This window comes from Pedobacter riviphilus (genome assembly GCF_014692875.1).
GTDB classification, from domain to species: Bacteria; Bacteroidota; Bacteroidia; order Sphingobacteriales; family Sphingobacteriaceae; genus Pedobacter; species Pedobacter riviphilus.
Window position 1 is genome coordinate 2,651,237 of sequence record NZ_CP061171.1, and the last position, 57,671, is coordinate 2,708,907.

At 40.2% G+C, this 57,671-nt stretch carries 43 protein-coding genes (2 of these 43 running past the window's edge); 20 read left to right on the forward strand and 23 right to left on the reverse strand.

Going from position 1 to position 57,671, the window contains the following annotated elements:
- The 8 genes from H9N25_RS10865 to H9N25_RS10895 form a co-directional block, all read right to left on the reverse strand.
- A protein-coding gene (locus tag H9N25_RS10865; RefSeq protein ID WP_190328908.1) for an FAD-dependent oxidoreductase crosses the window boundary here: on the reverse strand, positions 1 to 315 show its 5' portion. Its footprint begins 1,965 nt before the window's first position; 315 of the gene's 2,280 nt are visible here — the first part of the coding sequence; its start codon is at positions 313 to 315; its stop codon lies beyond the left edge, outside the window.
- A 218-nt stretch (positions 316 to 533) separates the two neighbouring features.
- Positions 534 to 1,943 (reverse strand): SGNH/GDSL hydrolase family protein, encoded by a 1,410-nt coding sequence (locus tag H9N25_RS10870; protein ID WP_190329142.1) that lies wholly within the window; start codon positions 1,941 to 1,943, stop codon positions 534 to 536.
- Positions 1,936 to 2,076, reverse strand: a complete 141-nt coding sequence (locus H9N25_RS24585) for a hypothetical protein (RefSeq protein ID WP_223833708.1) — start codon at positions 2,074 to 2,076, stop codon at positions 1,936 to 1,938. Before H9N25_RS24585 ends, H9N25_RS10870 begins: the two co-directional genes overlap by 8 nt.
- Before the next feature lie 35 nt (positions 2,077 to 2,111).
- Entirely contained in the window at positions 2,112 to 5,345 is a 3,234-nt protein-coding gene (locus tag H9N25_RS10875; RefSeq protein WP_223833709.1) for a hypothetical protein, read from the reverse strand.
- An 8-nt stretch (positions 5,346 to 5,353) separates the two neighbouring features.
- On the reverse strand, positions 5,354 to 7,942 hold the full coding sequence (locus H9N25_RS10880) for a glycerophosphoryl diester phosphodiesterase (RefSeq protein WP_190328909.1): 2,589 nt from the start codon (positions 7,940 to 7,942) through the stop codon (positions 5,354 to 5,356).
- The gene (locus tag H9N25_RS10885) at positions 7,939 to 8,838 is read right to left on the reverse strand and encodes a DUF5017 domain-containing protein (RefSeq protein WP_223833710.1); all 900 of its coding nucleotides are present in this window, start codon (positions 8,836 to 8,838) and stop codon (positions 7,939 to 7,941) included. The genes H9N25_RS10880 and H9N25_RS10885 overlap by 4 nt, the downstream gene beginning before the upstream one ends.
- A gap of 17 nt (positions 8,839 to 8,855) precedes the next feature.
- Entirely contained in the window at positions 8,856 to 10,427 is a 1,572-nt protein-coding gene (locus H9N25_RS10890; RefSeq protein WP_223833711.1) for a RagB/SusD family nutrient uptake outer membrane protein, read from the reverse strand.
- An 18-nt stretch (positions 10,428 to 10,445) separates the two neighbouring features.
- A complete protein-coding gene (locus H9N25_RS10895) occupies positions 10,446 to 13,625 on the reverse strand; it encodes a SusC/RagA family TonB-linked outer membrane protein (protein ID WP_190328912.1) in 3,180 nt (1,059 codons plus the stop codon).
- A 379-nt stretch (positions 13,626 to 14,004) separates the two neighbouring features.
- On the opposite strand from H9N25_RS10895, the gene H9N25_RS10900 reads away from it, so the two are divergent.
- Complete coding sequence (locus tag H9N25_RS10900) at positions 14,005 to 14,979, forward strand: winged helix-turn-helix domain-containing protein (protein WP_190328913.1); 975 nt, start codon at positions 14,005 to 14,007, stop codon at positions 14,977 to 14,979.
- Positions 14,980 to 15,140: 161 nt separating this feature from the next.
- Here the strand turns inward: H9N25_RS10900 and H9N25_RS10905 are convergent, their stop codons facing one another.
- Entirely contained in the window at positions 15,141 to 15,752 is a 612-nt protein-coding gene (locus H9N25_RS10905) for a class I SAM-dependent methyltransferase (protein ID WP_190328914.1), read from the reverse strand.
- A gap of 32 nt (positions 15,753 to 15,784) precedes the next feature.
- On the opposite strand from H9N25_RS10905, the gene H9N25_RS10910 reads away from it, so the two are divergent.
- Positions 15,785 to 16,906 carry a hypothetical protein gene (locus tag H9N25_RS10910; protein ID WP_190328915.1) on the forward strand — a complete coding sequence of 374 codons (1,122 nt, stop codon included), beginning with the start codon at positions 15,785 to 15,787 and terminating at the stop codon, positions 16,904 to 16,906.
- 43 nt (positions 16,907 to 16,949) lie between these two features.
- Here the strand turns inward: H9N25_RS10910 and H9N25_RS10915 are convergent, their stop codons facing one another.
- Entirely contained in the window at positions 16,950 to 17,222 is a 273-nt protein-coding gene (locus H9N25_RS10915) for a class I SAM-dependent methyltransferase (RefSeq protein ID WP_190328916.1), read from the reverse strand.
- Between the two features lie 897 nt (positions 17,223 to 18,119).
- Here H9N25_RS10915 and H9N25_RS10920 point away from each other — a divergent pair.
- The 6 genes from H9N25_RS10920 to H9N25_RS10945 all read left to right on the forward strand — a co-directional run bounded on the left by H9N25_RS10920 (position 18,120) and on the right by H9N25_RS10945 (position 27,707).
- Complete coding sequence (locus H9N25_RS10920) at positions 18,120 to 18,887, forward strand: methyltransferase domain-containing protein (RefSeq protein WP_190328917.1); 768 nt, start codon at positions 18,120 to 18,122, stop codon at positions 18,885 to 18,887.
- Positions 18,888 to 19,318: 431 nt separating this feature from the next.
- Positions 19,319 to 19,912: an RNA polymerase sigma factor gene (locus H9N25_RS10925; protein ID WP_190328918.1), complete on the forward strand. Its 594-nt coding sequence runs from the start codon at positions 19,319 to 19,321 to the stop codon at positions 19,910 to 19,912.
- Positions 19,913 to 20,011: 99 nt separating this feature from the next.
- Complete coding sequence (locus H9N25_RS10930) at positions 20,012 to 21,166, forward strand: FecR family protein (protein ID WP_190328919.1); 1,155 nt, start codon at positions 20,012 to 20,014, stop codon at positions 21,164 to 21,166.
- Positions 21,167 to 21,452: 286 nt separating this feature from the next.
- Positions 21,453 to 24,746: a SusC/RagA family TonB-linked outer membrane protein gene (locus H9N25_RS10935; RefSeq protein WP_190328920.1), complete on the forward strand. Its 3,294-nt coding sequence runs from the start codon at positions 21,453 to 21,455 to the stop codon at positions 24,744 to 24,746.
- 11 nt (positions 24,747 to 24,757) lie between these two features.
- Positions 24,758 to 26,146: a RagB/SusD family nutrient uptake outer membrane protein gene (locus tag H9N25_RS10940; RefSeq protein ID WP_190328921.1), complete on the forward strand. Its 1,389-nt coding sequence runs from the start codon at positions 24,758 to 24,760 to the stop codon at positions 26,144 to 26,146.
- A 73-nt stretch (positions 26,147 to 26,219) separates the two neighbouring features.
- Entirely contained in the window at positions 26,220 to 27,707 is a 1,488-nt protein-coding gene (locus H9N25_RS10945; RefSeq protein ID WP_190328922.1) for a redoxin domain-containing protein, read from the forward strand.
- Positions 27,708 to 27,890: 183 nt separating this feature from the next.
- Here H9N25_RS10945 and H9N25_RS10950 read toward each other — a convergent pair whose 3' ends face one another.
- The 11 genes from H9N25_RS10950 to argS all read right to left on the reverse strand — a co-directional run bounded on the left by H9N25_RS10950 (position 27,891) and on the right by argS (position 44,534).
- Positions 27,891 to 28,100: a hypothetical protein gene (locus tag H9N25_RS10950; RefSeq protein WP_190328923.1), complete on the reverse strand. Its 210-nt coding sequence runs from the start codon at positions 28,098 to 28,100 to the stop codon at positions 27,891 to 27,893.
- Positions 28,101 to 28,184: 84 nt separating this feature from the next.
- Positions 28,185 to 30,455, reverse strand: a complete 2,271-nt coding sequence (locus H9N25_RS10955) for a tetratricopeptide repeat protein (RefSeq protein ID WP_190328924.1) — start codon at positions 30,453 to 30,455, stop codon at positions 28,185 to 28,187.
- A gap of 311 nt (positions 30,456 to 30,766) precedes the next feature.
- Positions 30,767 to 32,530 (reverse strand): glycoside hydrolase family 9 protein, encoded by a 1,764-nt coding sequence (locus tag H9N25_RS10960; RefSeq protein WP_223833712.1) that lies wholly within the window; start codon positions 32,528 to 32,530, stop codon positions 30,767 to 30,769.
- Between the two features lies 1 nt (position 32,531).
- On the reverse strand, positions 32,532 to 33,080 hold the full coding sequence (locus tag H9N25_RS10965) for a carbohydrate binding domain-containing protein (protein WP_190328925.1): 549 nt from the start codon (positions 33,078 to 33,080) through the stop codon (positions 32,532 to 32,534).
- A gap of 184 nt (positions 33,081 to 33,264) precedes the next feature.
- Entirely contained in the window at positions 33,265 to 34,377 is a 1,113-nt protein-coding gene (locus tag H9N25_RS10970; RefSeq protein WP_190328926.1) for an IPT/TIG domain-containing protein, read from the reverse strand.
- Positions 34,378 to 34,383: 6 nt separating this feature from the next.
- Positions 34,384 to 35,961 (reverse strand): RagB/SusD family nutrient uptake outer membrane protein, encoded by a 1,578-nt coding sequence (locus H9N25_RS10975; RefSeq protein WP_190328927.1) that lies wholly within the window; start codon positions 35,959 to 35,961, stop codon positions 34,384 to 34,386.
- 22 nt (positions 35,962 to 35,983) lie between these two features.
- Entirely contained in the window at positions 35,984 to 39,457 is a 3,474-nt protein-coding gene (locus tag H9N25_RS10980; RefSeq protein WP_223833713.1) for a TonB-dependent receptor, read from the reverse strand.
- A gap of 200 nt (positions 39,458 to 39,657) precedes the next feature.
- Positions 39,658 to 40,821 carry a FecR family protein gene (locus H9N25_RS10985; protein WP_190328928.1) on the reverse strand — a complete coding sequence of 388 codons (1,164 nt, stop codon included), beginning with the start codon at positions 40,819 to 40,821 and terminating at the stop codon, positions 39,658 to 39,660.
- Positions 40,822 to 41,052: 231 nt separating this feature from the next.
- Complete coding sequence (locus H9N25_RS10990; protein ID WP_190328929.1) at positions 41,053 to 41,637, reverse strand: RNA polymerase sigma-70 factor; 585 nt, start codon at positions 41,635 to 41,637, stop codon at positions 41,053 to 41,055.
- A gap of 316 nt (positions 41,638 to 41,953) precedes the next feature.
- Positions 41,954 to 42,727 (reverse strand): sulfite exporter TauE/SafE family protein, encoded by a 774-nt coding sequence (locus H9N25_RS10995; protein WP_190328930.1) that lies wholly within the window; start codon positions 42,725 to 42,727, stop codon positions 41,954 to 41,956.
- A gap of 34 nt (positions 42,728 to 42,761) precedes the next feature.
- Positions 42,762 to 44,534, reverse strand: coding sequence for an arginine--tRNA ligase (argS, locus tag H9N25_RS11000; RefSeq protein WP_190328931.1), 1,773 nt, complete (start codon positions 44,532 to 44,534; stop codon positions 42,762 to 42,764).
- A 282-nt stretch (positions 44,535 to 44,816) separates the two neighbouring features.
- Between argS and H9N25_RS24590 the strand changes: the two genes are divergently transcribed.
- The 7 genes from H9N25_RS24590 (at position 44,817) to H9N25_RS11030 (ending at position 51,466) form a co-directional block, all read left to right on the forward strand.
- Positions 44,817 to 45,128 (forward strand): hypothetical protein, encoded by a 312-nt coding sequence (locus H9N25_RS24590; protein ID WP_223833714.1) that lies wholly within the window; start codon positions 44,817 to 44,819, stop codon positions 45,126 to 45,128.
- 26 nt (positions 45,129 to 45,154) lie between these two features.
- The gene (locus H9N25_RS11005) at positions 45,155 to 46,261 is read left to right on the forward strand and encodes an arginine deiminase family protein (protein WP_223833715.1); all 1,107 of its coding nucleotides are present in this window, start codon (positions 45,155 to 45,157) and stop codon (positions 46,259 to 46,261) included.
- A gap of 87 nt (positions 46,262 to 46,348) precedes the next feature.
- Entirely contained in the window at positions 46,349 to 47,263 is a 915-nt protein-coding gene (ctlX, locus tag H9N25_RS11010; protein WP_190328932.1) for a citrulline utilization hydrolase CtlX, read from the forward strand.
- Between the two features lie 20 nt (positions 47,264 to 47,283).
- A complete protein-coding gene (locus H9N25_RS11015; protein ID WP_190328933.1) occupies positions 47,284 to 47,598 on the forward strand; it encodes a hypothetical protein in 315 nt (104 codons plus the stop codon).
- Positions 47,599 to 48,164: 566 nt separating this feature from the next.
- Positions 48,165 to 48,539 carry an alkylphosphonate utilization protein gene (locus tag H9N25_RS24595; RefSeq protein ID WP_223833716.1) on the forward strand — a complete coding sequence of 125 codons (375 nt, stop codon included), beginning with the start codon at positions 48,165 to 48,167 and terminating at the stop codon, positions 48,537 to 48,539.
- 349 nt (positions 48,540 to 48,888) lie between these two features.
- Positions 48,889 to 50,277, forward strand: coding sequence for an arginine decarboxylase (locus H9N25_RS11025; RefSeq protein ID WP_029277861.1), 1,389 nt, complete (start codon positions 48,889 to 48,891; stop codon positions 50,275 to 50,277).
- A gap of 292 nt (positions 50,278 to 50,569) precedes the next feature.
- Positions 50,570 to 51,466: a DUF72 domain-containing protein gene (locus H9N25_RS11030; protein WP_167294824.1), complete on the forward strand. Its 897-nt coding sequence runs from the start codon at positions 50,570 to 50,572 to the stop codon at positions 51,464 to 51,466.
- Positions 51,467 to 51,508: 42 nt separating this feature from the next.
- Here H9N25_RS11030 and H9N25_RS11035 read toward each other — a convergent pair whose 3' ends face one another.
- Positions 51,509 to 52,006 carry a DUF1579 domain-containing protein gene (locus H9N25_RS11035; RefSeq protein ID WP_167294825.1) on the reverse strand — a complete coding sequence of 166 codons (498 nt, stop codon included), beginning with the start codon at positions 52,004 to 52,006 and terminating at the stop codon, positions 51,509 to 51,511.
- A gap of 179 nt (positions 52,007 to 52,185) precedes the next feature.
- Between H9N25_RS11035 and H9N25_RS11040 the strand changes: the two genes are divergently transcribed.
- The 4 genes from H9N25_RS11040 to H9N25_RS11055 all read left to right on the forward strand — a co-directional run bounded on the left by H9N25_RS11040 (position 52,186) and on the right by H9N25_RS11055 (position 56,370).
- The gene (locus H9N25_RS11040) at positions 52,186 to 52,740 is read left to right on the forward strand and encodes a PH domain-containing protein (protein ID WP_190328934.1); all 555 of its coding nucleotides are present in this window, start codon (positions 52,186 to 52,188) and stop codon (positions 52,738 to 52,740) included.
- 172 nt (positions 52,741 to 52,912) lie between these two features.
- Positions 52,913 to 53,626, forward strand: a complete 714-nt coding sequence (locus H9N25_RS11045) for a 3'-5' exonuclease (protein WP_190328935.1) — start codon at positions 52,913 to 52,915, stop codon at positions 53,624 to 53,626.
- Positions 53,626 to 55,329: an ABC transporter ATP-binding protein gene (locus H9N25_RS11050; RefSeq protein ID WP_190328936.1), complete on the forward strand. Its 1,704-nt coding sequence runs from the start codon at positions 53,626 to 53,628 to the stop codon at positions 55,327 to 55,329. Before H9N25_RS11045 ends, H9N25_RS11050 begins: the two co-directional genes overlap by 1 nt.
- Before the next feature lie 9 nt (positions 55,330 to 55,338).
- Positions 55,339 to 56,370, forward strand: coding sequence for a sialidase family protein (locus H9N25_RS11055; protein ID WP_190328937.1), 1,032 nt, complete (start codon positions 55,339 to 55,341; stop codon positions 56,368 to 56,370).
- Positions 56,371 to 56,386: 16 nt separating this feature from the next.
- Here H9N25_RS11055 and H9N25_RS11060 read toward each other — a convergent pair whose 3' ends face one another.
- Positions 56,387 to 57,208: an alpha/beta hydrolase gene (locus H9N25_RS11060; protein WP_223833717.1), complete on the reverse strand. Its 822-nt coding sequence runs from the start codon at positions 57,206 to 57,208 to the stop codon at positions 56,387 to 56,389.
- A gap of 83 nt (positions 57,209 to 57,291) precedes the next feature.
- Between H9N25_RS11060 and H9N25_RS11065 the strand changes: the two genes are divergently transcribed.
- Positions 57,292 to 57,671: the 5' portion of a winged helix-turn-helix transcriptional regulator gene (locus tag H9N25_RS11065; protein ID WP_167294832.1), read on the forward strand. 7 nt of this gene lie beyond the right edge of the window; 380 of the gene's 387 nt are visible here — the first part of the coding sequence; its start codon is at positions 57,292 to 57,294; its stop codon lies off the right edge, out of view.

The following is a 57,671-nucleotide window of genomic DNA, read 5'->3' on the forward strand; positions in this document are numbered from 1 at the left end:
ATCAAAAATCAACGGATTGCCTTCGGGGTTCCTGTACATATTTTCAACCATCAGCTCATCCACCACACCACCTTCTCTTGCCCAACGGTTATTATTTCCCATATGTGATGTGGCGCCCAGCATCCATAACCTTACCTCACTGCTCGCATTTCCGCCAAGCACGGGCCTGTCCTGCACCAGTACAATCTTTAACCCTTGCCTTGCAGCGGTAATTGCGGCACAGGTTCCTGATACCCCGCCCCCTATAATGGCAAGATCTGCCGCGAGTTCGTCAGATCGCAGCTGCCTCTTTTCGCCTCCTTGATTTGTGATCATAAAAATATTCTGTATTATTTCTTTCTGTTATACTTTTCCAACCGTCTGTTCTGAATGGCGACAAGGGAAATCCTTTTGCATTAAAAACATTGGCACCATTACTTTCTACCGGACTGCCGTGCCTTACTGCAACCGATTTTACTTTCCATAGCTACATAAACAGCGCGCAGCCGAAAAGCAGAAGAATTTAATATGCTTTTTTAATTTAAAAATCTGTTTCATTTCAGTAATGTCCCTCTTAGTAAAATCCGACCTAAATAGATCACTGTCTGATCATATTTTTCAGGATGTTGAACAATATCCTCCCTCTTGTCCTCAGGCAAGATCATGAGTTTATCGGCTTTCTGGCCAGACAGGGTTACCTTTACCAAATGGTTCCCTTGAGGCACTTTAATTACATCAAACTGCCCGCGGTAACGGTTATAACAATAGTTGTTGAACCTATTCAATACATCAGCAGCAGTTGTGTCTTTTGCCTGGTAATAAATAAAATTCCCTTCCTTTTCTTTGCTTAATTTCACAGGCTTTCCATCTATAATCCACTCCAGTTGCCCAACCTCAGGTCCGCCAATATCAAATACACCCAGCATATCACCCTTAAAACGGAAACTAAATGTGGCCCCGGGCTTATTAGCAGAAAGTACATTAGAAAACCAGGGACTGAATTTTTTAAGGTTTGGATCAGTATCAGTTGGCAACACCCTCCAGCCTTGATCAGGAACTGGCAAAATTGATGGATCTACCATTGTTGCCTCCTCCCATGCGGCACTAATTAATGGCTTTGGCAGCTCCTTCTTTTTTAAGGGCTTTGCTGTCTCAATTTTTTTGAAAGCACGGGCTATGGCCGCAGCGTAGAAATTTCCCCCTACCGTAGTCGGGTGGATTCCATCCTCAGAAAACAAAATTCTCATCTGCTCAGCTGGGTTTCCTTTCCAGATTAGCTTTCCTGCTGCTTCCAGGCTTGCTGGCTCCATTCCTAAATTCACAGAAGGTAGGTCGTAGTGTGCTGCAACCTGCTCCAATCCTTTAATATTTGGTGGCAACTCATTTTTTTGATAAAAGGCAGTTTGTCCAGTTAAAATGGTATACAGCAAACAAATAGCTGTATTGGGGTTCTTTTTGATTGTTTGACGGATCATCCCTTCCATCCCGGCGGCATAAGCGCCGTTAACGGCAAATTCTATAAAAATAAGATCGGGCTGGTGGCTAAGTACCTGTTCATTGATCCTAAATGCACCCAGCTCCGTTCCCGTGCCAGATACACCTGCATTGATCCATTGAAAGCTGACCTGAGGATAGGTTTGCTCCAGGTACTTGGCCGTTTGAAGGCGATAACCAAAATTTGCTTGTGTAATGCTCCCTCCAATAAAAGCAACTACCACCTTTTTACCCGCATTTACTTTTTCAAAGAAGCCCGGAAGACCTGCCCTAACATTGCATTCCAGCTCATTGTTAAAGTCACCCGCTTCAATTACAGGGATATTAGGGACAGAAACATCAAAATAAAGAGGAGAAGCCCCTGCCTGTGAAGCTGCAATCTTATCACTATCTGGCCTGGTTTGAGAAAATGCAGTAGCAGATATCAATAAATAAGCAAGCAATGCAGTTTTCACACCTTTTTTATTCATTACCATTGAGTACAATCTTTTTTGATTTTGTTTTCCCATCATTACTTTTAAAAATGAGCTCCAGTTTTGCGTCCTCGCCCATCCCCAGTTTATTAAAACTCCATTCGTAAGGGTACTGCTTTATTTCCTTCATTTGATTGTTACAATTAACGGTTACGGAATATCCATTTAACGGAGCGGTTTCTGCAAATCCATAACAGGTATCCCAACCAAAGGGAGAACGGATACGGAACAAGAATACACGCCCCAGGGAGCCCCCAAATCAATCACCTTCATTCCATCTTTTACCGGCTGATATTTCTTTGCTACCCGGTTCGCCTTTAATGGAATAGCAATTGCTTTGAATCCTTTTGCAGGGACAACAACATCAATCTTGGCCGCTTTAAAATCCTTGGAAACTGACTGATCGCTTTGCGCATAAACCAGGGCTTTCCCATCCTTTAGCGCAGCCGTAGCATCAGTCCATTGTACAGCTACTTTTTCCTCAGACTCAGCTTCTGAGGAAAGCAGGATCCAGAAATTCTTATCTGAAACTGCAGTAACATAATTGATGCCTGCATTCTGAATATTTACCAAGCCTTTATGCATCCATAGTGTGGCCTGCTGATCTCCAAAGACCGTTCCTTTTCCGCCTCCATATACCCGATTGTTAAACCAGACAAATCCCTCCTGTTTGCTATAAGGAAACGCTACATTTCCATTTGAACGCTGTATGCTTTCTGAGATCAGGTAATCGAGGCTAAAAGCGATATGTGGTGGGATATGATGATAATAAATGGAACTCACATCCGGCCCTTTATAAGGAAAATCAACCGACATGGGTATATCTGTAAAACCCGTAGCGTAATATCCAGGATAGTTTGCATAACGACCGATTACGGCATTGCGGGCATAGGTTTCGTAGATAGGGTTGTTTTCATATTGGAACAAGCGCAGCAAATGGGGTGCCCAGCTACTCATAAATACCGGACGGACTGTCTGATCTTTTACACGGGTAAAATAGGTACTAGGCTGCTCCAGCCCCAGGCCTACCGGCGATACCAGCCATTCGGGTACTTTCTTTTCCTGTACATCACCATTTTTCCGTGGAAAACCTAAACGATAAGGCTCGTTGCCTTTCCACCAGATGTGTGTAACGCCATCATAATGATTATTCTTGTGAATGGTTTGCAGGCTATCTTCCACTTTCGGATAGCTGCGTATTCCCGCAATGGTAAAATGTGCACCATATTCTGCGGCTTTCAGATACTTTTTATCTTTTGTTGTTTCATAGAGATCCAGCAAATCCCACCAGGGTGCATAAAAACTGGCATTGTAAAAAGGTACATGACTCAATACTTTATTGGTATTGTTATATATTTTTTGCTGAATAAAAAGATCTGCATCTTTTTTTGCCTGCTGCAGCCATTTTGCCTGGCCTGTGAGCTGGTATGCCCAAAGCGCCTGGTTCCATGAATGGAAATCTGTTGAGTAGCCTTTTGCCATCCTAAGGCTATCTCCTGGTAGTGCTATATTTTTCAGCCAGGGATTCAATCCGCCCAATAAGCGATCCAATCCTACATAATAAGACGTGGTGAACTGAGAAGTAAGCGGGTTGAACTCCAGTGTTTTTCGTGTAGCATTATACGCTGTAGGAACAATATCTGTTGCCCATCGGTACCCGCTTCTGGAAAGCGTAAATTCTATTGTTGGCAAAGACCGGCTGATGTAAAACTCTTCATCATTCTGCAATACAGAAAGTGCAATATTGGCCAATGGTGTGGCATTTACAACTGTAGGTGCTGTTTTAGGATCGCCTTCAATATCAAAAAAACCCTTTAGCTTAGTCGACCATCCCGCAGCATTGTCATTTTTCACCAGCTCAATCATGTTGAATACCGCATCGGTAAGCGAAGCTTGTTCTTGTTTCCGGTAGTCCTTTACCTCAAACACTTCCTTCGATACATAATCCATGGCCGAATCCCAGTTGCCCGACTTTACACCAATAATAAATCGCCTGTCAATCAACTCCCCTGCACGGTATTTAGAATCATTCATTCCCAGAACGGGAGAAAACATAACCGGCTGTATCTGGTTATTGTGGTTCTTTAGTGTAAAACCTGCAGGCGCATAGTCTACAGAACCCCAGTCCTTTTTAAATAATTCAGGACTTGTTGCCACATAACTAGAAACAATACCTTGCCCTGTTTTTGAAGAAACAATAGCCAAGGGTTGCTGCATCATTGAAGTAATCATCATTTGCGGGCCGTCAGAAAGCCGTTTATACTGAAACATGGGTGCCATCGATACGCTTTCCAGCTCCTGATCGGAAACAGGCTGGAAGGCTTCGATCCCCATGCTATAATACCCTGGCTGGGCAATCTTGCAGATCAACCGCAGATCAATATGTTGCTGACCTGGGTGTAATGTCCATAAACCGGTTATTGTAGAACCATTCCTGGTTACATATTGAACTTTTATGGTTTGTTTGTCTACCGCTTCTGCAGTTATGGGAATGGCCTCGCTGAGGTTCCCTGCCTCAAAAGGATTGAGATCAGCTCCAGGCTGGTAAACTGCATATCTATGACTCTTAAAAACAAAATATGCATTTGGTTTTTGGCTGTCCCAGGTTGGATAATATTTATTAAACTGGATGGCGGTAGCATTAGTACTGATTAAGAAAACCCGGTGGTCTTCCATGTTTGCAGTGCTTACCTGTTGCCAAGCCCCATCTTTTTTTATTTCTGTTTTACAAGCGATAGCCTTATGGTCAGCTCCCGTCCTTACAAACTGCACACGTACAGCCTCGTTTTCAATTCCTGCAATTACCTTATCCGTCTTGCTCAGTTGAAGTGCGGGGCTCGTGTTTTTCTTTTCCGCTGTAAGTGTTTCCTGCATAACAGGAAGCTTTTTCCAGGATAAAAGGGTTTTCTTATCCATATCATTTGGATTGATTGTGCTATCCTGCGTAAAAAGAATAGCATCGCAGCGGCCAAAATTAAAATTATGGAGGCGCAACAGCACATCTGCCTCCATTAGGTCAGCACTTCCGAGACGCTCCCAGGCATATCCTGGTTTTCCATGTCCTCCTGCTTTTTTTAACCTGGCATTTCCAACCGAAAGCTGGAATAACCGGGTACGGGGACGTATATCAAAATCGGGGGTCCTTATCCAAATGGCATAACGACCTGCTTTTCCGATATTCATCACGGTTAATGCATCAGATGTACTATCCTGTTCTCCTTCTAAAAACCTTAAAATGCTGCCACTGATGCCATCTTTATTGACTTCATTAAACCATTTGCCTTTAAACTGAAAATCAGTCCCCAGCAGTAGGCTTTTTTCTTGCTGGGCAATCACAGTTCCCGTTGTTAAAAACAAGAATGCTGTTAATAATAAACATAGCCTGGTTTTCTGGTACATATCTTAATTTATTTGTAGGTAAATGCATAAACCTGGAGACCATAAGGTGCTATTTTTATAGGATCTCCTGTAGAAAAAGGAATTTTTGAACCTGATGCAGAAAAACATCTGGCAGTTTTCAAATCCAGGCTGTGACCTGGAATAAAACGGGACATGTCTAGCTTGAAGGTACTTTCCTGTATTTCGTCATCGTTATTCAATACAAACAGGTAAAACACTTTATCCTGCTTATTCAGGGCGCATACATAGTCCATATTGGGATTGTTCAATGAAACCAGTTTCTCCATCAATGTCAGGTCTCCCTGCTTATCAAATATTTTTCCCTGCCTGAAGCCAAAGGTTTTGTGAGGGCCAACCTTAGGCGTAAGAAAGCCTGAAGGAAAATCAATCCGCCCCTGTGAACGCAAGGAAAGTTCTGCCATCAGGTAATCGGTGATCCAACCCACCTGCCACCAGGCATGATGAGGAAAAGGCCCGGCTCCTTTGTTCATGGCGCTCCAATAATACGAAGCAACTCCTGTGGCTGGGTCTACAAAAGCATCTTTACTTAAAGCTGCTGTTCTTGCCATTTTGAGGTATAGCGAATCTTTTGTCAGTTGAAATAGCCTTACAAACATACCGGCATGGCTGGCGAGCATGATGGGGCCGCTGTTATTGGCGGAACCTAAAATCCCTCCATGTTCAAAGCTTAGCCCCACCTGGCTTATTTGCCAGTCTTCCAATTGTATCGACCCAACTTTTTTGCTTTCTTTATTCGGAATCGGATGAGAATAGATGGAGGTTGTATAGAATTGTGCAGTTTTAATAGCAGCCTGTTTAAATCGTACGTCCTTTGTAATTTCAAACAGATCGAGCAAAGCCTGGGCACTTTGTCCGGTTGCAAAATCAGGTGCAAACCTGGCATCTCCGCAAACACCTAAAAAGTATCCTTTATCTACTGCATTTTTGATATACCAGTCTGCAGCTTTTACCGCCGCCTCCAGGTATTTTTTATCCCGGAGCGTCTGGTATGCAACCAACAGTCCGTAAAAAGTAGGTCTGTAATCTTTCAGATCTTCAAACATAGGTTTTTGCGTGTCGTTATGATAAGCCACTTCCCAATAACCTTCTGGCTTCATTTTAGTCAAAAGCCAGTCGGCCGCCATACGCATACCCGATTTAAGCTGCTGATTATCTGGCTCAAACAAAGACACGTTGCCCATATCAAGCAAAATATAATAAGTGGTTGCGATTGGCTCGGTATAAGGCCCCCACTCTTCGGTAAACCGTTTTGAATGGTAGAGGTAATATTGACCAGCTGCAGCTCCGTGAAAGAACCCATCAGCGGTATTTTGCTGCGCCAATTTAAAGTTCAATGCATCTTTAAGACGTTTCTGAACCAGAATCGGGTCTTGAGTGATATTCGCCAACATCCACATGGCCCCATAATCAGCATTTTTTACAGCATCTTTTTCCGAGCCATACACCCCACCCAAATATTCCTGGGCACCAATAGTCCGGCCGTGATAATCGAAAGTCCGCCACCGTGAAGTACTGTCCTTTTTCACATAATCTAAAAGCTGTTCCATGCGACCAGATAAGGAAAGCTTGGTTTGCTTTAAATGCAGTAGCTCATCAAAGCGATAAACATCGTTTACGACATGCTGATATGCCTGATACCAGCTTGAAGTATTAATGGTGTACCTGAAATCAAAAGAGATGCTTTCCCCCTTTTTTAAATACGACTTGTTCTGCCCCAGTACCGGATGATATAAGGTTGGGCTCAGTTGTTCCTGCCTGTTGATCAGTGACAGGCCAAGCAGCCAGTTCGACTGGGTAGATTTATCATATTCCCATGGATGTCTGGCTGTTCCTGGCTCGGCCGTTACGGCAAGTGTAATTCCATCTCTATTCGTGAGCATAGCCGTAAGTGCAGCCGCTGTTCTTTCTCTTACCACAACCGGTCTATCTGGAATTCCGTGTCCATAAGCATAGGCATCTGTAAAGTTATTGTTGATGGTGCTGCCTTGAAACACACCGGGGATACAGCCCCATTCAAAACTTTTTTTGTCGTTTGTACTCAATGCCGGACTCGCTATGGAATAATATCCATCCTTATTTGCTGTTAAATGAATGGAAACACATAGATCATTTTTGTAAACAGGATCTAGCTTCCAGATTGCCTCCACAATAGAGACATCTGTTTTTTGCTGAAAAACAAGTGTATGGCCAACCTGCTTATACTGTTGCGGATAAAATAAAATGGCACGCCCTTCCTTATTTAAGGAAACCGCAGAGGTATTCGCCTTCCAGGTAGGAATGATATAGCGGTATTCAGGTTCAGGAAATTGAATTTCTTTCCCGTTTTTGTCCTTAGCCTCCGAATCCATCCTGGGTTGATCTGCACTGTAAAGCAGGGTATATTGACCCAATGTACCAGACAAGGAATGCCATCCGTTTTGTCCTTTTACAGATAGTTGTTTTATTTTATATCCCATACCAGTGTCTTCCCAGTTCAGGCGAAGTGCATCATTTGTTAATCTGGCTTGGGGCGCTAACTGGGCATAACTGCTGTTTGCAAAAGCAAGCAGCAGTAAGATTACAGGGTTTAATCTCATTGGGTAATAGTTAAATCTATTTCTTTTACAACTGTAAGTGATCGTTCTAAATTGGCGTTGGTTGCCACAAATGACACTTTATATACACCAGCTTTAGTATAAACCCTGGTATAATCTTTTAGATTCTGGGAAATATTCTTAATAGGTTCCCCTACATCAGGTAAAATACTATTGGGGTTGAACTGCTTGCTTACTACCCAGTCATCATCCAAATCCGTGCTATTCCTTACCGTAAGCAACTGTGCTGAGGTAATACTCCAATTGGTTGCAGGGCCACTAAAATTAAAAGCAGTCCAGCCCGCAGTAGCCATAGTGGCCAGTACAGTTTCTTCTCCCTGCTGGTTGGTGCTCTTAAGATCGAAAGAACGGATTACCCAACGGTTTTGCTGTGCTTCTGGTTTTATAACTGTGGTTTTATAAACCAAAGCCAAGGCCATGTTTTTATTACGCTCTGCAAAAGTATTCAGACTGATATTTCCCGAGGGGGTCTGATCCAGACCAGCAGATAAAACAGCTTTATCTGTAATATCTTCCCAGTTAGCAGCCCTTACATTTGTAGCATCATATATTCCATTGAAATTGGTAGATACATACAGTTTTATCACCGATTGATCGATGGGCATTACCCCGAACTGGGCATAAGTTTTAAAATTTAGGGAAACCGTATTTCCTTCCACAACCGTTCTTTTCCGGTACTCATATTTGCGCCCAGCTTCCCCCGACCAAAATACAATGTTCTCGGGTTTACCATTAATCATAAACCTAACGGGCTCTCCAACCTTATAACTGTTTTTTTCCAACTCAACAGAAAAATCATCCTGAGGAGCCAGCTCATAGGTCTTCTGGCAGGAAGCCAGGGAAAATAATATAACAGATGCAATTAATAGCTTATTCATCTTATATAATTTTGTAGTTACCATCCTGTATTTTGTTTGATATTAGGGTTAACGGCCAGTTCACTGTTAGGGATCGGGAATAAAACAGCACGATCTGTTACGCGCTGTGCCTGTGCAATAGCTGCGTCTTTTAAAGCAGTTGGCATATTGGCCTGGTATTCTCTTGCCTGTGTTTGCATAACGGATGGATAAATACCCCATCGTACAAGATCGTGCTTCCGGATGCCCTCGAAAGCAAGCTCACGTAACCGTTCATTCCTGATCAGATCAAGGAAGTCCTGCTGAGACAGGTTAGCGGCCGCATCGGCCGTTACATCGGGAACAAGCACATCTTTCCCATAACCCCTTCGCCTTACCATATTTATTGCTTTATATGCATTTAAAGAGGGTCCATTATTGGTATAATTATCAGCTTCTGCAAACATCAGTAATACATCGGCATACCTTAACAGTGGCCAGTTTGTACCGGTATAGTTTTGATTTCTTGGCAAAAGAAGTTCATACTCACGCCTCCATTTCCCATTACTACGATCGTATATCTGATCTGCTGGCCAGTTGGTCCGTACAGCCGTTTGTCCACTTGTCACATACCGGTAAGGAGCAACTGTCCAGTCCCTTCTCTGATCGCCATTCGCATAAGCATTGTAAAGCTTCGCTGTAGCATGAACATAATCATAGCCATACCCAATTTCAATATTTCCACAGGTAATGCCGTTATAACTGCCAATCATGCCACCCTCTTGTATTTCGCCCTGGTTTACGCCTTTAAATTCTACTTCCCACAAACTTTCCCTTGTATCGAAAAGCTCCTGAACATGGTTGATATAGATTTGCTTGAAATCGGGATTAAGACTGTGCAATCCTGACAGCATTACTTTTTCTGCATAAGTCCTGGCATCGGCATACTTTGCAACATCATTTAGCGGGGCGCCTGCCATGGTCAGATATACCCTCGCGAGTATACCTTGTACAGTAGTTTTTGTGATACGGGTATTATAGCCATAATCAGAAACAGATTTCACCAGACCTTCTGCCTGTTTCATATCAGTAACAATACGTTCGTAAAGGTCCTTTACCGGAGTAGCAGGCAGAGGCGGTTCTTCAGGTGATTTGCTGGATTGAAGCTTTAAAGGCACACCTCCAAACTCATCCGTTAACAAAAAATAATAGTAAGCCCTTAAAAATAGCGCCTGCCCTTTTATTTCGTTGCGTTTTTCCGCAGTCACCTTAACGGCCTTATCTATGTTTTCGAGTAACATGTTCGCTCGCTCAATACCCGTGTAAAGCGTTTCCCAATGTCTGTTTAATTCCAGGGTCGAAGCATCTACAATATTGGCATTCATTCCCGATGTCTGGTTTTTCATAAAAAATTCGTCACTAAAAACCATATAGCAAGACATCCCTTGTGAATAAACCCTATTATCGCCCAAACGGTCGTATACTCCGGCCAATGCAGATTGCAGTTCACTTTCTGTATTGTAATAATTTACTGGCGATACAAAATCCTGTGGGGTTGTGTCCAGGATCTTCGAACATGAGCTCACAACCAGTGCCAGCATCATCGCGATATATAATAAAGTCGTTTTCATTTGTAAAAACATTTATCGTTAAAAAGTTAGGTTCATACCAAAGGTGATGGTGCGCGCCCTTGGATATGGGCTCCAGTCGAAACCCGGTGTGAGCGCAGAATGGCGCACCGAAACTTCAGGGTCCAAACCGGAATAGTTGGTCCAGGTTATTAGGTTTTGTGCCGAAACATTAAAGCGGGCTGATTGTATTTTAAGCTTTTTCGTTACTGCAGAAGAAAGGTTATAGCCCAACGAGACCGTCTTTAACCGAAGGAAGGAGCCATCTTCGATATTCCTGTCGGAGAACACATTAGGACCATAACCACCGGCAATAGGCAAATCGCTGTTCTGATTTTCCAGAGACCACCTGTTTTCGTAGGTTTTAAACATATTCAGACTTGGTCTGGCTTCTGCGCCTTCAAATACAATCCGGTTCGCATTTAAAATGTCATTTCCGTAAGACCATTGTAAGAAAATATTGAGGTCAAACGGACCATAATTGAAATTGTTGGAAAAGCCTCCAATGTGTTTCGGATTAGGATTACCAACAATCGTCTGATCATTTGCATCTACCACCCCATCTCCGTTAATGTCTTTGTATTTGATAAAACCTGGCTTAATGAGCGAGCGGGCGCTCCCATTATTCGGTACGTCAGGTTTCAGTTCATAGCTACCGTTAGACAATACATTGAAATCACTTAAAGGATACACCCCATCAAAAACATAGCCGTAAAACAATGCCACAGGGCGTCCTGGCAAGGCTATATAGGGTAAAGAGTTATTGAAATTGGCGTTCCAGTTCGAAACACGTGTAATTAAACTAGGCTGATCACCATTTAACTCTTCGATCTTGTTGGTATTAAAGGCAATGTTAAAATTGGATGTCCAGCTGAATTTCTTTGTACTCAGGTTTATGGTATTTAAGGTAAACTCCAAACCCCTGTTTACCACAACACCAATATTTTTAAATGCGGTAAGGTACCCGGTTGAAGTAGGCAAGGAAGCATTCAGCAATAAGTCTGTAGTTCTTTTATAATAATAATCGGTAGTTAAACTGATGCGTTGCTTAAAGAAACTTAAGTCTATTCCAAGGTCAAGGTTTCCCGTTCGTTCCCATTTAAGGTTCTCATTTCCCAGCCCAACAGGTACAGTTCCTTTAATGTATTGTCCGTTAAAGTAATAACCACTTCTGGTATTTCCAGTGTTGGCCCCTACTTCCTGATCCAAAACGCTCAGGTACGCAAAGTCCGATACCCGGTTGTTTCCGGTAATTCCATAAGAAGCCCTTAGTTTTGCAGAAGAGATGGCCTTAACTGATTTCAGGAAATTTTCTTCCCCAATATTCCAGGCAAAGGCCCCGGAAGGGAAATAGCCCACTCTGTTATCCCTGGCAAATTTTGAAGATCCATCACTACGGACAGAAGCCGTGAACAGGTAACGGGAGTTAAAGGTATAGTTCACACGACCCAGGAAAGACACCAGCGTTGAATAACTACCTGAGGTTGTTTTTACCAGTACAGTCCCCTGGTCAAGCCCCCTGACACCCAATGACTCATTTGGCAATAAAATAGATACGAATCCATCCCCCTCCATACTATTTCTCTGCATTGTAAATCCAACTACTGCATCTAAACGGTGCTTCTTGTTAAATGTCCTGTTAAATGTGAGCAGATTTTCGTTCAGTAAACTGCGGATATTTTGATTTTCGATGGAACCATTAATGCCATAGCTTTGCCCGTAAACGGTTCTCGGATTTCCGGCTGCCGTATTAGCATTGTTAAAACGCTCAAAAATCAAACGGGTATCCGTCATCCCGCCACTCAGCTTGAACTTAAAATACTTCAGGAAAGAATACTCCGCAAAAGCATTGGCAGTAAGTGATTTGTTAAAAGCATACTGATACAAGTTGTTGGAGTTTACTACCGGATTTATCCTTAAATCTGTATTACCCGCCACATCGTCGTCAAAAGGCTGATCAAGGAAATTTTCGTCATCCGCATTGCCTGTAACAGGCCTGTATCCCCAGGTACTGTACATCAAATATGAGCTGGCATTTCCGGCCGAGCTGCTGTTTAGGTTATCACTGGTTAGATTTGCTATCTGACCTTTTTTGATTCCGTATGTATAATTGGTATTAATGCCAATTCTCATATTTTTTCCTAAACGCTGATCGATCTGAAACCGTCCCTGGTACCGCTTATACCCACCATTAATCACAATTCCATTCTGATCTAAATAAGAGCTGCTTACCGAATATTTTGTAGCCGCAGTGCCACCCCTCATAGAGAAGCTATGATTTTGCATAAATGCATTCTGTAATACATTATCCTGCCAGTTTATCCCACGTTCATTGCGGTAAGCATCTAAAGTTTTGCCGTCTTTAAGATACAAAGCGGTAGCGGAAGTCTTATTCAAGTCCAGCTGGTATTTCACAAACTCATAAGGGCTCATCACTTCTATCTGCGTTGACGGATATTGATAGCCCAGCCAGTTGTTATAGTTAACTACCGGCGCGCCTACCTTACCTTCCTTGGTCTTGATCATGATCACACCATTGGCTCCTCTCGCTCCATAAATTGCCGTAGAAGATGCGTCTTTCAATATATCTATTGATTCAATATCATCCGGATTAATGGTATTGTTGTCGGGATTTTCCAAAGGAAAACCATCAATTACATAAAGTGGTGAGTTTGACTGGGTAATGGAATTCCCTCCGCGAATGGTGATGTTGCTAATACTGCCTGGCTGTCCATCACCAGAACCAACCTGCACTCCTGCCACCCTTCCTGCCAAGGCATCTTCAAAGGAAACTACCGGTGCCTTTTCCATATCTTTCATCACTACAGAACCGACCGAACCAGTCAGGTCCTTTCGTTTTACCTGGCCATAACCAACAATTACCACGTCATCTAAAGCGGTGTTGTTAGGTACCAGTTGAATTTTATAGTGACTTTGACTGGTGATAACCACGGTTTTGCTGATATAGCCAACCATGGAAACCATCAATAGTTCACTTTCTTTTGTATTAGAAAGACTAAAGCGGCCCTGATCATCTGTTACGCGGGAAACTGTTTTCCCCTGGATGACTACTTTCGCACCCGGCAAGGGTTTCCCGGTTTCTTCTGTAACAGTTCCACTAATGGTTTTTACCGCTTGGGCCAGACTGGAAAGCGGAATACCCAGAACCAATAGCACTGTTAAGAGTAAGTTTGGTTTCATATTCATTGTTTATATTTGGTTATATTGTTACCACAACATTTACATATCTGCAGTATATTTTTAAATGACTCGCTAAAGCATTTAAAACCTCATCCAGATCCGGGGAATAGCAATTAGAGCTTAATAACAATAATTACTACGTATATAAAAAATGATCAACATTACTAGTCTGGTCTGGACTGGTTAGGTCAACAAATATAATATAATATATTTTATTTCTTTACAAAAAATAAAAAAAGCTCTTCACACCCAAAATGGGGTGATTATTGAATAATTGTTAGGTGGGCTGGTTTGGTTTGTATGGTGTATTAATTACATTTGCCTAAATAATATACCTATGATCTCTGAAAACACACTCCAGAAAGGCAATCAAGGCAAAATGAAATACCAACAGCTTGCCGATCACATTATGTCACTGATTGAAATTGATCAGCTACATATTGGAGATCAGCTGCCTTCTCTCAAGCAGCTGCAGTTACAATTAAAAATGAGTAAGGAAACTTTACTCAAAGGCCTAAATGAACTTGTTGAAAAAGGCATCGTTGAATCTGTATACAGGAAAGGATATTATGTACGCAAAAAGGCCATTCACCATTCCTTCCGCGTGTTTTTGCTGCTTGATAAAATGAATATTCTGCGTGAACAGTTTTATAGGACGCTTTTTAACCAACTGGAAAACCGCGCCGATATAGATATCTACTTTCACCATCATAATTATCAGGTATTCGAAAAATTGATCAAAGAAAATCTGGGTTCATATACACATTACGTCATTGCAACTTTTTTAAAAGAAAATGTAGCCCCGCTCCTGAACCTGATTCCAGACAAGAAAAGAATAATTATTGATTTAAACGAGCAAGGTTTATCAGGCAATTACAGTAGTATATACCAGGATTACGGCTTTGACATTTATAATAGCCTTCATAAATTAAAGGCTGAGTTAAAAAAATACGATCGGCTGATATTGGTTGCCCATCCCGAAGCTGTTCATGCCAGGCTAGTAATTGAAGGTTTTTTACATTATTGCACTGAAACTGAATACCCCTACCTGATACAATCTGAGATTGATGAAAAGACTTTTCAAAAAGGTAATGCTTATGTAACCTTCAGCAGGTACGACACCGATGATGTCATGTTAATTAAGCTTGCGCGAAAAAAGAAACTTAAGTTAGGGAAGGATATAGGTCTCATCTCTTACAATGATACACTTGTGAAAGAAGTGCTTGAAGATGGTATTACGGTCATCTCAACTGATTTTGAGGCAATGGGTAAAACTGTTGCACAAGCCATCCTGGAAGAAAAAATCGTGATTAAGAGAAACCCGACAAAAGTTATTAAAAGACATTCGCTCTAAAGAACCTGTTGATACACAAAACATATTGTGCATATCAACAGGGCAGCAGATTTTCTTATTTAATCAGTTTATTGGCATTGGTTTCCGTTTTTAGGATCGGCCATAAATATCCTTTACATCTAATGGATATTCTATGCTAAAAAAACTTTTAAAATCGAATGTTATTTCCGCACGCACCAGGTCGTCATGGCCCTCATGTTCTGTACATTGGTAGTCTTGATGGGTTCGTGAAGCTGTCCCCCAAGTTTTTTGGTGAGCCTGGCCAGCATTTCCTGGTTGACTAAAAAACGCTCTGATCCGTCTGGAAGAATGTACCTGCCATTCCCGATAAAACGGACCAGTGATTCAATACCGATTTCCGAGGCCAGCCGACAGAAGAAATATCCACCGGGTTTAAGTACGCGCCACATGGAGCTTAACATCGCTTCAAAATGTTCCTGGTTTTCCGCAAAGTGGAGTACAGCAGAACTGATGACCAGATCAAAACTTTCATTTTCAAACGGCAATTGCTCTACAGCCGCTATCCTGAAATTTTCTTCGGGATTGATATGGGGAAAGGCACCGGCCAGATCTTTAAGCTGTGCTATCGCTTCAGGATTCTGATCTACCCCATAAACCTGTACACCACTTCTTAAAAAGTAAAGCAGGTTTCTTCCTGTTCCACATCCAGCATCCAAAACAGTCTTGCACCCATCATAGGTGCCTTTTAGTAATTGGTCGAATAAATAAATATCAATGTTTCCGAAGGTTTCCCGTATATGCTCGCTTTTCATCTCTGGCGCAAAGATATTACAAATAGTCCGGGATGAAAATCATTGCCTTGACAAATCGCATCGTTAGACCAGGTTTTGTAATTAGAGCATCTCCCCTATCCCATTTACTTAAGCAGCCAGGTTCCGTTTTCCGAACAGTCATACTAATTTTGATGTGGTTATTTTATAAAAGCTTATATTTAAGCTCTAAAACTAAACTGATGCTCACGATTATTGTTCATATCGCTCTCGCAATTTTGCTCTTCTTTTTGGTCAATTGGATAGGCAAACATTCTATTTCTATCGGTTATATTGAGATCACTATCTTTAGCCAAAATGAAGACAGCCCTGCTTTCAACTTTCTAATAAGGGTATTGTCCCCTCAAGTTTTTTTAATTGTCGTTGCTAGTATTTTATATGGCTTTAATGCTGACTATTTAGTCAAAGACATTTATCTTGTAAACGTGTATTATATTGCATTTAGGCTACTTGCCAGTATTGCTCTAGGAAGGCTATTATTGCTCAATTGGTATAAACAAATTCTTTATTGGATTGCTATCATTTCGTTATCGTATGTACTCTACATTAATGTAATTCAATATAAAAAGAATATACTACCAGATTTATCGACTTTATCTAACGAACTTTGGATTGTGATTTTGGTATTCATTTACCAAGTTATGAACAACTTGGATTTTTCTTCTGCAAAACCGGCAGAACGTCGGGAGAAATACATCCACAAAAATTACGATTTTCTCAAAAAAAAATATGGCAGTATAATCCATAGTATTACTCAAAACGAAGCTTTGGATATTATCGTTTACGCCATTTTAATTTATGAGGACTTCAACCGTCCCCGTATTGTGCGATGGATTGAATATGTTGCTTTCTTTCTCAGCACAAAACCAAAAACACTCGGGATCATGCAATTCAGGACAAATAACTATATTGGAGATTCAGAGAGCGTTCGTTTAGGAACACAAAAGATCTTTAATAAATTTCAATCCTTAAAGCAATCTGCACAATGGTCTTTATATGAAAACGATTACCAAGTTGCGAGGGATATCATCGCTGACTATAATGGAGGAGAGAGCTACGCCAATGAAGCCATTAATTTAATGCATAACGTCCAGAGGATGTTTTACCCGAACACCACAGATGAACTTTTAGTTTAGCTGATAAAGTTCAAACATCCTAACCAGATCAAAACTTTCATTTTCAAACGGCAATTGTTCTACCTACTCTGAAGTTCTCTTCGGGATCGATATGAGGAAAGGCACTGGCCAGATTTTTAAGCTGTGCGATAGCTTCAGCGTTTTGATCTACCCCATAAACCTGTACACCACCTCTTAAAAAGTAAAGCAGCTTTCTTCCTGTTCCACATCCAGCATCCAAAACAGTCTTGCACCCATCATAGGTGCCTTTTAGTAATTGGTCGAATAAATAAATATCAATGTTTCCGAAGGTTTCCCATATATGCTCGCTTTTCATCTCTGGCGCAAAGATATTACAAATAGTCCGGGATGAAAATCATTGCCCCGAGAAATGACAGCGTTAGCACCTAGTCTTGTGCAATAGCGCATTGCCCCTATCCTATTTACTTTAGCGACTTAGTTTCGTTTTCCGGAAGAGCAAAAGACCCCAAGTCTATCAGCATCCCCAGGCCTAATGCTGCCCCTGTCTTTATCGATGGTACCTTACGCATAATAAGATAGCAGTTTCGGTTGGTTAATGATCCTGTTATTTCCAATAGGCATCGGTAAATTTTTCCAGAAAGTATTTACTAAATTCATTTTGCAAATTATATGACGAAAAATTATCATCTTGTATTTTCCATCTGCGTTCACCAAAACCTTCTGCGCTACTGCAAACCCATACTTGGATAAGCGACAGCCCGCAAAAAATCGCCTTCTCAAATATTCACTCATCAAATATCAGATCCTAAATGGCTTAATATTCAGCAAGTTATCAACACACGAGCGAGATAACCACCGATGTTATTTTAGTTTTTGCATTGCTGCTTTTTTGATGTAAAAATCTGATTAACAGATTTAGAGTATAGGGATTGCACGGAAACCTTTAGGTAATCCAAAAAGAAATTATTATTTACTATTCCTATCATGTATAAACATAGCCCCATCGGGAAAAAGCAAGCATCGTTTCAGAACAAAAGATACAGCAGATGCACATGCACAGGCGCGGAAGATAACAGCCAAATTTATCTCAAAACTGTAAACCTATGTTAGTTGTTAGTAGAAGACAGTAGCATTAACGATTCGCGAAGACTGACATTGCTGCCCAATTTATTCAACTTTTAGCCTAAAAAATCATTATTTAAATTAAGTAGTTATTCACCATTTGTAAAGTATCACATAAAAAAAGGAAAATATGCCCTGGGATCCAGAAATTTACAACAAGTTCAAAGACATCCGTTACCAGCCATTTTTCGATTTAGCGGATTTTATCCAGCCTGCTGAAAAAATGAAAGCAATTGATCTTGGCTGTGGTACGGGTGAGCAGACAGCCATCCTGACTGAAAAATTTGAACAGGCCTTTTTTCTGGGCGTTGATACTTCTGCCGAAATGCTGAGGCAGTCCAACGCGCTGGAAAGCGATCGACTGCATTTCCGACAGTCGTCTACGGAGGAGGTAAACAGAAGTACTGAAAAATGGGACCTAATCTTCAGCAATGCTGCCCTGCAATGGTCTGATGATCACCAGCAACTTTTTCCGGGACTGATCCAAAAGCTCCATACCGGAGGGCAATTTGCTGTGCAGATGCCGGTACAGAAGGAAAATTTACTTAACAAAATACTTTTCGAACTTATACAGGAATCTCCTTTTGAAGATTTTCTGAAAGGCTGGAAGCGGGCTTCCCCAGTATTGAGCATGGATGAATACGCGCAAATATTTTTTGACCAGGGGTTGGAGGATATCCAGGTCGTTCAAAAAGTCTACCCCATTATTGCCAGCGATTACCAAACGCTATATAATTTTATTTCCGGCTCTTCGTTAATCCCATATCTGGAGCGCCTTGAAGGGGAACAAAAAGAGTTTTTTATCCGTACCTATCAAGAGAGGATCGCAAAACATTTCCCGAAACTTCCTGCCATTTATCCTTTTAAACGATTACTTTTATACGGTAAAAAAGCTTGATTATTCACGAAAGACTTCAGCAATTAAATACTTTAGTTTCGATCCAGTAATTGTGTTGGAGGGTATCCAAAGTCTTTTTTAAGGACATAGGAAAAGTGAGAAATGTTTCCAAAGCCAACCTAAAAAAATTTGCCTGTCACTTTTGCTCCTCTACAACATGTTGTGGGCGAATTTAAGACGTTGTTTTAGCCACCTTTGCGGGGTGGATTAACGAGCAAAAAAATTGGACGGAAAATTCTGCCCCTGATACCCGGACCTCCGGAAAAATGGGCATCGTAAGTCACCGGATTCGTGAAGACCGTGCAGTTATGGTTATACTTAACCAATTTCTTCAGGTGCAGCTTTTAAAGGGGGACAATTTAGGTGAATGACGTTATTGCACCTTTACAGCAGATTATTCTATATTTTCTTCTATATTCGTTTTATAAACTATGCCATCCCTAAACCATGTACCAGATATCGAACTGATCTTGCTGATAAACCAGGAAGATGAGCAGGCATTTACCGAAATTTACAACCGTTATTGGGAAAAGATGGCATCTTATGCGGTGAGGTTAACCAAATCGGAGGAGGAAGCTGCTGATATAGTGCAGGAAATCTTTGTATCGATCTGGAACAGAAGGACTACCTTAGTGGTTAAAAGTACTTTAGGGGCTTATCTTATTCGCAGCACCCGTAATTTATGCTTACGGTATATCGAAAGAAATATCCACAACAGTGATTTTTTAGATAAAATAAACGAACAAGCGGTTGATAATAGCCTGAATATTGAAGAAAGCATCTCGTTAAAAGAATTACAGGGAAATATTGATCTGGGGATTGCCAAATTGCCTAAAAAAATGCGCGAAGTTTATCTTTTGAGCCGCGATGAACAATTGTCGTACCGCGAAATAGCCAAAAAACTCAATATTGCTGAAGGGACAGTTAAAAAACAGGTAAGCAATGCGATCAAAATAATAGCCGATTCTCTAAATGGCAAGCTCTCAGCTACCATGATGGCCATATTTTTACACCTTTTAAAGTGATAAAAAACTTTTTTTATTTTTTTTTAAATAAATCTACCACCAAAACCGCTTTTTCGGAATATCTATTTGTAAGTCACACTCAATGCGCTTCAAAAACCTATGAAAACCGAACAGGCAAAACAATTAATACAGCATTATTTAGATGGAACAGCTTCTGCAAAAGAAGTGTATCTGGTTGATTCTTTTGTGGAGCAGCAGTTACTGGAAAATATTTGGAATGCCGATGAAGCGCAAAAAGCGGTTTTTGGCGAAAAGTTGAAAGCACGCATTGATGCACAAAGGTTAAAAGGGGAAGACAACAGGCAAAACCAGGTGGTAAGACCTAAAACGATTACCCGGCGCCTGTGGATCATCGCCGCTTCGGCAGCAGTGCTGGCTTTATGTTTAATGGGTAGCTTGTTTGCGATCAAGAACAGGACTGAAGACCGGTCAGAGCGCTATGCCAACGATGTGGCACCTGGTGGTAACCGCGCCATTTTAACGCTTGCCGATGGTCGCAAGATCGATTTATCAGATAGTAAAACCGGAGAACTGGCCATTACAAAAGGACTAAACGTCAAAAAGGCTGCGGACGGCTTACTGATTTTTTCTGTTATTGATAATGGAGGAGCAAAAGAGGAAGGAAGAAATAATACCGTAACGACCCCGTCAGGTGGCCAGTATCAGGTAAAACTGCCCGATGGCACCCTGGTATGGTTAAATGCAGAAACGAAATTCACCTTTCCGAGTCATTTTAGCGAAAAAAACAGGCGGGTAGAACTGGATGGAGAAGCCTATTTTGAAGTGAGCAAAGATAAAAACCACCCTTTTATTGTTAAGAGCAAAAAACAGGAGGTAGAAGTTTTAGGTACGCATTTCAACATTAACAGCTATGAGAACAGTTTAGGCACCAAAACAACACTTTTAGAAGGCTCGGTAAAAGTAAAAGGAACAAGAGGTGAAAAGATAATTGCCCCAGGTGAGCAATCGGTACTGTATGGCAATACCATTGAGGTAAATGCAGTAGACCCGACATTTGCCATCGATTGGAAAAATGGCGAGTTCAGGTTTAAAAACGAACCTTTACCCAGTATCATGCAGAAACTATCGCGGTGGTACAGTGTTCAGTTTGTGATGAATGTTCATTCTGAGCAAATGCCTTCTTTTTCGGGCTCGGTATCGCGTTTTGATAACATTTCTGAAGTGCTTAAAATGCTCGAAGAAACAGGAAATATTAAATTTTATATCAACGGTAAGGTAATAACCGTAAAGTAATATTGCCAACAGCCTTAACCACGCTGTTTAAATAAATCAATATCAACTAAAACCAGAAAAAAATGAAGAAACCACTACAGGAACAGCGTTAAATAACACAATAGGTTTAGAAGAAAAAACCATGGAAGTGTTGGAAGCACGACCATGGCTATGATCTGAGTTAACCTTTTAAAAACGAATTCTAAGGTCCATTTACGCATTAACCCAAACAAACGAAAGTATGAATATTTATCCTTTTTATCAAGGAAGGCATTCGGCATGCCTTCCTAAAAAAATCCTGTTAATTATGAAACTCACCATCATCATCATGACGACTTTACTCATGCATGTTAGTGCCAGTAGTTTCTCGCAAAAACTCACCTATGCGGCTAAAAACATAACCGTAGACCGGGTTTTTAAAGAAATAGAAAAGCAAACCAACTACAGGGTATTGTACGCCACCAGTACGCTGAACGATGCGGCAAAGGTGAACGTAAACTTTAAAAATACGCCACTCAAAGAGGTAATCGAATACCTTTTAAAAGATCAGCAGTTAACCTACAACATTGAGCAAAATACAGTACTGATTAAGAAGCAAGAGCGCTCATTTATTGAGAAAATAGCTTCAGTTTTTACTTCATCGCGCTTTAACGGCCGGATTGTTGACGAAAACAATGTACCACTTGTGGGTGCAACCATTACCGTTAAGGGCAGTAAAAAGTATGCCTTAAGTGGATCCACTGGAGCATTCGTCCTCGATCTGGAAGAAAATGATGTGCTGGTTATTTCTTACATTGGCTACGAAACCAAAGAACTGAAAATAACACGCGGTTTATTGCAGAGTGGTGTAGCCAGTTTGCTCGATATTAAATTAAGCCCTTCGGCTTCGTCTTTAGATCAGGTGCAGGTAGTTGGTTATGGTAGTACCACCAAACGCAATAATACAGGTGCAGTGAGTTCGATCACTGCCGAAGAGATAGGTAAACAAACGGTAGAAAACCCCTTACTGGCGCTGCAAGGCCGCATTGCCGGTGTGCAGATTACGCAGGATAACGGTTTGCCAGGTGCTGCTGCCCGGATGAATATCCGTGGCGCATTTACTGGCGTATCTGGGGCAGGTTATATTCCATTGTACATTATTGATGGTGTTCCTTTTACCTTATTTAATGGTGCCCAGCCGGCTACCGATAATCTGAATGCTAACGGAGTAAGCGCTGCAAACGGCGGTGTGAGTCCGTTCAGTATCATTGCACCTGAAGATATTGAACGTATTGATATTTTGAAAGATGCGGATGCAACTGCCATTTACGGTTCGCGCGGATCAAATGGCGTGGTATTAATTACTACCAAAAAAGGAAGTAAAGGTAAAACGGCTTTTAATTTCAATGTGAATTCGGGTGTAAGCAATGTGGCCAATTATATCCCGATGATGAATACGCAAGAATACCTGGCTACCCGTAGGGCTGCCTTTGCACGTTCGGGCGTTACCCCAACCACTGCCAATGCCTTAGATTTAACGGTGTGGGACCAGAATGCCTATACCGACTGGCAAAAATACTTTATTGGCCATACCGGGCATACCACTAATGCTACCGGATCAGTTTCTGGAGGCAATGCACAAAATTCCTTCCTGTTTTCTTCAACCTACCGTAAGCAAAGCACTGTTTTTGGAGGTGATTTTGGCGCCACCACTTTTTCAAGCAGGTTAAACGCTGGTCACAAAAGTAGCGATGGCCGCTTTAATATAGATGGTTCGGTAAACTATACTTATATGAAAAACCTGTTGCCCTCTACCGATTTGAGTACCATTTACAATCTGGCGCCTAACTATCCCTTGTACAATGCCAACGGTAGTGTAAACTGGACATCTACCAGTCCCCTTTCTTACAGCCCTAAAACAACCAATGCACAAACCACTAATTTGTTCAGTAATGTAAACCTTTCGTACCGCATTATCGATGGTTTGGTGGTTAAAGCCAATTTGGGTTACACCTCAACCCGTTTAAAACAACAGCAAATTAACCCGGCCAGTTCGCAAAATCCGGCTACTGCGCAGGTAAGTTCGCTAAGGTATACTGATAATGATAACAACAATTACATTATTGAGCCCCAGGCGGTGTACACCACCAAAATTGGAGAAGGTAACCTCGAAGCTTTAATCGGTACCACTTTTCAGCAGACTAAAGCAACAGGGATCTTTTTAACCGGTACTGGATTTAACAATGAAAAGCTGATCAACTCATTGTCAAGTGCTTCTTCGGTGGTTACCTCTTACAGTGCCGATGCGATATACAGTTACACTGCAATTTTTGGCCGCTTAAATTACAACTGGCAGGGCAAGTACATTGTTGATGGAACCTTCAGACGCGACGGTTCATCACGTTTTGGGGGTAACAACAAATTTGGGAATTTTGGTGCTGTAGGGGCATCATGGATTTTTACCCAGGAAGATTTTATGAAGAACCTTAGCTTTTTAAGCTTTGGTAAATTAAGGGCCAGTTATGGTATTACCGGTAACGATCAGATCCCGAATTACGGCTACCTGTCACTTTATACCTCTACTGGTTCTAGCAATGTTTACGATGGGGTAAGTACTTATGTTCCTTCGAGTATTCAAAACCCTGATTTAAAATGGGAGACCAATAAGAAACTGGATATAGCAGTAGAATTGGGTTTCTTAAACGATCGGATTTTGCTAAAAGCTGATTATTACCGAAACCGTGTTTCTAACCTGCTAAACTTTATTACTATCCCCTCTCAAACAGGTTCAACGGGTTATACAGCCAATTTAAATGCTACGGTACAAACCAAAGGTTTTGAATTTGAGTTGAATACCATTAATGTAATAGCCGGCGGTTTTAAATGGAATACCAACCTGAATTTAACCATCAGCCGCAATAAATTACTGGCTTTTGATAATCTCGAAAATACTTTTTATGCCAGTTCTTATATTATCGGACAACCAACTGATATCAGGAAGTTTTATAAATATACAGGCGTTAACCCGGCAACAGGTTTACCGACTTACCAGGATTTAAATGGCGATGGCAGCATTAGTTTTGCTGGCGATAGGTATGTGGGCTATTATGGCCATCCTTACTTTGCCGGCATGAACAATAGCCTAAGCTATAAAGGTTTTGCACTCGATTTTATGTTCCAGTACAATCATCGTTACGGCATATTAAATTCGACCTTAAGCTCAAGCCCTGCTGGTATTAACTACACCAACATGAGCACTGCCCTGTTAGACCGCTGGGGAGCGGCGGGCGATACAGCGCTTTTCCCGGCTGCTTCTACCGTTAACGATCCATCTTATGGAAACTTAACTTCGTCGGATGTAAACTGGGGCGACGCTTCTTACCTGAAACTGAAAACAGTAAGCCTGAACTATACTTTCCCCAAAGCAATGGCCAGTAAATTAAAACTATCCAACCTCAGCGTGTACGTACAGGGGCAAAATCTTTATACCTGGGCCAAACAGAAATACACTTACGACCCTGAAACTACCTTGCCGGGCACTGGCCCGGGTTTGGGCACAGGCCAATATATTGCCTTCCCGCAGGTGCGTACCATTGTATTCGGTTTAAACTGTTCATTTTAATCAAGGAAATCATGAAAATTAACTATATATTTTTCAAAAAAATAATGGCATTGGGCTTGGTTTTAATGGCAATGTCGTCATGTAAAAAATTTGTTGAAGCCGATTTAGCCAATAATCTTATCGCAAAGGAAGATGCCTTTAATACCGATAATTCGGCGACCAGTGCTACCTTATCACTTTATTCTTATTATTCAACAACAGATCACTTAAAATTCAGTACCTTGTTTGGCGGTTTATTAGCCGATGAATTGCAGAATACTACCTCAAATGCCGATTTAATCCAGTTCTCGCAAAATGTGGTAGCACCAACCAATACCAATCCTACCGGTTATATCTGGGGCTATTCTTATCAAACCATCCGCTATTGCAACCTGATTCTGGATGGTATTGGTCATTCTACCGGAATGACCACACCGGTGAAAAACCAGTTAAGTGGTGAAGCTAAATTTTTCAGGGCCTTAATGTACTTTAACCTAGTAAACTTTTATGGAGGTGTACCCATCACTTCAGAAATAAACGAACTCGATAATGCTTTTAAACCAAGGGCTACAGTTGCAGAGGTTTATGCACAGATCTTCAGCGATTTAAAGGATGCACAAAATCTGTTGCCCGCTACTTATGTAGGTAGTGCCGCATTAAAGGTCAGGGCAAACAAATGGGCAGCAACTGCATTATTGGCTAAGGCTTACTTGTATAATAAAGATTATGCCAACGCCGAGGCCGAAGCAACCAAAGTAATTGGCTCAGGTACTTACAGCATGGCTACTTTATCAAATGCCTTCATTAATACCAGCAGTGAAACCATTTTGCAGTTATCTACCTTGTTTGGTGTATCGGCCTTTAGCACTTACCGCACAACCAGTTCGGCAGCTAATGTAGCGCCACCGGCTTATGTGTTGTATAACAATTTCACCAAAGATTTCGAGCTGAACGATAACCGTAAGACCTCCTGGGTTGATTCGACTACTTTTAATGCCGTTAAATACTACCGGATTAATAAGTACAAGGTACAATCAGCCACAGCAGCAACTTTGGGTAATGAATATACCGTGTTGTTGCGTTTAGGAGAACAATACCTCATTAGAGCAGAGGCCAGGGCACAACAATTGAATATTGGTGGTGCACAGGACGATATTAACGTTATCCGCACACGCGCAGGGCTGGGTAATACCACTGCTGTTACACAAAGTGCATTGTTAACGGCTATTGCCAAAGAACGCAAACTGGAGCTTTTTGGGGAGTATGCCAATCGCTGGTTCGATTTAAAACGTACCGGAACTGCTGACGCAATTTTAGGCGCCTTAAAACCAACCTGGAAAACAACTGCGCAACTGTTGCCTATTGGCATGGACCAGATTTTACTGAACAATAAACTCACCCAAAACCCTGGCTATAACTAAGAGATTAAAAATTAGTCTGCCTGAAATTAAATTCAGGCAGACTAATGATTTCAAAAAATAAATATAAAAGCTTATGAAATTATTAAAAACTGCCTGCTCAATACTGTTATTGCTAGTTGCTATTAATGCAACAGAGGCACAAACCACCAAACCAGCCGACACCCTGGTTCAATACCTGGATAAACTGGTAGCCTCTAAAGATTCGGCTGATAAAACTGTGTTAAGGGCCAGATTGGCTGATTTATCAGAAGCTAAAACCGAAAAAGAAGTATTAACAGCTGCCAATTATTATTACCGCATTGGCGATACTAAAAAATCCGATGCCATCTACAGCAATATCGCCACCCGTTTCCCTTTGGGTACACGAGCCAGAAATGAAGCTTCTAAAGATTTTTACCTCCTTAAAACCGCTGCCGAAGCCGAAGCCGCTTACAAAGCCTGGATAAAAAAGTTTCCGCCAACAATGTACGAGAATATCAAGGTAGACGACCGCCTGGCTTACGATTATGTAAGAGCCGTGATTGCCGGTAAATTTGCAGCCGAAAAAAATGTCGCCAAAGCTAATGAATATGCCAATATGCTTGAAGTTGATTTCTGGAAAGGTAATGCTTATTCGGGCGTCACCGGTGCTTTTTATAAAAACGGCGATTTAGCCAATGCCGAAATTTATGCCAAAAAAGCAATGGATAATTCTTTTTCTTATGTGGATGGCAAAAAAGGCAATGAGAACTGGGCCAAATTTTCAGCTTCGGCCTATGCGGGCCTAACCAGTACTTATGCTAACATTTTATTCGAAAGGAAAAAATATGCCGAGGCTTTGAAGTATTCGGAGATTGCCTATAAAAAATCGACTAGCCTAAGTCCTAATTTAAACTACCGCTATGCGCAAATTTTAATGGGCTTGAATAGAAACCAGGAAGCTTACGATAAGCTGGAAGAAGTGGTTAAGGCCGGTAAAGCGACCCCGGAAATAGTTGCCGATTTTAAAAAACTCTACGTAAAGTTAAAAGGTAATGAAAGTGGCTTTGATGCTTATGCAGCCTCCATTAGAAAGGCTTATTTGGAAAACTTGAGCAAGCAATTAACCAAAGACATTGTAAAAGAGCCGGCTGCGCCTTTTTCATTGACTGATTTGAACGGCAAACAGGTTTCTCTGGCTGATTATAAAGGCAAAATTGTAATCCTCGATTTTTGGGCAACCTGGTGCGGTCCGTGCAAGGCTTCATTCCCCGCAATGCAAATGGCAGTAAATAAATATAAAGACGATGAAAATGTGAAATTCCTTTTTATCCATACCTGGGAAAAAGTAGCCGATCCAGTGAAAGATGCAGCCGATTACATTAAGGGTAAGAAATATTCATTTGAAGTGCTGATGGATCTTAAAGATGCCCAAACCAAGGTAAACAAAGTGGTAAGCAGTTACAAGGTAAACGGTATCCCAGCCAAATTTGTAATTGATGCGGCGGGAAACGTAAGGTTTAAATTAACAGGTTTTGACGGTAGCAACGAAGCCGCTGTTGATGAGCTGAGCATGATGATTGATATGGCGAAAGCCAAATAATTAACAAAGAAGTCAGGTCCTTAAAGCCTGACTTCTTTGTTAATAAGCGAGTGGGCAAAATAATAACTAAAAGTGTAGAATAATGGATGATAACATTCAGGTACTTCTATACACTGTAGGGTTTATATCCGTTTTGTCAAAAAAGACATTTTGAAAAAAATTACAACTACACGCAGCAGATTATTAACTGAAATAAACTGTTTTATCTTTAGTGTTTTCGGTAACAATATCAGCAAGCAGCGGTTTACCTAGCTCGTTGGCTTCAACAGTCAGCACCAGTACAGATCCGAATGGCAGATAACGTACTTCTGTTTCACCTGCCATGTACTCGCCATAAGAACAAAAGCCTCCCTCATCTTGAAAGAGACTTTTATTTCTTAAACTAAGGCACATTTCGGCAGCAATTAATATTCAATATCATCTGCCACATCACCGCCTTGGGCGTTGGCGATTAATTGCTGATATTTTTCTCCGTATTCATCCTCTTTTTAGAAAAGAGAACAGTCCACCCCTTTTCCATTCGTGTTTTCGTTTTAACGCTTCTTCGTTTTGCGGCGCTATTTTCAAAATATTATTTACGGTTTCAATTGCGGCATCAACTTCTCCGGCAGCTTTACAGCCATCCGCATATTGTAATGCAGCCATTATCCATGTGTCATCACATCGCCATCCATTTCTATCATAACAGGCTATCGCAGCCAGCGAATAATCGATAGATTCATCCCATTCCTTCAACGCATAACTGCACTGTGCCAAACTCAAATTGGTGTTGCAGGCGATACTTTCATCACTTTCATTGACGGGTGGCTGACAGGTACCAAGCAGTATATTTAAATTTTCTTTAGCACGATTATAATCTTCCAGGAAGAGGTATGACATGCCCCGCATAAAATATACCTTCTGAACAGAATCCACCGTGATGGCCTCACCTTTTATCGACTGATAATTATTGGCACACGCTATGCATTGATGATAATCCTTTAACTGATAGTAGTTTTGCATCAGCATATACCAGGAAGAGTTATCATCCGGGTTTTTATCCAGCTCATCTTTCCAACGCCGGGTGGCATCTTCCAGGCTGCCTTCACTTAAAAGGTCATGGCGTACATTTTGGACAACAATATATTTTTCGCTTAATGTAAACAGTTCCCGTTCTGTTAACCCATTTCCATAGGTTTTAATAAAGTTGTTATATTCCTCCTCCACTTCAGTTAAATGCGCCTTCGCCTCCTCTTTCAGGCCGAGGCCATAAATAGCCGTGAGGTATTTACCCTTTAAATCAATATAATCTTCAAAGCTTAAATAATCGCTGCCATAAGCCGTTGCCTGCTCCAGCACATCAACTGCTTCCTGATACCGTTGAGTTGCCAGCAATGCAACGCTTAAGCTATACAGTTGCTCCCAGAAAGGAGATAACGCATATCCGCGCTTATGTATTTCGATAGCATTTTCATAATCTCCCAGCTCGCTTAAAGCTATCCCGTAATTATTACAGCACATCGCAAAAATATGCGGTTCATTGTCGCCGCTATCTCCCTTACCATTATAGAAATAGTTATAGAAAGCATCGTAAGAGATTTTGTAAAAACCAGCCCTGATCTGTAAAAGTTCCCGGGCATTGCTTTTAGTTCTGATCTCTGCCTCCGACTCATAAAAGAAGCTTACCCCGGCATTGTAATACATAACGGCAGAGTCTTCCGGCCATTCTTTAATTAAGGGCAATTCACCGTTTATCCGGCACGAAATTTCAATGAAGCGTTGCAGGCCAAGGGCAAGTCCTCCTAATTCTATACTTTTTTGCAAGTATGGCAGCGCTTCATGATAACTTTTAACCTCATATAACGCTGCACCTGCATAGTGATAAGGCACAGACCAGTCGGGATAGGTTTTTATATAACTTTGTGCTAAACTCAATAACTCAACGGTACCACCATTTACACGTTCTTTATAAATCTTAAGTGCAATAAACATGGCGTATATAATGGATTGGCTGATGATGCCTTCCCTGGTCAATTCATCCAATCTAAAATATAATTTAATTAACTCCTCATCGGCATCACCCATAAATAATGCAATCTGGGCTACTTTTCCACCTAACTCATAATCCTGGTTATCAAGTGCCAGGTGAGCAAACAGGCAATACACGCGCACATCTTTATGCCGGAAAGGCAATCCTTCCCGGTATGCCCCAAGCGCATTGAAAGGGTCGTTCTTATGTTCTAAATACAATGCTGCCTTTTTAGTGTACAATACACCTATTTCATAATCGGCACGACCGCGATCTTCCGAAATGTTTTCTTTACTGATATTTATTAAAAGATCTAAATCTGCTAACGCATGGTCGATGTCTCCACTTTGGTAATAGGCTTCCTGCCGGTACCGGATGGCTTTTAACCTGGTATCAGGAAGATTTGATATGGCCAATTGGTTACAGTAGGCTATAGATTCAGATAAATTAGTACCCCTTATGCAAATGTTAATATAAGCTATAAACAGCATCGCTTCTTCATAACCTGGTGCTAACTTGAGCAACGCTTCAAAGCTACTAATGGCCACCTCTAGCATATTACCTGCATCTTCACTATTATACGATAGCTCAAATGCACATTTGCCTTTTAGTAAAAGCCCATCCGGGCTGTCAGGATTAAAAAGCAGGAAAAGATTTACCGCTTCAAGGCATTCTGCATAATTGCCACTGTTACAAATTGATTGTAAATGTTCGAGATCTGCGATGTTTTGTTGTTGCATATGTTTTTAATCGGATAGATGAATCCAGATTTTTGTCTGGATATGATCAGAAACAAAATTAAACATCAGGGTCAAGGGCAACTAATCTTAACGTTATACAAAACGTCTACTACATTACATTAAAGTGTCTACAATACATCTACAAGTCCTCCATTCTGTATTGGAATAGAGCTAAAAAATGTATTGCGCCATGTCTATAGGCATATCACCAAAGGATAAAGCATGGGTTTCTACCAAAGAACGCTCTCAATCTCAAGTGGCAGGAAAATCAAAAAACAGCTACCGAATAGAACAACAATCCACTATTTTGTTCATTTTTTTCTTACCTTTTGAAGACACTCCACTGCATTTGCCACATATACCAATGGCGCATTCCAATTAATGGCAATTTCGTTACTTGCATAAGAGTTAACATCATCCAGGTACGACAATTCGGGTTCGTCATTATACTTCAGTCCATCTTGTTTTCCTCGATTTGGCCCTCCAACCAGCAGACCCGGAATAGGTTCGGCAACACCATCTGCGAACGACAAGCGGTGGTGCGGGTGCATAGGTGATTTGTAACCTACCCCCGTTACAAAAGAATAACCGGTTGCATTTTTGCCCAGAATGTAATCCAGATTACTAAGGGCAGCATCGAGATAAGCATCCTTTTTGGAAAATAAATAAGTATTAATGAGCAATATGCTCTGATTCATAGCTAAAGAATTACTTCCCCATGCAAAGTCGTAAAGCGAAGCGCCGATTACGGTATGATAGGGACCTGTTTCAAAAGCAGCTAAGTAACGATTGGCAAGGCCGAGTATCTTCTTCTTCAAAATACTGGTTACACTTTTGTACTGTTCAGGAAGCTGCCCCTCGCACCTGATCAATGTATAATATCCCAATGTACCTACATTATTCCAGCTAGGTAAGCTTACCGGAGCATTTAAACGCGCAAAAAAAGCATCATAATATTCTTGTTGCCCGGTTGAGGCCAATAGTTCTGCCGAGGCCCAGGTCCATTCATCTTCGAAGTTCCCATCACCATAACCTCCCGTTGTTACCTTTAGGTCTGACATTTTGTTGAGCGCATCCTGATCGTAAGCGATGTTTGGATTTTTTACCGACCAGCTCCAGGCCTTTTTAGCAGCTAACAGGCAGCTATCTGCCAGCCCAGGATATTGTTCAGGGAATGGCTTAAAAATACGATAAGCCTGTGCGGCAACAGCGGCTAAATTAAGTGTTGCTGCAGTACCTTTTGCCACCACATAACGTTTTGATGTTGCTTGATCTGGCATGATCATCCCGTCGAAATTAAGGTTGGTACACTTATTATAAACACCACCGTCAGCGGGGTCCTGCATTTTAAGCATCCATCGCAAATTGTAAATGGCCTCTGTTAACACATCGGGAACTTTATTTTTCGCATGGGGAATATGCGCTTCCAAACCTAAAAAATATTCAGAAAAATCTTCATAAGCAGAAAGTAAGGTTGAGGTTGAGATACCGCTATTCACCACATATTTATTGTAATCTCCTGCATCGTACCATCCGCCCGCAACATTAATCTTACTATCAGCCTTTCGGTTTTTAGAGGCGGCCGATGGATGAATATAAACTGAAGTATCTGGATGCCCGGCAGCACGGTACCATTTTCCTGCGTAGTTCACATCCAGTGCAGAGGAGGCGCGCTGGTAATAAAATGCTTTTAATGCGGCAACTGCAAGATCGTGGTGCACACCATCAGCAATTTTAAAAACAGGAGATTCAGCCCCTCCGGCAATACGGATGATATATTGGCCAGGTTGGTTAAAGCTGCTAAAATCGGCAATTCTTGTATTAATTTTTGAGTAGCCGGTAGTTTTTGGCTCAGATAATACACCTGTGTACACAGATTTTCGGTCTGGCATGGATAATAACTCGAATTTATTTTCTGAAACTGCCCGGAGCACGACTGCGCTTTTTTCCAGCTTTGGATAATATCCCGACTGGTTCAGAACAATATCAGGAATCTTTATTTCCTGGGCAGTGGCCGCAGTGGCAACCAGCGATAACCATATTAAAACCGACCTGTACAACATGCAATTCATCATACTACAAATACTTTTCGAACTCGGATTGAGTAATTACTTTAAGACTTACATCATCTACGAACATGGTGCCAGTGACATAACCTAGTGCAAATAACAACTTTATTTTCGTAATACCTGGCGGAATAATATATGCCTTTTCATACAGCTTCCAATCGGCATCTCCTGTAACTGAGGCAATGTTTATTCCCTCGCCTGTTTTAATTTCCTGTTTGTTAAGGGTCTCGAAAAGAAATAATGCGCCGTTCCAGGAGTTTTTTCCGGTACTCACTGCATCTACTTTAATTTTGGCACTCATGAGTATATACTGGCTATTTTTAGGCAAAGATACAATCTGGTGCATACCAATCCACTTAGAAGAATCTGAAGAAAATATAGCACCGCTCATTTTTCCAGAATTATACATGTAAGGTGTTGCCTTGGCCGAATAATCGACCCATCCGTCTAACTCATTTTCGAAGCCACCATTAACAACCAGATTTTTTTGTGCCAAGGCATGGGTACTGGCTGCCAGCATCATGATGCCGGCAAGCATATATTGTATCAATTTCATTAATCAAGTATTTTAAAATTATAAATATGGAAGAGGTTGGAGCATTAAGGCTAAATTGTCATCCTGAGCTTGTCGAAGGACCTGTTTTAAATTTCTTAAAGGCGTTTCGACAGGCTCAACGTGACAAATTCGATTGAATTATTATTTATAATACAACCTCTTTAAACTTAAATATTTCCTTCAATTAATACACTCCAATATCATCCAGATAAATGGTTTCTGGTGCGTTGCCACTCAGCTCCTGAAACCCGATCCAGTTTACACTTGTAGGTTTACCCGGCTGACTGGCATTCTGGAAACGATCTATCGGAACCACATAATTGGTCCACTTGCCCGCATGCAGTACCACACTTACGTTACGGTTGTCAAAATCACCTAATGCAACCTTTACAACTTTACCCTCAGTACCGGCTGTGCCATAAATAGAAAACTTAACGTAGGTTTTGTCGGTCAAATCAATAGGGCTGTTACTGCCAACGGCATATCCTGCATAGCTTCCGGTATAGGTAAGTTTGATCGCATGCGTACCGCGCTTTACCATCTCAATGTTATTCACATCGGCGTTAGCACCTCCGAAGTTGAAATCGTAACCAGCTGTTATTTGATCATCATAAAATAAATGCCTGAATCCAAATGGCAGCAATATCGGAACCACAACGCCATCATAAGATACATATGGGCCAGTACCTGTACCACCCGGAGTAGTAACACTTACTGCCCCCAGCGCAGCAGTTGGAACAGTTACCTTCAGTTCTGTACTGGTTGAAGAGATTACCTGCGCTGCTGTGGTACCGAACTTAACGCTCGATACCTGATCAAAACGTAAGCCGGTAATGGTAATCACATCGCCAGGGTTACCTGCAAACTGACTCAGATCGCTAATCACCGGAGCAGGTTGTTTAATACTAAAGTTAAAGGAAGTACTACCGTATGAATTAGTCAATGTTAATTTTCCCGTTTGATTGATCCATGTAGCGGTTGTCGGGATCATCACGATAATGCTGTTATCACTAAAAAGTGCCGTATTAAGATAAGCTGAAGCCCCATTGAATTCTACTTTATTGGTTGACTTTAAATTTACCCCTTCAATCACATAAGTAACGCCAACATCGCCAGAAGTAACTGTTGAATCTAGTGGAGTAAGTTGAGTATCTCCTGGCCTCACCAACGTACGGACCCTGGTAATGCTTGGCGCCCCCTGCCCTTCTTTGTCTTTTTTGCAGGAGGTAGCAAAGATCAGCATGCAAAACACGCCTATCAGATAAAGGGCAATAGTATTTTTATATAACGTTTTCATATTAGCTTATTTAAAATTGTAAGGCACCGGAGGCAATAGTAATTTAGGATTTAGAATGGTTTCTGTTGTAGGATAAGGTAAACGGAAATTGGCATCGGTTGGGGTATACTTTTGTCCCCAGATTACTACGGGAGTAGTGTTGCTGTAAATTCCTCTTTCCTGGTTGGAAATAATGGCAATTGCTTTAGGATGCGAAGTAACATTAAAACCATCTAACCGGCCCAGATCAAACCAGTAATCAGCCTCAAATACGAATTCCATACGGCGTTCCTGGTAAATATCTGCGATAGTGATAGAGGTTTTAGGGATGAGGCCTGCCCTTTTTCTGATTTTGTTAAAAGGGATAAGCGCAGCATCATCAGAAGTACGGTCTGCACCAGCAAGAACTGCCTCTGCTTCGATTAACAATACATCGGCATAACGCATTAAATACGTATTGTTTGCTGTCGAAAATGCGGCACCTTTACCCCCATTATCTGCTGGTGTGCCTACTACATATTTTTTAATAAAAGCCGGCATCCCCTGGGCCACCGCTCCGGCAGGCAAAGTGTAACCACCTTTAGCCTGGTTAATTTCAGGATAAACATCGCCCTGCATCATCACCGTTGGCTTTCTCCTTAAATCGCCGGGCTCAAAAGCGGTGAGCAAATCGATAGAGGGTGTAACGCTTCCATAACCGTCGCCAGTACCCGTAATTTCGGAGTTAAATGCAAGAAAAGATTGCAGTGCATTACCATGGCCATAGGAAGATCCACCCAACCATTGAATGGCTGCAACACTCTCTTCGTTATTATTATTGGCCGTTTTAAACAAGTCAGCATAAGTTTTGCCCGAAATATCTATTCCATACAATTTAAATTCGCCACTGTTGATTACCTGTTCTGCTTTTAACCTGGCGTTAGAATAGTCGCGCATGTACAAATAAACCTTAGACAATAATGCAGACGCAGATCCGCTGGATACTTTACCCTGAGAAACAGAACCCGTTCTGATCATTTTATCACAATTTTGTTCGGCAAACTTGAGATCATTGATCATGAACTTATAAACATCAGTTACCGGATTGGTATTAATCTGATAATTGCTCACATAATCCAGGCTATTTTCGATAATCGGCACGTTTCCCCATGTTCTTACCAAATAAAAATAGGCCATTGCCCGCATAAATCTGGCTTCGCCAATTGCATTATTAACTACTGGCGCCGGCACGCTCGCTGGCACTTTTGCTTTCAGGTTATTAATTAGCGCATTAGATTGAGCAATTACACTGTATAGCGAATTCCAGGCTGATGCCAATTGGGTATTATCTCCTGTTACAGAAAAATTCCCAAAATTGATCACATCCGGAGAATAAGTGTGTGCATTACCGCTTAGCAATTCTGAAATACACCATGAAGCTTTGGCATTCCAATCGAACCACGGAGAGTTGTACAGGGCAATGGTACTGGCCTGAACCTGCTCGGTGTTCTGGTAAAAATTATCGGCACTGAGTGCATCCTGTGGAGGAATATTAAAAAAGTCTTTTTTACAGCCAGCGCTAACAATGGCTATAAAAATAAAGCTGTATATTAAATATGATTTCATTTTGTTCAATAATTGTAGGTCACTAAAATTGTGCATTTATTCCAAAAGTGATGGTCCTGGCAATTGGATATCTACCCAGGTCGATATTATTTAAAATGGCACTCTGGTTCATCGCTCCGATTTCCGGATCGTAGCCCTTGTATTTTGTAAAGGTGTACAGGTTTTGTACACTTGAGTACACTTTTAAATTAGAGAATTTAAATTTCCTGATCCACGAAGCAGGTACCTTGTAACCCAGACTAACATTCTGTATGCGTAAAAAAGATCCGCTTTCTACATAACGGTCAGACACGAACAGATTGGGATTATCAATACCGATTTTAGGTGCAGGAATATTGGAATCAGGATTCTGCGGCGACCAAAAATTACTATATGCCGCATATTGATTTTGATACACAGCTGCCAGGTTACCCATGGTGTTGTTTAACAGGTTCATGATTTTGGAACCATAAGATCCGTTCAGAAACAAGGTAAAATCAAAAGCTTTATAACTAAAAGTATTGGTAATGCCATACGTGAATTTAGGATTTGGATTTCCGATCGCCGTACGGTCTTTCTCATTAATTACCCCATCACCATTAACATCTTCATATTGCACATCGCCCAGCCAGGTACTGTTGCTGTTGTTGGCAATACCACGACCAAATTGAACCGGAGCTGATTGAAGCTGCTCTTGTGTTTTAAATATCCCCTTTACTTTATAACCATAAAATTCACCTACCGATCTGCCTACTACTGTACGGGTAACCGGGGTTTGCAGGTAAGCGTTGGTTATTGTTCCGAAAAGTTCGGTAAGGCCATTACCAAGCGCTTTAACTTCATTATTATAATGAGATAGTACCAGACTGGTATTCCACTTAAAATCGGCCTTATCAATATTGTGCGAGTTAATGTTCAAATCAAAACCTACGTTATCAATCTTTCCAAGATTTACGTAAGGAGGGTTAATACCGCCCAAATAATCTGGACCACCAACCAAATAGGCAGGAAGGGTAAGCTGAAATAAGAAATCTTTTGATGTTTTCTTGTAAACATCTATGCTCGCGTTAATCTTACCGTTTAGAAAGCTCATGTCAACCCCACCATTGTACTGGATAGAGGTTTGCCATTTTAATGATTTATTATCAATCCGCCCGGCAAGAAAACCAGTACCTAAACCTGTTTGTGAAGATCTTAACAAAGAGCTGTATAAATAATTGGGAACATCCTGATTGCCCACTTCTCCATAACCCAAACGGATCTTAAGCCCGCTCACAACCTTATTGATCCCCTTCATAAATGATTCTTCAGACAATTTCCATGAAGCCGCAAATGACGGGAAATAACCTGTCTGAGCACCTTCGGCGAACTTAGAAGTTTTATCTCTCCTGATGGTAGAAGTAAGGCTATATCTGGAGTTGTAGGTATAAATGGCACGGGCATAGATTGATTCCTGGCGTTGTGTACCAATGTATTCATCGTTGGTAGCAGTTATGGCCTGCCCTAAATTTAATGACTGTACGTCGTTACTATAAAATCCCTGACGTGTTCCTTCAATCCCCCTCCAGTTCGATTGTTGAACCTCGTAACCCAAAATGGCACTCAGGTTATGCTTTTGACCAAAAGTCTGGTTATAATTAAGATATTCTTTCCAGATCAAAAATGTACTTTGCTGATACCTTTCTTTTAAAGAAGCAGTAGGATTGGTAAAACGGCCCCATGAATAGCTGGGCGTAAACACATTATTATCAGAGAAATTAAAATCACCTCCAAGTTCCGATCTTAGTGATAACGATTTGATGAACTTAATTTCGTTATAAATATTGGTGTTAATGTTACTCCTGTTCAATCTATTTTTGATCTGCTGGGCCTGGGCTACCGGATTTAATGCCGCGGCGGCAGCAAGCGGATCTGAAACAGGAGGACCTGTATACGAACCATCAAGGTTGGTTACGGCTAAATCAGGTGCCTGTAGTAAAGCATTATAAATAATCCCGTTATTATCACTGGTCACTACATTTTCTGCAGATCGGCTTCCGGTTAAGGTAATTCCAAGTTTAAACCATTCTTTCACTTGGGCATCAGCATTTACCCTAAGGCTATAGCGGCGAAAATCGGAACCGATAACGGTACCGTCCTGACCTAGATATCCACCAGAAATGTAGTAGTTTAATCCCTCTTTACCTCCAGAAACAGCTACCTGATGGCTCTGCTGTGGCGCAGTTTTAAATATTTCTTTTTGCCAGTTGGTACCCTCTCCCAACACAGAAGGATCTGCAAATTCGACCCTTCTTCCGGTGCCGTAAATATCGCCCAATGAGTTTTGGAGTACAGCATACTGGCGAAGATTCATTACATCCATATACTTTGCCACACGCTGGAAACCGTAATAACCATCATAATTTATAGAAGAATTACCGCTCCTCCCTCTTTTGGTAGTGATGATAATTACCCCGTTTGAAGCCCGGTTTCCGTATATTGCTGTTGCAGATGCATCTTTTAGTACATCGATCGACTCAATGTCATTTGGATTGATCAATGATAACGGACTTACAGTAGTCTGCGAATTGGCATTGGAAGATGAGGCCTGTAAAGGAGATCTTCCACTGGTACTCTGATTGCCCGCATCGCCTGAAATTGGCACCCCATCTATCACATATAAAGGCTCATTACTACCGCTTAAAGAAGTTACGCCACGTACACGCACAGATGTATTGCTACCGGGTGCGCCAGAGTTTTGCGAAATCGTAAGTCCTGAAGCCCTGCCCTGCAGCATCTGGTCGATACTGGTTTGAGGTACATTGGCAATATCGGCCGCTTTTACAGATGCAACAGCTCCATTAAGATCTGTACGTTTTTGCGTGCCGTAACCAATTACCACCACATCAGAAAGTGCTGTGGTTTGTGCCTTAAGTATCACATTCAGTATACTTTTGCTGCCAGGACTAATTTCCTGGGGCTCCATTCCAACAAAAGAAAATACAAGAGTGGTTGATCCGGCAGGCAGCGAAATCTTAAATTTACCATTAATATCGGTTACCGTTGATTGTTTGGTACCCTTTACATTAACAACTACCCCTGGAAGCGTTACTCCTTTTTCATCGCTTACTGTACCAGAAATCTCCATATCCTTAACGGAGATGGTTGTAAATGGCGAATAGGCATTCTTTTTAAGGATAATGGTTTTTTTGATGATTTTGAAATCAAGGTTGGTATTTTTCAAAACTGTGCCCATTACCTGCTCAATGGGCATGTCGGTTACATTAAGGTTTATTTTATATTTATCATCTATATCGGCACGCCTGAAAAGCAAGTGGTAACCACTCTGTTTTTCTATTTGCTTTAAGATGGAAATGATGTCAGAATTGTTCTGTTTAAGCGTTAGATTCTGACTGAAGCTGCTAGCGCTAACCTGCATCAGGGTAAGCGTAAAAAAAAGCACTACGAGTCTCATTGTTAATAAGATTTGGTAAGAATCACGGCGCAATACCTGCCTGATCCTAAAAAATAAATTCATATCTTTATGGAGTTTTGGTTAAATTATAATGTTGTCTAAATCGGATTGTAAGTAACCTTTACATAACCGGATGTGCTGCGAACACGATCCGGTTTTTTCTTGAAAAGCATGGTCACCCATTTACATTATGCAGTGTTGTAGTAGTTTCTCATGTTAAAATATTTATTTGGTTAAAATTTATTTTCTATCAGTAGGTCTCTTTAATCGATTATGGTAAGCTGATGCCCGTTCAATTCATATTTTAATCCCGTAAATTGAAGCATACTTAACAACTCTGAAAGTTCTACGTCTTTAGATATGGTTCCTGTATAAGATATTTTAGAAGGCGTGCCTCTAAATACAACCTGAATATCATACCATCGGGCCAACTGCCTGGCAATTTCTTTAATCTCCATATCTTTGAAGATAAAAAGGTCGTTCCTCCAGGCCATTACAGCTTCCAAATCATAATTGTTATTCACCTTTATTCCATACGGATCTATCAGGGCCTGTTGCCCTGGTTTCAATAGCTGTGAAAATTTACCGGATGATAAATGGATACTGCCTTCAATTAAGGTTGTTTTCTGCTCCGCCTCATCGCCATAAGCCATTACATTAAAATGCGTACCCAATACCTTTATTTCCGTTTCACCAGATTGTACCTTAAAGGGCTGCTTGGGGTTCTTGGCCACTTCGAAATATACCTCACCCGTCATCTGTACAACTCTTTCAGCACCGGTAAAAGCAGTTGGAAACCGTAAACTCGATTTCGCGTTTAGCCAGGCTTTACTTCCATCAGGCAAAACAACGCTGTATTTTCCGCCAAGTGGTGTGGTAATCTTGTTATAACTTATTTTAGCAGAGGCAGATCCGTTATGCATTTCATAACTGAGTTCGCCTTCGGCTGTTTTTACCACACTCACATTCTGCTGATCAGCCAATGCACCTATTTTGGCTTCGGTTAACACAACAGACGATCCATCGCCTAATGTTAAAACCGCCCTATTGCCACCTGGTTTTATATGAACCGATTGATGTAATTTTGCAGTTTGATTTTGCAGGTGTAGCTCCGGATGATATCTCCAGATCAGCACTGCACCCAGCACCAGAATGAATGATGCTGCCGCCCATAACACTGTACTTACACGTATTGATTTTTTAGGGATTGGTATTATTTTTTGTTGCCCTTTAGTTTCGATATTGAGCAGGATACGCTCAAAAATTTTATCTTCCACGAGCCTGCGCTGGTCATCGGAAAGGCCAATAAGATCTTCAGGTACCGCATCCATACTATCGAACCATTGATCTACCTGTTCGATCTCGTTAACAGTACAATCACCAGAAAGATATTTTTTAAGTAAGGAAACGGCTATTGATCTGCTCATGTTGATGTGTAGTTATATTTGGTTCGTTAATAGTATAGTCGGGTAGCCTGCCCCTAGCCCCCAAAAAAAATAAAAAAATTAAAATAGGGCGGTACCATAAGTTGAAAACCCCAAAGCTCACCAAAGCTAAATCCGTTTGGGATCTCTCTCCAGAATATCGTCACCCTGAACTCAGTTTTGAGTTAGATGTGAAATTTTGCTTATGATAGATCCTCAGGGAAGATTGTGATTTTAACGAAGTAACCAGGCAAAACCAGAAGCGATCAAAATTACCTTATAATGTACCCTAAAGTACTTTAACGCATTGGTAATATGGTTTTCTACGGTCTTTTCAGACAAGCCTAGTAGTTCAGCAATTTCTTTATTAGATTTGTGTTCTTTCCTGCTAAGCTCGAACACCTTTCTGCATTTAGCAGGTAACTTCGAAATCACGCCGTTAATTCCGTTTTCTAGCTCTTTTATAAATATGGTTTCTTCAGTGGTATTCGTTGCCTCCTGATAACTAAATGAAAGCAGTTCCAGGTAATTATTCCTGGTGGCCTCCTTAGCCATATAATCAATAATAGAATAGCGGATTGCAGTATGAAGATAGGCCTTTAAAGATCCCTTGATATTTATTTTTTCGCGATTGATCCAAAATGTGGTGAAGAAATTCTGGATAAGCTCTTCCGCAGCTTCTTTAGATCTTAACCTTTTATTGGTCATTACATACAACTCATACCAATACTTAGTATAAATTTTCTTGAAAGCAACCCCCTCGTCCTCCCTCAACATTACGATCAGTTCCTCATCAGTGTGATTATGCGGGTTGCTCATAGCCAGTAAAATTATAAAAAAAAATGAATCCAAAACGATGAACTTAGCGCTAAGCCTACCGATATATTAAAATGCTGTTATTTACTGGCATCTTGCTTTGATGATTCTAAAAAATCTATCTCACCGTCTTACCTCACCAACATTAAATTTTGAAGTTAAGGGAAAAAAATCACTGCCTTTGGAACTGCTATTTTTGAACGGTGCAATAGTGCTACTCTTGATCTTTAGGTAATACTTTCTGTTAAATCCCCGACTGGAAAATTATGCTAAAATTTAAGGTAAAAAATTATAATTAAAGGCTGTTAGTTTTTTCTTTTTATACAACATGCACTTTCAAAATATCATAAGCAAATCTCAAAATTGTTCCGAAAACAACGATCAGAAAAAATACACGTACAAATTTATTCCCTTTAAGCAAGGCCAGTTTTGTACCGAAAAAAGCACCGGTGAGGTTAAACAGCGCCATTGGGATGGCATATTGAAATAAGATATGCCCGGTAGAACTGAAATAGATAATAGCGGCCAGATTAGTAGCCATGTTTACAATTTTGGCGTGCGCACTGGCACCAATAAAATCGAAGCCCAGTACAGCAATAAAAACCAAAATCAAAAAAGATCCCGTTCCGGGGCCAATTAAACCATCATAAAAACCAATCAATATGCCAAATAAAGCAGCCATTAAAACCTGTTTTTTGATCGAATGGTCTTTCTCTTGGTGGATACCAAATTGTTTGTTAAAATAGGTATAAAGCGCAACTAAAATGAGCACAACAAGAATTACAGGCTTAATAACCGAATTATCGATCCTACTCACCAAAAACGCGCCTAAAAGCGCCGCTAAAAATGCCGTAAGCACACAGGCAGCAAGCACCTTATAATTAAAACGAACCTGTTTCGAATATTTGAAAGCGGCCAGCGTTGTACCTGCCATTGATGGGATTTTGGTAGTCCCTAAAAGGGTGGCCACAGGATAATGCGGCAAAATAAGTAAAATGGCGGGTGTTTGTAATAAACCACCGCCACCTACAATAGCATCTATAAATCCGGCCGCAAAAGCCACCAAACAAAGTAAAATAAGTTCAGTTGCCATATTGCTCGTAAAACTGCATCATCTATTTCCTATCCTACATTCTTTCCGGAGAGGTAATCCCCAGAATCAACATTCCGGCTTGAATTACATCAGCAGTTTTTTTACTCAGGTTTAAACGGAACTGTTTTACTTCACCTTCTTCTGTTTTTACAATTGGCGGTACTTCATGATAAAACTTGTTGAACAGCTTAGCCAGTTCGTATAAATAGTTGGCCAAACTCGCCGGACTGTAGGCCTTAGCGGCAATAGCAATCTCCGCAGGGTATTTTGCCAGTTGAAGAATCATTTCCAATTCTACATCCGATATTCCTGAAAATTGTTCACTGCCAATTGCAAACTGATAATCCGATTTACTCAACAATGATTTAATCCTTGCATGCGTATATTGGATAAATGGACCAGTATTCCCTTGAAAATCGATACTTTCGGCAGGATTGAACAATAAACGTTTTTTAGGCTCAACCTTTAAAAGAAAATATTTCAAGGCACCCAGACCTATATTTTTATACAGTTCTTCCTTGTCTGCTTCACTAAAATCGTTGGTTTTACCCAATTCTTCTGTTTTTTCGCGGGCGGTGGTTACCATGCTTTCAATCAACTCGTCAGCATCTACAATGGTTCCTTCGCGGCTTTTCATCTTACCGTTTGGCAGATCGACCATACCATACGATAAATGATATAAACCTTTTGCCCAGCTTTTGCCCAGTTTTTCTAAAATCAGGAACAAAACCTTAAAATGGTAATCCTGTTCATTTCCTACCACATAAATCGACTCATCCATGTTGAAATCGTCGTGTTTCATCTCAGCAGTGCCTAAATCCTGTGTAATGTAAACCGAAGTTCCATCAGCACGTAAAACCAGTTTCTGGTCTAAACCATCGGCAGTTAAATCAATCCATACCGAACCATCTTCCTTTTTAAAGAAAACGCCTTTGGCTAAACCTTCCTCAACGGTATCTTTTCCCAGCAGGTAAGTATTGCTTTCGTAATAGAATTTATCAAAATCGACCCCAAGGTTTTTATACGTAATATTAAAACCCGCATAAACCCACTCGTTCATCGTTTTCCAGAGCGAAAACACTTCTTCATCCCCTTGCTCCCATTTCAAAAGCATTTGCTGCGCTTCTTTAATTAATGGTGCATTTTTCTTGGCTTCTTCTTCTGTTTGTCCTTCCGCCTTTAAAACATCAATCTCTTTTTTGTACTCTTTATCAAATATGACATAGTATCTTCCAACCAAATGGTCACCCTTTTCACCTGTACTTTCCGGTGTTTCGCCATTGCCCCATTTTTGCCAGGCCAGCATTGATTTACAGATGTGTATACCACGGTCGTTAACCAGGTTTACCTTCACCACATCGTAACCGTAAGCTTTAAGCAGTTCGGAAACCGAGTAACCCAACAGGTTATTACGCACGTGCCCCAGGTGAAGCGGTTTATTGGTATTTGGCGAAGAATACTCTACCATTACCTTTTTACCGTTCGGTGCATACACACCAAAATCAGGCGATAAAATTTCCTCATTAAACTGTTTTAAGAAATAACTTTCGGCAATGCTTAAGTTTAAAAAGCCTTTAACCACATTAAATTTGGTAATATCTGCTACGTTAGCAACCAAATACTCACCAATTTCAGTGGCCGTTTGCTCCGGCGATTTCTTCGAAATTTTGGTAATCGGAAAAACAACAATGGTTGCCTGTCCTTCAAATTCTTTACGTGTTTCTTGTATGTTGATTACACCCTCAGCTATTTCTTCTTTATAAAGTTCAAAAATGGCTTTCTGTGTTTCGGCAATAATAAAATTCATGGGCCAAAAATATGCAAAAAAGGTGGAAGGTGAAAGGTTTAAGATGGAAGGTTTTCGAGCTTTTAAAGGTTTGGAAAGCTGCTATAGTGCACATCGGTTCCGATAGTCCTTCTTTTCGCTATAGTCCCGATTGAAGGAATCGGGAGCTGTCGCTTCAATAAGGTTTATTAAGTTGGTTCTGTGCAATAAATAAACCTATCTACGTATTAGTCTATCTCAAATCTATCCTCTCAATTCTCATATCTGAATTTTTCTAATAGATTTGCAATAACTAACTTTTTTATGAGCGAGCAGAACCCAAATTTTAAAGTGAGCGTAAACACCGAAATCGGCAGATTGCGTAAATTATTGATACATAGTCCTGATAGTGGATTAGGCAAAGTAGTACCCTCTAAGGCACAAGATTGGCTTTTCGAAGATATTGTACATTTAGATACCATCCGTAAAGGCGAATACGATTATTATATTAAACTGTTGATGTATTTTCTTGATCCTGATAAGATTAAAGGAAAACTGGCCGAAATAGATTCAGAAGCAGCTAACCGTAATTTTTACAAACCCAACCACCCGATTTTCATAATTCTAAATCGGTAATCGAGATTCAGAACCTGTTAAGTGAAATGCTGGAGAACGAATCTATCCGGAAAAAACTGGTTGCTGCCGTTTGTGCGATTGAAGGCTGTACTTATAAAGTTCAGTTAGAATTAAGCAATACTGATCCGAAACAGCTGGCCGAGATTTTTATCTCCGGTACATTGGCCAACGATACAATGATTTTTGCGCCCATCCCCAATTTAATTTTCACCAGGGATGTAGGCACAACCATTAACAACCACATTTTATTAAACAAACCGGCAAAAAAAGCCCGTGTGCGGGAAACGCTTTTAATGCGTTATATTTTCTTTAACCACCCTTTGTTTGAAGGCTACCGTGATAATATTCTCGAGATTCCAGATGTAACCATGCACTTTTTAAGGCCAGGTGATGAGCCTGCATTTAGCACTACTTTAGAAGGTGGTGATGTGATGATGGTGAGCCCCAACCACGTATTGATTGGTTGTAGCGAAAGGACATCGGAACATGGTGCCAACGAAGCCATTAAATTATTGTTCGATCAGGATGTGGTAGAAAAGGTAACCGTGGTAAAAATACCGAGCAAACGCGATTACATGCACCTTGATACTGTTTTTACACAGGTTAAACGCAATACCTGGGTAATTTTAAATTCGATTGCCCATTCACCAAAATATAATCCCTACGAGCCGATCAACTTTTTAAAAGAACCAGAAAAGCTTGAAGCAACCACAGCTATCCAGTTTACAAAAGCCAACCCTAGCGAACCGAAACATTTCGAACATGTAGAAGCTTTGTTAAATGATATTAGCCAGAACGATTTAAAAAGCACCGAACCGACCAAAATTATCTACAGTGGAAATAACCAGTTCCCTTACGATTCGAGAGAGCAATGGACAGATTCATGTAACCTTTTGGCCATTAAAGAAGGCGTGGTTTTAGGTTATGACAGAAACGATAAAACTGTTGAAGCTTTTAAAACAGCAGGCTTTGATGTGGTGGATGTAAAAGATTTGATTGAGGATTTAGAAAGTGGCAAAGTAAATGCAGAAACCATAACCGATACTTTGATTTTAATGCCATCAGCAGAGTTATCGCGTGCCCGTGGTGGTTTCCATTGTATGAGTTTGCCTGTTTTAAGAGATAATTTATAGATATGATAACGTCATGCTGAATTTATTTCAGCATCTCATCTGAGAGATCCTATAATGAATTCAGCATGACGAATAAGAGAAAGAAAAATGCAGACTACCAACCACATCCTCATGATCCGACCTGTTGATTTTAAATTCAATGAGCAAACGGCCGGAAATAACAAATTTCAAGTTGCAACTACCGAAACCAACGTACAATCAGCAGCCCTAAAAGAGTTTGACGCCTTTGCTGATTTACTACGGAAAAACAAGGTTGATGTAACGGTAGTAGACGATACTTTACAGCCAGAAACGCCTGATTCCATTTTTCCGAACAATTGGGTTTCTTTCCACGAGGATGGCTCAGTATATCTTTATCCGATGTTTTCTGAAAACCGCAGGTTAGAACGCAGAAAAGAAATACTGGAAGATTTAAAAGAAAAATTCGAAGTTAACCACATCAGCGATTTAAGCTTTTACGAACATCAACATGCGTTTTTAGAGGGCACTGGAAGCATGGTATTAGATCGCACCAACAAAATTGCTTACGCCTGCTTAAGTGTACGCACCGATGAAGAAGTGCTAAACAATTTCTGCATGCTTACCGGATATGAACCCGTGGCCTTTCAGGCAGTTGATGAATCAAATTTCCCGATTTACCATACCAATGTAATGATGTGCATTGGCGACCGTTTTGCGGTAATCTGCCTGGATTCGATTAAAAATCCTGAAGAGAAATTAAATGTAACCATAAGTTTAAAAGGCACTGGAAAAGAAATCATTGAAATTAGCCTGGAGCAGATGAATAAATTCGCTGGCAACATGTTACAGGTAAGCAATGCAGAAAACGAAAGTTTACTGGTCATGTCAGAACAGGCTTACTTATCATTAACTGCTGAACAGATTGCTGCATTAGAACAATATAGCAGAATCGTTTATGCACCGCTTTACACGATCGAAAAAAACGGTGGTGGCAGTGCAAGGTGTATGTTAGCTGAGATACATTTGCCGGTTAAAGAATAACAGATTGCATATCTATTTTAATGGAATCAGATTTAACAGAAAAAGAATTGCGTTTAGCAACATTTATGAGTGAAATTTCAGAATATTGTTATTCCGCAGGTTGGATGCAGAATTTAGAATATGCCCTATGGAATGCGGTAATAAATGGTGAAAGGAAATATGGACAGTCCTACATTACCGAAGATGATATCTCCACATTGATTAAGCTTTCTACAGATGCAAATGCCTGGATCGTATATGATGACGATAAAGAGGTAACAGCTTTAAGCTTAAAAGAATGGATAGAAAAGTTTAAAAAGGATGTGGAGCAAAACAAAGGAATTATAAAAGGTTAATAGTTTTATTGGTTGGTGTCTCCACGAACCATTGTATTTTTGCCACGGAAGCTCGGAGCGCACGAAAAACCCATCTGACAAATGTACACTCGCTATTCAACCTTAAATAGCAGCACTCCCCTAACTGTATAAACCTGATCGGAATGAACACGAGTGCAACGAAGTAAAATGAAGAGCAGGGCTACTGAAACCGATAAAACAGCAACCTGCTTTCCAAATGATCAGTAAACATTCCCTTTCTATCAAACCAAAATTTAAAAGGTTTTCTCCTCCAAAGGAGTTCCCTTGGAACACTTCAGTAGAAATGCCGATCCGCGCGATTCGGATTAGTTTTATTATTTTCGCCAAAAATCCAATATTAATATGTCTTTACTACAAGAGTTACAAACCCGCTCGGGAAATAAATGCGAATTGTGCACCGCTGAAACTGGCTTATCGGTATACGAAGTGCCCCAACCAGCAATGCCAATAGCGATAACAGTATTTTAGTTTGTAAAACCTGCTTAGATCAGATTGAAAAAACGGAACAGCTTGCCCCTAACCACTGGAAAATATTAACAGAAACCATGTGGTCGGAATTTGCCCCGGTACAGGTTGTTGCCTGGAGAATGTTGAGCAGATTAAGAAACGAAGGCTGGGCGGCAGATAGTCTGGATATTTTATACCTGGATGATGAAACGTTGGAATGGGCTAAAAAAACCGGCGACCATGAACAGGATGGTACTGTTGAATTTCACCAGGACAGTAATGGTACCCGTTTATTTGAAGGCGATACCGTTGTTTTGGTTAAAACACTGGATGTTAAAGGCTCAACATTGAGCGCTAAATTGGGTACTGTAGTTAAAAATATCCGATTAGTTCATGATAATACCGAACAGATTGAGGGTAAAGTAGAGGGGCAAACCATTGTTATTTTAACCAAATACCTGCGCAAAGGATAAAACGTCATTTGATGATTGATTAGGCATTCGCTATTAAGCCGCAAATAGATGTACTGTCCAAAATCAATAAACCTGATCGGAACGAACACGAGTGCAACGAGTAAAGTGGAGAGCAGGGCCAACCTCACCCTATAAAAACAGGAACCTGCTTTCCAAATATTAAAACATAAAATATATTATCACCTGTTTTTCAGCCTATTAACAAAACAGATCTATTCACTTTCTATCGAAAACAATTTGTCGGCATTTTTTGTAGTTAGGCTAAGCGTTTCCTTACAGTAAAAATATTTTCAATACCGTTTAATTCTCGATTTAAAATTACATTTTTGCAAAAATTATTTAAAAGTAAATGCAGAGTTACTCAGAATTTCTTGATCTAAGTGTTGGTTTCCCTCAGGAGGGTTTCGATGTAATAGATGATGAATTATATTTTCAGGATTTAAACCTGATGGAAATGATCGAAACTTACGGTACTCCCCTACGTTTCACGTATTTACCTATGGTAAGTAAGAAGATTCAGCAGGCGAAGATTCTTTTCCAAACCGCTATTTTAAAGAACAATTATCGTGGCGATTATAAATATTGCTACTGTACAAAAAGCTCGCATTTTAAGCATATTGTAGAAGAAGCTTTAAAAAATAACATCCACCTGGAAACTTCTTCGGCTTTTGATATGCCAATGGTTGATGCGTTGGAGAAAAAAGGGGTGTTAACCAAAGATACTACCATCATCTGTAACGGATTTAAAACCTACCAGTACAAACAATATATCATTGATATGTTGCACGATGGTTATACCAATATTATCCCTGTTTTAGATAACAAGGAAGAGTTTAATCTTTTTGATGATGAGGTTGATATCGATACCCCTTGTAACTTAGGTATCCGTATTGCTGCTGAAGAGCAGCCAGATTCGCAGTTCTATACTTCGCGTTTAGGCGTACGTATGGAAGATATTATTGATTTTTACAACAATAAAATCGTTCACAATCCTAATTTCAGGGTTAAATTATTGCACTTTTTTATTAACTCGGGTATTACCGATTCGCCATATTACTGGAACGAGTTAGAGAAATATGTGACACTTTATTGCAAGTTCAAAAAAATCAATCCTGATTTGGATACCCTTGATATTGGGGGCGGTATGCCATTTAAAGATTCACTGGTGTTCGATTTCGATTACGAATACATGGTAAACGAAATTGTAAAAAGGATCAAAGAAATCTGCGCCATCCATGATGTAATGGAACCAGACATTATTACTGAATTTGGTAAATATACGGTTGCTGAGGCTTCTGGTATCCTTTATAAAGTACTGGGCCGTAAACAACAGAACGACCGTGAGCGCTGGTTGATGCTGGATGGTTCTTTTATTACCAATTTACCTGATGTTTGGGCATTAAATCAAAAATACATTTTATTGCCAATCAACAATTGGGATGCTGAATATGAGCGGGTTAACTTAGGTGGAATTACCTGCGATGGGCAGGATTATTACAATCAGGAAGCACACATGAACAGTGTATTTATGCCAAAAACGCGTAAGGTACAATATCTAGGTTTCTTCCATACGGGCGCTTACCAAGAGGTATTGAGTGGTTATGGTGGTATCCACCACTGTTTATTGCCAAGCCCTAAACATGTGCTAATCCGCAGAAACCGTGATGAAAGTTTCAATTTTGAGGTTTTTGGAGAAGAACAGAATAGTAAGCAGGTGTTGAAGATTCTGGGTTACTAGGTCTAACCGCAAAGAACATAAAGTTTTTCGCAAAGAGCGCCAGGTTAATACTTGGCGCTTTTTATGTTTTTAATCTCTTAGGAGAAGCTTATTTCTAGTGCTAAACTAAGCAAACGTCATGCTAAATCTATTTTATTAGTAGTTTTTATTGGGTTAAAGGCCTAATAGCTAATCGTGGCCAGCATCTTTCTTGTGGAATAGACCCTGAAATAAATTCAGGGTGACGACCGCTTATACGGAATCCTTTACAATTTTCTTTATTAACTTAGCGGTTAAACAAATCCATATTACAATGAAATTCGGCCAAGTAGAAGATCCAACCATTATAGATTATACCCTTCCTGCTGATGCTCCTGAAACAGCAGCGGTTTTAGCAGCAAATAAACCTAAACAATCCTTTCAGGCTTACGTGGGTTGTGCTAAATGGAATAAAACAGATCTCAAAGGTTTTTATCCGAAAGGAACCAAGGATGAATTAACCTATTATGCTACCCAGTTTAATTCGATCGAATTGAATGCAACTTTTTATGGCATGCCAAGCCGTGAACAGGTAATCACCTGGACGCAAAAAACGCCTGCAGATTTTAAATTTTTCCCTAAACTCACCAATACCATCAGTCACTTTAAAAGATTAATTAACGTTAAAGAACCTGTAGAGCAATATTGCGATGCCATCAGTAATTTTGAAGATAAATTAGGAATGGCTTTTCTTCAATTGCACGATAACTTTAAACCTAAAGATTTCGAAAGATTAAAAATAGTAATCAACGAATTCCCAAAAGTAATTCCTTTGGGTGTTGAAGTGAGAAATGGCGAATGGTTTTCAAATCCGGCCATCGCCAATGAATTTGCACAACTATTTCAGGAAAATGGTGTGGCCAATATTATTGTTGATACTGCTGGCAGAAGAGACATGCTGCACATGCGTTTAACTTCTCCAACGGCTTTTGTACGTTTCGTAGGCGCCAATGATGATGACATAGATAAAAAACGCTTAGACGATTGGATTGAAAGAATTGTAAGCTGGAAAGAACAGGGCTTGCAAAACTTATATTTCTTTGTCCATCAAAATGTTGAGCTATCTTCTCCATTATTTTCCGCCTATTTTACAAACAAGCTGAATAAAGCAGTAGGAACAGATTTAAAGATTCCGGTAATGGCCAACCAGGCTTCGCCTTCTTTATTCTAGATTCAAAACCTACCAGGTTTTAAAAACCTGATAGGTTTAAATTTATTTCCTTCTATAAACCGTTTCGGTAGCTTTTGCTTCTTCCCCTTCTGGCGAAACATTATAAGCCGTTAATACGATTTCATTTTCGTTAATTATTTCAAGCACTGTTCTCCAGCCCCAAAGCTGCTCGCCATATTCCGGACTGCCATATTCACCAAAAACCGAAAAACCATTTACTGTAGCCTCACCGCTCGAAAGCATAATCTGTGTACCCATATGGAAGCTATCAACCCAGCTTGTCGTAAATCTTTGGTAAGGAATATCGAAACCGACAATCATTTTGCCTTCAAAAGCTTTTCCTTCCAAACTTCCCTGGTAATCAATAGAAATAAAACGGTTACCCAAAATTGAAGTGATTTTTGCTTCAGCTGGAGATTCATCTGCCAGCACATCTTTTTCGAACCAGGTTTTGGTAGTACCGCTCCATTTACCAATTAAACCTTGAAGCAGTTGATGAGCACCATCTATTAAAGATTGCTCGAATTTACTTTTCGCCATAAACCAAACTTATAAAATAAATTTTCAACAAAAAATACATTAAGATTAAAACAGGCCAAACGAAAGTGATTTATTTTATCGAATTTTAACATTGAATTGAAGTTTTAGGTGTAAAATCAGGCTGAACAAGGTCCCTGAAACAACAATTTACATAAACAGCAAACAATCAAATAAAATAAATGATAAACTACGAGATCGAAAATGAACTAAAACCTAGTTTAAACACAGACGAAAAATTGATCTGGGCAGGAAGACCTAAGACAGGAATTTTATTTAGAACAACAGATACATTCTTAATTCCCTTTAGTTTTCTTTGGGCTGGTTTTGCAGTATTTTGGGAAACAAGTGTGATTATAACTGATGCCCCCTTTTTCTTTAAGCTTTGGGGTATTCCATTTGTTTTAATGGGACTATATATCACTTTAGGAAGATTTTTTGTCGATGCAAAAAAGCGGGCAAATACCGTTTATGGAATTACTTCAGACAGAATTATTATTAGTAGCGGAATATTCAGCAAGGAAATCAAGTCAATAAATATCAAAACTTTGTCTGACATAACAATTAATCAAAAATCTGATAATAGTGGAACAATTACATTAGGACCTGCTGATTTTAGAAATGTAATGATGCAAGGAATAGAATGGCCGGGTCTAAAACAGCCGGCACGCCTTGAGTTTATTGAGGATGTAAAAAATGTTTATGACCAAATAATTAACCTCCAGCGACAGAAATAATGGTCAACCTGCTAGGTTTGGATCCAGAAATCGGCCTTAATATAAAGCTGTGCAAACCTAATTAATATTTATAAGGAGTCATCTGACCACAAGAAAACCAATAAAAATAATTAATGACGGCTATAACTATTATGAACAGAAAACTGTAAATTGATATTTTAAAACTGTTTATATGTTAAAAACGCTAGATCTCAACCAGGTAATGGTTATCGATATCGAAACTGTGCCTCAATATCAGTCTTTTCAGGATGTGCCTCCCCATTTCCAGGAACTTTGGGAACAAAAAACACATTATCAGAGAAATTCAGACCAAACAGCTGAAGAATTTTATGAAAAGGCAGGTATTATGGCCGAATTTGGTAAAATTATCTGCATCAGCATGGGGATTTTTAGTGTCCAGGGCAAATCCTGCTCACTGCGCATTAAATCTATTTTTGGCGACGATGAAAAAGAAATACTACTGAAATTTTCTGCTCTATTGAGCAAACAAGCCCCCGCCTTAATGTTCTGTGCGCACAATGGAAAAGAATTCGATTTCCCCTATTTATGCCGACGGTTATTGGTTAACGGCATAGAAATTCCGGTTCAACTGCAGCTTTCAGGTAAAAAACCCTGGGAAGTAAACCATATCGATACGATGGAACTCTGGAAATTCGGCGATTATAAACATTTCACTTCCTTAAACCTGCTAGCTGCTATTTTAGATATTCCTACTCCTAAAGATGATATCAACGGCGCGCAGGTGAGACAAGTTTATTACGAAGAAAAAAATCTCGATAGAATTGTGACCTATTGCCAGAAAGATGTAATTACTACCGCTCAGGTATTACTAAAATTTAAAGGAATGGATATAATTTCGGCAGAAAACATTACCATTGTAACCTAATGTTAAACGTTGAGCATTTAAATATCGATTTCTATAACCAGGAAGAAAAAACCTGGTTTAAAGCGGTAAAACAGATCAGTTTTAATGTAAAGAAGGGAACTGTTTTAGGTATTGTCGGCGAATCTGGTTCTGGAAAATCGGTTACATCTTTTTCCATTATGCGTTTGCATGATGAACGTATGGCAAAAATTACCGGAGAGATAGATTTTGAAGATATTAGCCTGCTTAATCTCAGCTCGAACGAAATCCGCCAGATCAGGGGAAACCAGATCTCGATGATTTTTCAGGAGCCAATGACTTCACTCAACCCCGTTTTTACCTGCGGCTACCAAGTGGCCGAGGCCATTATGCTGCATCGAAAGGTAGATAAAGCAGAAGCTAAAAAACATACTATTGCTTTGTTTAACGAAGTGCAATTACCGCGACCGGAAAAAATATTTGATAGTTACCCACATCAAATATCGGGCGGACAAAAGCAAAGGGTAATGATTGCCATGGCTTTAAGCTGTGATCCGAAATTATTAATAGCCGATGAACCTACCACAGCACTAGATGTAACTGTTCAGAAAACAATTTTACAATTGCTTTTAAAATTGAAAACAGAACGCAACATGGCTATGATTTTTATTTCGCACGATTTAGGTGTGGTAAATGAAATTGCCGATGATCTGGCCGTAATGTACAGAGGCGAAATTGTAGAACAGGGACCGGCAAAATCTATTTTCGAAAACCCTCAACACCCTTATACCAAGGGCTTACTTGCCTGTAGACCCTCACCTAGTCTACAATTAAAAAAATTACCTATAGTGGCCGATTTCCTATCTGGAAAAGTTGATGATGCTTCAGCACATTTACAGGCTTCAAATCAGCTAACAACAGCCGAAATAGTTGGGCGGAGAGAGAAACTTTATGTCCAGAAACCTTTACTTCAAATTAAAGACCTATGTACCTGGTATCCCATTCATAGTGGGCTTTTCGGCAAAACAACCGATTATGTTAAAGCCGTTGATCAATTGAATTTTGAGGTTTTCCCTGGTGAAACTTTAGGTCTTGTTGGTGAATCGGGTTGTGGTAAAACCACTTTAGGACGGACTATTTTAAGATTGATCCAACCCACTTCGGGAGAGATTATTTTTAATGGAAAAAACATTACACATATCGACAAAACGGCCTTAAGGAAGTTAAGGAAAGACATCCAGATCATTTTTCAAGATCCTTACGCTTCGTTAAACCCACGGTTGAGCATCGGACAATCTATTTTAGAACCTTTACAGGTGCATAAGCTACACAGCAACGATGCCGAACGCAAAAATAAGGTACTGGAATTGCTTGATAAAGTTGGTTTAAAAAAAGAGCATTTTAACCGGTACCCGCATGAGTTTAGCGGTGGGCAAAGGCAGCGTGTGGTTATTGCCAGGGCTTTAGCCTTGCAACCTAAATTTATTATCTGCGATGAATCTGTATCTGCTTTAGATGTTTCGGTGCAGGCGCAGGTTTTAAACCTCATCAAAGATCTCCAACGCGAATTCGGGCTCACTTATATATTCATTTCTCACGATCTTGCTGTTGTAAAACACATTTCAGACCGTATTTTAGTGATGAATAAAGGAAAAATCGAAGAAGAAGGTTTTCCAGAGCAAATATTTTATTCACCAAAAGCAGCTTATACCCAAAAACTGATCGAGGCTATACCCGGACACTAATAATAAAAAATGCTTAAATATCTTTCAATTGCTTTTACACTGATTTTTCTTTCTTTAAATGTTTGTGCACAAAAAGTAGAAATCATTCAGTCGACTACTATTTTTGAAAAGGCTCCATTCGAGGCCTGTCACGCCTCAACTTTGGTTGATTTAGGCAAAGGAAAAATAATGGCCGCCTGGTTTGGCGGTAAACATGAAGGCAGTAAAGATGTAGTTATCTGGTCGTCGGTAAAAACCGGAGCGCAATGGAGTCAACCGATCCAAATCGCAAATGGGATAATAAATGATACCAGTAGGTTTGCTTGCTGGAATCCCGTGCTGTTTAAAGCAAAAAACGGCACTTTATTTTTACATTATAAGGTTGGTGCAAATCCAAGAACCTGGTGGGCAGAATATAAAACATCTATTAACAACGGCAAAACATGGTCGGAAGCACACGAATTGCCCAAAGATTTCTTAGGACCAATTAAAAACAAACCTATCCAATTATCAAATGGAACAATTCTATATCCCTCCAGTACAGAAAGTTTAGATGAAAAAACGTGGGCAATCCATATTGAAAAATCAGATGCTAATGGTAGAAACTGGAAAAAGATTAATATTAATTGCGATACTTTTGGAGTAATCCAACCTTCTATTCTGAGTTATCCAAATGGGAAATTGCAGGTATTATGCAGAAGCCGGCAGAATGTGATTGTAGAAAGCTGGTCTGAAGATAATGGCGAAACCTGGTCAAAACTTAAGGCTACCCAATTGCCTAATCCAAATTCGGGCAGCGATGCCGTAACCTTAAAAGATGGCCGGCAGTTGCTTATTTACAACCCATTAACTGCAGGCAAAAACTGGTGGGAAGGGCGTTCTACCTTAAAACTGGCTATTTCTACCGATGGTAAAAACTGGCAGGACATTTATACTTTAGAAAAACACGACCAAGGTGAATACAGTTATCCCGCCATAATCCAAAGTAATGATGGTTTGATTCATTTATCATATACTTCTCTCAGACAAAAAATCAAATACTTTTGCATTAAACTTAAATAAGATATCATTTTGCCTGTTATCTTAAATGCTGTTTAAAATAAATGAAATGGTATTCAATGGCTTTCTTCCAGTATTCAGTATTATGATCACCTGGCTGGCTTATAAAGCTGATGGGAATACCTAATTTTTCTGCTGATACTTTAACAGTAAGACTCGCAGGATACAGTATATCCGATGTTCCACAATCCATCAAGAAAGGTTTATTAAAGTTTTGATTTCTAATTAACAAATTTGAAATGCTATACTGATGCCAATCATTTTGTTCAGGATGCCCAAAAACTTTTATTAAATCATTTGTCATTCTGCTCGATTGCCAAAACTGTTTGCTCGCTTTTTCCAGATCATTAAAATCGATTTCCAGTGCGCCACTGGTAGATGCGGCAGTGTTGAAGTAGCCATGATTAAGGATAAAATAGCGAAGAGCACCATAGCCGCCCATACTTAAACCACTTATAAAAATATTTTGAGTAGCTATGCTTAATGATTGATGCACCTTCGGTAACAAATCTTTGAAGAAAAAATTCTCATATTGATCTCCATCAGGTTGATGGCTATTAATATAATAAGAAGTAAAGCCTTCTGGCGTGACAATAATAAATTGATATTGATCAGCCAATCTTTGCAAATCTGTTGTTTTTGACCACTGGGTATAATTTTCACTGTAGCCATGCAATAGATAAACAAGTGGATAATGTTTAGATTTCAGGTAATTTTGAGGTTTAAATACCATTACTTTACCTGGAGATTTGAGATATTTGGAATTTATAATCCATTCTTCATGGCCAAATGCATTAAAAAACATTAAAAATGTAATTGCTGTGATAATCAAATTTTTCATAGTTGTAAATTTGATTCAAAAATCATCATGCATTTTTAGATTTACAATAACGAACAAAATTGTTAGTTTCCATAAATTATGTTATGCGTAAAGAAAATTCAACCAATGTATTAAATCAGCAGTTCCTATTTCAGGTATGCGAACTCAACTCGGCCATTGCTATGATTGGAGGCCGCTGGAAATCGCAGATTGTATATTCCATTTACGAAGGAAATAATAGGTTCCATCTCCTTAAAAAAGAACTGATAAATATTTCGGAACAAGTATTGGGGAGGCAATTAAAAGAACTGGAAACCCACGCAATCATAGTTAAGAAAGAGATACCTGGATCAATTCCTCAAGGTATTGAATATATCCTTACCAATAAAGGTTTAGAATTAATTCCAATATTAAAGATGCTTTGTGATTGGGGGAAGACCTACGCTGACGGTAAAAAAATAAACATCGAGTTACCTCATCTTTG

Bases quoted from the DNA above. Each gene is read 5' to 3' on its own strand.
- H9N25_RS10870 (WP_190329142.1), bottom strand. From the start codon at position 1,943: ATGAATAAAAAAGGTGTGAAAACTGCATTGCTTGCTTATTTATTGATA.
- H9N25_RS24585 (WP_223833708.1), bottom strand. From the start codon at position 2,076: ATGAAGGAAATAAAGCAGTACCCTTACGAATGGAGTTTTAATAAACTG.
- H9N25_RS10875 (WP_223833709.1), bottom strand. From the start codon at position 5,345: ATGTACCAGAAAACCAGGCTATGTTTATTATTAACAGCATTCTTGTTT.
- H9N25_RS10880 (WP_190328909.1), bottom strand. From the start codon at position 7,942: ATGAGATTAAACCCTGTAATCTTACTGCTGCTTGCTTTTGCAAACAGC.
- H9N25_RS10885 (WP_223833710.1), bottom strand. From the start codon at position 8,838: ATGAATAAGCTATTAATTGCATCTGTTATATTATTTTCCCTGGCTTCC.
- H9N25_RS10890 (WP_223833711.1), bottom strand. From the start codon at position 10,427: ATGAAAACGACTTTATTATATATCGCGATGATGCTGGCACTGGTTGTG.
- H9N25_RS10895 (WP_190328912.1), bottom strand. From the start codon at position 13,625: ATGAAACCAAACTTACTCTTAACAGTGCTATTGGTTCTGGGTATTCCG.
- H9N25_RS10900 (WP_190328913.1), top strand. From the start codon at position 14,005: ATGAAATACCAACAGCTTGCCGATCACATTATGTCACTGATTGAAATT.
- H9N25_RS10905 (WP_190328914.1), bottom strand. From the start codon at position 15,752: ATGAAAAGCGAGCATATACGGGAAACCTTCGGAAACATTGATATTTAT.
- H9N25_RS10910 (WP_190328915.1), top strand. From the start codon at position 15,785: ATGAAAATCATTGCCTTGACAAATCGCATCGTTAGACCAGGTTTTGTA.
- H9N25_RS10915 (WP_190328916.1), bottom strand. From the start codon at position 17,222: ATGAAAAGCGAGCATATATGGGAAACCTTCGGAAACATTGATATTTAT.
- H9N25_RS10920 (WP_190328917.1), top strand. From the start codon at position 18,120: ATGCCCTGGGATCCAGAAATTTACAACAAGTTCAAAGACATCCGTTAC.
- H9N25_RS10925 (WP_190328918.1), top strand. From the start codon at position 19,319: ATGCCATCCCTAAACCATGTACCAGATATCGAACTGATCTTGCTGATA.
- H9N25_RS10930 (WP_190328919.1), top strand. From the start codon at position 20,012: ATGAAAACCGAACAGGCAAAACAATTAATACAGCATTATTTAGATGGA.
- H9N25_RS10935 (WP_190328920.1), top strand. From the start codon at position 21,453: ATGAAACTCACCATCATCATCATGACGACTTTACTCATGCATGTTAGT.
- H9N25_RS10940 (WP_190328921.1), top strand. From the start codon at position 24,758: ATGAAAATTAACTATATATTTTTCAAAAAAATAATGGCATTGGGCTTG.
- H9N25_RS10945 (WP_190328922.1), top strand. From the start codon at position 26,220: ATGAAATTATTAAAAACTGCCTGCTCAATACTGTTATTGCTAGTTGCT.
- H9N25_RS10950 (WP_190328923.1), bottom strand. From the start codon at position 28,100: ATGTGCCTTAGTTTAAGAAATAAAAGTCTCTTTCAAGATGAGGGAGGC.
- H9N25_RS10955 (WP_190328924.1), bottom strand. From the start codon at position 30,455: ATGCAACAACAAAACATCGCAGATCTCGAACATTTACAATCAATTTGT.
- H9N25_RS10960 (WP_223833712.1), bottom strand. From the start codon at position 32,530: ATGATGAATTGCATGTTGTACAGGTCGGTTTTAATATGGTTATCGCTG.
- H9N25_RS10965 (WP_190328925.1), bottom strand. From the start codon at position 33,080: ATGAAATTGATACAATATATGCTTGCCGGCATCATGATGCTGGCAGCC.
- H9N25_RS10970 (WP_190328926.1), bottom strand. From the start codon at position 34,377: ATGAAAACGTTATATAAAAATACTATTGCCCTTTATCTGATAGGCGTG.
- H9N25_RS10975 (WP_190328927.1), bottom strand. From the start codon at position 35,961: ATGAAATCATATTTAATATACAGCTTTATTTTTATAGCCATTGTTAGC.
- H9N25_RS10980 (WP_223833713.1), bottom strand. From the start codon at position 39,457: ATGAATTTATTTTTTAGGATCAGGCAGGTATTGCGCCGTGATTCTTAC.
- H9N25_RS10985 (WP_190328928.1), bottom strand. From the start codon at position 40,821: ATGAGCAGATCAATAGCCGTTTCCTTACTTAAAAAATATCTTTCTGGT.
- H9N25_RS10990 (WP_190328929.1), bottom strand. From the start codon at position 41,637: ATGAGCAACCCGCATAATCACACTGATGAGGAACTGATCGTAATGTTG.
- H9N25_RS10995 (WP_190328930.1), bottom strand. From the start codon at position 42,727: ATGGCAACTGAACTTATTTTACTTTGTTTGGTGGCTTTTGCGGCCGGA.
- argS (WP_190328931.1), bottom strand. From the start codon at position 44,534: ATGAATTTTATTATTGCCGAAACACAGAAAGCCATTTTTGAACTTTAT.
- H9N25_RS24590 (WP_223833714.1), top strand. From the start codon at position 44,817: ATGAGCGAGCAGAACCCAAATTTTAAAGTGAGCGTAAACACCGAAATC.
- H9N25_RS11005 (WP_223833715.1), top strand. From the start codon at position 45,155: ATGCTGGAGAACGAATCTATCCGGAAAAAACTGGTTGCTGCCGTTTGT.
- ctlX (WP_190328932.1), top strand. From the start codon at position 46,349: ATGCAGACTACCAACCACATCCTCATGATCCGACCTGTTGATTTTAAA.
- H9N25_RS11015 (WP_190328933.1), top strand. From the start codon at position 47,284: ATGGAATCAGATTTAACAGAAAAAGAATTGCGTTTAGCAACATTTATG.
- H9N25_RS24595 (WP_223833716.1), top strand. From the start codon at position 48,165: ATGTGGTCGGAATTTGCCCCGGTACAGGTTGTTGCCTGGAGAATGTTG.
- H9N25_RS11025 (WP_029277861.1), top strand. From the start codon at position 48,889: ATGCAGAGTTACTCAGAATTTCTTGATCTAAGTGTTGGTTTCCCTCAG.
- H9N25_RS11030 (WP_167294824.1), top strand. From the start codon at position 50,570: ATGAAATTCGGCCAAGTAGAAGATCCAACCATTATAGATTATACCCTT.
- H9N25_RS11035 (WP_167294825.1), bottom strand. From the start codon at position 52,006: ATGGCGAAAAGTAAATTCGAGCAATCTTTAATAGATGGTGCTCATCAA.
- H9N25_RS11040 (WP_190328934.1), top strand. From the start codon at position 52,186: ATGATAAACTACGAGATCGAAAATGAACTAAAACCTAGTTTAAACACA.
- H9N25_RS11045 (WP_190328935.1), top strand. From the start codon at position 52,913: ATGTTAAAAACGCTAGATCTCAACCAGGTAATGGTTATCGATATCGAA.
- H9N25_RS11050 (WP_190328936.1), top strand. From the start codon at position 53,626: ATGTTAAACGTTGAGCATTTAAATATCGATTTCTATAACCAGGAAGAA.
- H9N25_RS11055 (WP_190328937.1), top strand. From the start codon at position 55,339: ATGCTTAAATATCTTTCAATTGCTTTTACACTGATTTTTCTTTCTTTA.
- H9N25_RS11060 (WP_223833717.1), bottom strand. From the start codon at position 57,208: ATGAAAAATTTGATTATCACAGCAATTACATTTTTAATGTTTTTTAAT.